Source organism: Flavimobilis sp. BM9, from assembly GCF_058313055.1.
The window spans coordinates 456,865-514,117 of the sequence record NZ_JBZEMO010000001.1 but is presented as its reverse complement, the minus strand read 5'-3'; the positions used below and the strand labels follow the sequence as shown (position 1 = coordinate 514,117).

50 protein-coding genes (2 of these 50 running past the window's edge) are annotated in these 57,253 nt (G+C 71.3%); 18 read left to right on the top strand and 32 right to left on the bottom strand.

Translation table 11 applies throughout. The features are described from left to right. From AC4F3Q_RS02230 to AC4F3Q_RS02200, 7 genes are all read right to left on the bottom strand, one after another. Positions 1-288, bottom strand: the 5' portion of a protein-coding gene (locus tag AC4F3Q_RS02230; RefSeq protein ID WP_491038550.1) for a DUF6113 family protein. The gene continues 141 nt to the left of window position 1, outside the view; the window shows 288 of its 429 coding nt (coding positions 1-288); its start codon is at positions 286-288; its stop codon lies off the left edge, out of view. Between the two features lie 5 nt (positions 289-293). Next, the gene (locus tag AC4F3Q_RS02225) at positions 294-1,250 is read right to left on the bottom strand and encodes a PIG-L family deacetylase (RefSeq protein ID WP_491038549.1); all 957 of its coding nucleotides are present in this window, start codon (positions 1,248-1,250) and stop codon (positions 294-296) included. A 94-nt stretch (positions 1,251-1,344) separates the two neighbouring features. Next, entirely contained in the window at positions 1,345-3,255 is a 1,911-nt protein-coding gene (gene typA, locus AC4F3Q_RS02220; RefSeq protein ID WP_491038548.1) for a translational GTPase TypA, read from the bottom strand. 219 nt (positions 3,256-3,474) lie between these two features. Further along, positions 3,475-5,457 (bottom strand): dipeptide ABC transporter ATP-binding protein, encoded by a 1,983-nt coding sequence (locus AC4F3Q_RS02215; protein WP_491038547.1) that lies wholly within the window; start codon positions 5,455-5,457, stop codon positions 3,475-3,477. Continuing rightward, positions 5,454-6,410, bottom strand: a complete 957-nt coding sequence (locus tag AC4F3Q_RS02210) for an ABC transporter permease (RefSeq protein WP_168446109.1) — start codon at positions 6,408-6,410, stop codon at positions 5,454-5,456. The genes AC4F3Q_RS02215 and AC4F3Q_RS02210 overlap by 4 nt, the downstream gene beginning before the upstream one ends. Beyond that, on the bottom strand, positions 6,403-7,329 hold the full coding sequence (locus AC4F3Q_RS02205) for an ABC transporter permease (RefSeq protein WP_168446110.1): 927 nt from the start codon (positions 7,327-7,329) through the stop codon (positions 6,403-6,405). Before AC4F3Q_RS02205 ends, AC4F3Q_RS02210 begins: the two co-directional genes overlap by 8 nt. A 223-nt stretch (positions 7,330-7,552) precedes the next feature. Next, positions 7,553-9,160 carry a peptide ABC transporter substrate-binding protein gene (locus AC4F3Q_RS02200; RefSeq protein WP_491038834.1) on the bottom strand — a complete coding sequence of 536 codons (1,608 nt, stop codon included), beginning with the start codon at positions 9,158-9,160 and terminating at the stop codon, positions 7,553-7,555. 493 nt (positions 9,161-9,653) lie between these two features. Between AC4F3Q_RS02200 and AC4F3Q_RS02195 the strand changes: the two genes are divergently transcribed. Together AC4F3Q_RS02195 and AC4F3Q_RS02190 are read left to right on the top strand one after the other, a co-directional pair. Continuing rightward, on the top strand, positions 9,654-10,268 hold the full coding sequence (locus AC4F3Q_RS02195; protein WP_491038546.1) for an NAD(P)-dependent oxidoreductase: 615 nt from the start codon (positions 9,654-9,656) through the stop codon (positions 10,266-10,268). A gap of 8 nt (positions 10,269-10,276) precedes the next feature. Further along, positions 10,277-10,930 (top strand): alpha/beta hydrolase family protein, encoded by a 654-nt coding sequence (locus AC4F3Q_RS02190; protein ID WP_491038545.1) that lies wholly within the window; start codon positions 10,277-10,279, stop codon positions 10,928-10,930. A 119-nt stretch (positions 10,931-11,049) separates the two neighbouring features. On the opposite strand, the gene AC4F3Q_RS02185 is transcribed toward AC4F3Q_RS02190, so the two are convergent. Further along, complete coding sequence (locus AC4F3Q_RS02185) at positions 11,050-11,478, bottom strand: VOC family protein (RefSeq protein ID WP_491038544.1); 429 nt, start codon at positions 11,476-11,478, stop codon at positions 11,050-11,052. A gap of 74 nt (positions 11,479-11,552) precedes the next feature. Between AC4F3Q_RS02185 and AC4F3Q_RS02180 the strand changes: the two genes are divergently transcribed. After that, positions 11,553-11,918 (top strand): MerR family transcriptional regulator, encoded by a 366-nt coding sequence (locus AC4F3Q_RS02180; RefSeq protein ID WP_491038543.1) that lies wholly within the window; start codon positions 11,553-11,555, stop codon positions 11,916-11,918. Between the two features lie 97 nt (positions 11,919-12,015). Here the strand turns inward: AC4F3Q_RS02180 and AC4F3Q_RS02175 are convergent, their stop codons facing one another. The 3 genes from AC4F3Q_RS02175 to ychF all read right to left on the bottom strand — a co-directional run bounded on the left by AC4F3Q_RS02175 (position 12,016) and on the right by ychF (position 16,690). Continuing rightward, the gene (locus AC4F3Q_RS02175) at positions 12,016-13,983 is read right to left on the bottom strand and encodes an ATP-binding protein (RefSeq protein ID WP_491038542.1); all 1,968 of its coding nucleotides are present in this window, start codon (positions 13,981-13,983) and stop codon (positions 12,016-12,018) included. A 105-nt stretch (positions 13,984-14,088) separates the two neighbouring features. Beyond that, on the bottom strand, positions 14,089-14,640 hold the full coding sequence (locus AC4F3Q_RS02170) for a hypothetical protein (protein WP_491038541.1): 552 nt from the start codon (positions 14,638-14,640) through the stop codon (positions 14,089-14,091). Between the two features lie 964 nt (positions 14,641-15,604). Then, positions 15,605-16,690, bottom strand: coding sequence for a redox-regulated ATPase YchF (gene ychF / locus AC4F3Q_RS02165; protein ID WP_491038540.1), 1,086 nt, complete (start codon positions 16,688-16,690; stop codon positions 15,605-15,607). A gap of 24 nt (positions 16,691-16,714) precedes the next feature. Here ychF and AC4F3Q_RS02160 point away from each other — a divergent pair, with 24 nt between their 5' ends. Further along, positions 16,715-18,079 (top strand): MFS transporter, encoded by a 1,365-nt coding sequence (locus AC4F3Q_RS02160; protein WP_491038539.1) that lies wholly within the window; start codon positions 16,715-16,717, stop codon positions 18,077-18,079. A 4-nt stretch (positions 18,080-18,083) separates the two neighbouring features. On the opposite strand, the gene AC4F3Q_RS02155 is transcribed toward AC4F3Q_RS02160, so the two are convergent. Together AC4F3Q_RS02155 and AC4F3Q_RS02150 are read right to left on the bottom strand one after the other, a co-directional pair. Continuing rightward, positions 18,084-19,649: a hypothetical protein gene (locus AC4F3Q_RS02155; RefSeq protein ID WP_491038538.1), complete on the bottom strand. Its 1,566-nt coding sequence runs from the start codon at positions 19,647-19,649 to the stop codon at positions 18,084-18,086. Beyond that, positions 19,631-20,410: an ABC transporter ATP-binding protein gene (locus AC4F3Q_RS02150; RefSeq protein WP_491038537.1), complete on the bottom strand. Its 780-nt coding sequence runs from the start codon at positions 20,408-20,410 to the stop codon at positions 19,631-19,633. The genes AC4F3Q_RS02155 and AC4F3Q_RS02150 overlap by 19 nt, the downstream gene beginning before the upstream one ends. 71 nt (positions 20,411-20,481) lie before the next feature. On the opposite strand from AC4F3Q_RS02150, the gene AC4F3Q_RS02145 reads away from it, so the two are divergent. Continuing rightward, the gene (locus AC4F3Q_RS02145; RefSeq protein ID WP_491038536.1) at positions 20,482-21,816 is read left to right on the top strand and encodes a DNA recombination protein RmuC; all 1,335 of its coding nucleotides are present in this window, start codon (positions 20,482-20,484) and stop codon (positions 21,814-21,816) included. A 35-nt stretch (positions 21,817-21,851) separates the two neighbouring features. After that, on the top strand, positions 21,852-22,757 hold the full coding sequence (gene cysM / locus AC4F3Q_RS02140; RefSeq protein ID WP_491038535.1) for a cysteine synthase CysM: 906 nt from the start codon (positions 21,852-21,854) through the stop codon (positions 22,755-22,757). On the opposite strand, the gene AC4F3Q_RS02135 is transcribed toward cysM, so the two are convergent. Further along, positions 22,727-23,554 (bottom strand): putative protein N(5)-glutamine methyltransferase, encoded by an 828-nt coding sequence (locus tag AC4F3Q_RS02135; protein ID WP_491038534.1) that lies wholly within the window; start codon positions 23,552-23,554, stop codon positions 22,727-22,729. The two genes, cysM and AC4F3Q_RS02135, sit on opposite strands and share 31 nt — an antisense overlap. A gap of 11 nt (positions 23,555-23,565) precedes the next feature. Then, a complete protein-coding gene (locus tag AC4F3Q_RS02130; protein ID WP_168446950.1) occupies positions 23,566-24,624 on the bottom strand; it encodes a 4-hydroxy-3-methylbut-2-enyl diphosphate reductase in 1,059 nt (352 codons plus the stop codon). 126 nt (positions 24,625-24,750) lie between these two features. Here AC4F3Q_RS02130 and xseA point away from each other — a divergent pair, with 126 nt between their 5' ends. From xseA to AC4F3Q_RS02105, 5 genes are all read left to right on the top strand, one after another. Then, the gene (gene xseA / locus AC4F3Q_RS02125; RefSeq protein ID WP_491038533.1) at positions 24,751-26,010 is read left to right on the top strand and encodes an exodeoxyribonuclease VII large subunit; all 1,260 of its coding nucleotides are present in this window, start codon (positions 24,751-24,753) and stop codon (positions 26,008-26,010) included. Positions 26,011-26,085: 75 nt separating this feature from the next. Next, on the top strand, positions 26,086-26,340 hold the full coding sequence (locus AC4F3Q_RS02120; protein WP_168446123.1) for an exodeoxyribonuclease VII small subunit: 255 nt from the start codon (positions 26,086-26,088) through the stop codon (positions 26,338-26,340). Then, positions 26,340-27,290, top strand: coding sequence for a carbohydrate kinase family protein (locus tag AC4F3Q_RS02115; protein ID WP_491038532.1), 951 nt, complete (start codon positions 26,340-26,342; stop codon positions 27,288-27,290). Before AC4F3Q_RS02120 ends, AC4F3Q_RS02115 begins: the two co-directional genes overlap by 1 nt. Positions 27,291-27,366: 76 nt before the next feature. Further along, positions 27,367-28,050 (top strand): carbonic anhydrase, encoded by a 684-nt coding sequence (locus AC4F3Q_RS02110; protein ID WP_491038531.1) that lies wholly within the window; start codon positions 27,367-27,369, stop codon positions 28,048-28,050. 89 nt (positions 28,051-28,139) lie between these two features. Continuing rightward, complete coding sequence (locus AC4F3Q_RS02105; protein ID WP_168446126.1) at positions 28,140-29,567, top strand: class II fumarate hydratase; 1,428 nt, start codon at positions 28,140-28,142, stop codon at positions 29,565-29,567. Between the two features lie 82 nt (positions 29,568-29,649). Here AC4F3Q_RS02105 and AC4F3Q_RS02100 read toward each other — a convergent pair whose 3' ends face one another. Both AC4F3Q_RS02100 and phoH2 read right to left on the bottom strand, forming a co-directional pair. Further along, a complete protein-coding gene (locus tag AC4F3Q_RS02100) occupies positions 29,650-31,287 on the bottom strand; it encodes a DHA2 family efflux MFS transporter permease subunit (RefSeq protein WP_491038530.1) in 1,638 nt (545 codons plus the stop codon). A 47-nt stretch (positions 31,288-31,334) separates the two neighbouring features. Next, a complete protein-coding gene (gene phoH2 / locus AC4F3Q_RS02095; protein ID WP_168446128.1) occupies positions 31,335-32,726 on the bottom strand; it encodes an RNA 5'-3' helicase PhoH2 in 1,392 nt (463 codons plus the stop codon). A gap of 148 nt (positions 32,727-32,874) precedes the next feature. Between phoH2 and AC4F3Q_RS02090 the strand changes: the two genes are divergently transcribed. Beyond that, complete coding sequence (locus AC4F3Q_RS02090) at positions 32,875-34,308, top strand: amidase (RefSeq protein WP_491038529.1); 1,434 nt, start codon at positions 32,875-32,877, stop codon at positions 34,306-34,308. Between the two features lie 30 nt (positions 34,309-34,338). Here AC4F3Q_RS02090 and AC4F3Q_RS02085 read toward each other — a convergent pair whose 3' ends face one another. The 3 genes from AC4F3Q_RS02085 to AC4F3Q_RS02075 form a co-directional block, all read right to left on the bottom strand. Next, positions 34,339-34,827, bottom strand: coding sequence for a flavodoxin domain-containing protein (locus tag AC4F3Q_RS02085; protein ID WP_491038528.1), 489 nt, complete (start codon positions 34,825-34,827; stop codon positions 34,339-34,341). Between the two features lie 188 nt (positions 34,828-35,015). Then, on the bottom strand, positions 35,016-35,786 hold the full coding sequence (locus tag AC4F3Q_RS02080; RefSeq protein ID WP_491038527.1) for a hypothetical protein: 771 nt from the start codon (positions 35,784-35,786) through the stop codon (positions 35,016-35,018). Continuing rightward, complete coding sequence (locus tag AC4F3Q_RS02075; RefSeq protein ID WP_491038526.1) at positions 35,786-37,423, bottom strand: AAA family ATPase; 1,638 nt, start codon at positions 37,421-37,423, stop codon at positions 35,786-35,788. Before AC4F3Q_RS02075 ends, AC4F3Q_RS02080 begins: the two co-directional genes overlap by 1 nt. A gap of 135 nt (positions 37,424-37,558) precedes the next feature. Between AC4F3Q_RS02075 and AC4F3Q_RS02070 the strand changes: the two genes are divergently transcribed. Genes AC4F3Q_RS02070 through AC4F3Q_RS02060 form a run of 3 tightly spaced genes read left to right on the top strand, consistent with a single transcriptional unit; the run spans position 37,559 to position 42,087 of the window. After that, positions 37,559-38,011, top strand: coding sequence for an HIT family protein (locus AC4F3Q_RS02070; RefSeq protein WP_491038525.1), 453 nt, complete (start codon positions 37,559-37,561; stop codon positions 38,009-38,011). A 49-nt stretch (positions 38,012-38,060) separates the two neighbouring features. Next, positions 38,061-40,736 (top strand): phosphoenolpyruvate carboxylase, encoded by a 2,676-nt coding sequence (locus tag AC4F3Q_RS02065; RefSeq protein WP_491038524.1) that lies wholly within the window; start codon positions 38,061-38,063, stop codon positions 40,734-40,736. A 40-nt stretch (positions 40,737-40,776) separates the two neighbouring features. Beyond that, complete coding sequence (locus AC4F3Q_RS02060) at positions 40,777-42,087, top strand: MFS transporter (RefSeq protein ID WP_491038523.1); 1,311 nt, start codon at positions 40,777-40,779, stop codon at positions 42,085-42,087. An 18-nt stretch (positions 42,088-42,105) separates the two neighbouring features. On the opposite strand, the gene AC4F3Q_RS02055 is transcribed toward AC4F3Q_RS02060, so the two are convergent. Continuing rightward, a complete protein-coding gene (locus tag AC4F3Q_RS02055; RefSeq protein WP_168446136.1) occupies positions 42,106-42,639 on the bottom strand; it encodes a heme-degrading domain-containing protein in 534 nt (177 codons plus the stop codon). A gap of 42 nt (positions 42,640-42,681) precedes the next feature. Beyond that, positions 42,682-43,770, bottom strand: a complete 1,089-nt coding sequence (locus AC4F3Q_RS02050) for a Gfo/Idh/MocA family protein (protein ID WP_491038522.1) — start codon at positions 43,768-43,770, stop codon at positions 42,682-42,684. 100 nt (positions 43,771-43,870) lie between these two features. Here AC4F3Q_RS02050 and AC4F3Q_RS02045 point away from each other — a divergent pair, with 100 nt between their 5' ends. Together AC4F3Q_RS02045 and AC4F3Q_RS02040 are read left to right on the top strand one after the other, a co-directional pair. Next, on the top strand, positions 43,871-44,284 hold the full coding sequence (locus tag AC4F3Q_RS02045) for a cupredoxin domain-containing protein (RefSeq protein ID WP_491038521.1): 414 nt from the start codon (positions 43,871-43,873) through the stop codon (positions 44,282-44,284). A 91-nt stretch (positions 44,285-44,375) separates the two neighbouring features. Beyond that, a complete protein-coding gene (locus AC4F3Q_RS02040) occupies positions 44,376-45,371 on the top strand; it encodes an NAD-dependent epimerase/dehydratase family protein (RefSeq protein WP_491038520.1) in 996 nt (331 codons plus the stop codon). 67 nt (positions 45,372-45,438) lie between these two features. Here AC4F3Q_RS02040 and AC4F3Q_RS02035 read toward each other — a convergent pair whose 3' ends face one another. From AC4F3Q_RS02035 to AC4F3Q_RS02000, 8 genes are all read right to left on the bottom strand, one after another. Further along, entirely contained in the window at positions 45,439-46,494 is a 1,056-nt protein-coding gene (locus AC4F3Q_RS02035; RefSeq protein WP_491038519.1) for an SIS domain-containing protein, read from the bottom strand. Position 46,495: 1 nt separating this feature from the next. Then, complete coding sequence (locus tag AC4F3Q_RS02030) at positions 46,496-47,218, bottom strand: N-acetylmannosamine-6-phosphate 2-epimerase (RefSeq protein WP_491038518.1); 723 nt, start codon at positions 47,216-47,218, stop codon at positions 46,496-46,498. After that, the gene (locus tag AC4F3Q_RS02025; protein ID WP_491038517.1) at positions 47,215-48,249 is read right to left on the bottom strand and encodes an ROK family protein; all 1,035 of its coding nucleotides are present in this window, start codon (positions 48,247-48,249) and stop codon (positions 47,215-47,217) included. The genes AC4F3Q_RS02030 and AC4F3Q_RS02025 overlap by 4 nt, the downstream gene beginning before the upstream one ends. Continuing rightward, positions 48,246-49,169, bottom strand: a complete 924-nt coding sequence (locus tag AC4F3Q_RS02020) for a dihydrodipicolinate synthase family protein (RefSeq protein ID WP_491038516.1) — start codon at positions 49,167-49,169, stop codon at positions 48,246-48,248. Before AC4F3Q_RS02020 ends, AC4F3Q_RS02025 begins: the two co-directional genes overlap by 4 nt. Continuing rightward, on the bottom strand, positions 49,166-50,029 hold the full coding sequence (locus tag AC4F3Q_RS02015) for an ATP-binding cassette domain-containing protein (RefSeq protein ID WP_491038515.1): 864 nt from the start codon (positions 50,027-50,029) through the stop codon (positions 49,166-49,168). Before AC4F3Q_RS02015 ends, AC4F3Q_RS02020 begins: the two co-directional genes overlap by 4 nt. Beyond that, positions 50,026-52,023 carry a dipeptide/oligopeptide/nickel ABC transporter permease/ATP-binding protein gene (locus tag AC4F3Q_RS02010; protein ID WP_491038514.1) on the bottom strand — a complete coding sequence of 666 codons (1,998 nt, stop codon included), beginning with the start codon at positions 52,021-52,023 and terminating at the stop codon, positions 50,026-50,028. Before AC4F3Q_RS02010 ends, AC4F3Q_RS02015 begins: the two co-directional genes overlap by 4 nt. A 1-nt stretch (position 52,024) precedes the next feature. Then, positions 52,025-52,981, bottom strand: a complete 957-nt coding sequence (locus AC4F3Q_RS02005) for an ABC transporter permease (RefSeq protein WP_491038513.1) — start codon at positions 52,979-52,981, stop codon at positions 52,025-52,027. Positions 52,982-53,067: 86 nt separating this feature from the next. Further along, on the bottom strand, positions 53,068-54,657 hold the full coding sequence (locus tag AC4F3Q_RS02000; RefSeq protein ID WP_491038512.1) for an ABC transporter substrate-binding protein: 1,590 nt from the start codon (positions 54,655-54,657) through the stop codon (positions 53,068-53,070). A gap of 172 nt (positions 54,658-54,829) precedes the next feature. Between AC4F3Q_RS02000 and AC4F3Q_RS01995 the strand changes: the two genes are divergently transcribed. Continuing rightward, positions 54,830-55,528 (top strand): FadR/GntR family transcriptional regulator, encoded by a 699-nt coding sequence (locus tag AC4F3Q_RS01995; RefSeq protein ID WP_491038511.1) that lies wholly within the window; start codon positions 54,830-54,832, stop codon positions 55,526-55,528. Between the two features lie 3 nt (positions 55,529-55,531). Here AC4F3Q_RS01995 and AC4F3Q_RS01990 read toward each other — a convergent pair whose 3' ends face one another. Together AC4F3Q_RS01990 and feoB are read right to left on the bottom strand one after the other, a co-directional pair. Further along, positions 55,532-55,777 carry a hypothetical protein gene (locus AC4F3Q_RS01990; protein WP_491038510.1) on the bottom strand — a complete coding sequence of 82 codons (246 nt, stop codon included), beginning with the start codon at positions 55,775-55,777 and terminating at the stop codon, positions 55,532-55,534. Beyond that, on the bottom strand, positions 55,774-57,253 hold the 3' portion of the coding sequence (gene feoB, locus AC4F3Q_RS01985) for a ferrous iron transport protein B (RefSeq protein ID WP_491038509.1). The gene runs 500 nt beyond the window's last position; only the last 1,480 of its 1,980 coding nucleotides appear in the window; its start codon lies beyond the right edge, outside the window; the stop codon is at positions 55,774-55,776. Before feoB ends, AC4F3Q_RS01990 begins: the two co-directional genes overlap by 4 nt.

Sequence of the window (57,253 nt, the reverse complement as noted above, 5' to 3'; positions counted from 1 at the left end):
GCCGCCCGGACCTCCTGCCGAAAGCAGCTGGACGGCGATCATCCACCCGGCGCCAGCCGCGAGGAGCGAGCCCGCGCCCGCCGCCGCCCGGGCGACCGTGCAGACCGCGAGCAGGGTCACGAGCGCGGCGACGACGCCCCACGGCGGCACGCTGCGGTGGGCGATCGTGCCCACGAGCCCGACGATCGCACCGAGCACGAAGCACACGGCCCACGCGGTGAGGGCCCCCGGCGCGAACAGGGGGACGGCGGGCACCGCCGGGCTGGTCGGTTCGGGCTTCCTGGTCATGTCCGTCACGCTACCGCGCGCACGCCGGGGACGGCCGCACCGGCCAGGACGCGCCCGAGCGCGCTCCGGTCACCCGCAAGGAGCGCATAGCCCTCGGTCGGGGGGATCGCTGCAAGGACGTCGTTGCTGAGCGCGTACGCCCCGAGGACCGTCGCGCCGTCGGGCGCCTGCGTCACCGCCTGCACCTGGGTCCCGTGCGCGCGCAGCGCGCCGGTGACGGCACCGAGGACGGCACGTACGTCGACCTCGAGCACGACGTCGCGATCGTCGCTCGCGACCGCGGGCAGGTCCGCGTCGGGGTCGGGGGCCACGAGCCCCGCGGCTGCTGCGAGGTCGCGCGCCCACGCCTCGTCGGCGAGCGCACGCCGCTGGGCACGCAGGGCGTCGGTCGGGACGGTCGGGCACAGCAGCAGCGGCACGTCCGCGCCCGCCTCGGCGAGACGCGGGGTCGCGATCTCGAGCGCTCGCGCGGTGATCTCGTGGGCCCGGACGTGGTCGGGGTGGCCGTAGCCCCCGCCGGCGTCGTACGTCACGACGAGCGCGGGCTGCTGCTCGACGACGAGCGCGGCGAGGTGCGCGGCTGCCGTGTCGAGCGGGACGGAGACGAGCGCTCCCGGCGGGACGTCGTCGGGCAGGCCGGCGGTGCCGGCGACCGCGCCGACCCACGCCATGCCCGAGTCCTCGTACCTGGCGCCCTCGCCCGGGGCGAGGGCGTCGAGGAAGTGGTGCTCCTCGACGCCCAGGACGGCGAGCGCTGCCGCGATCTCCTGCTCGCGGTGCGCAGCGAGCGCAGGTCCGTCGCCCTCGAGGTGCGCGAGCGGCGTCCCGATGACCTCGCCACGCTCCCCGCGCGTGCAGGTCACGAGCGTGACGGGACGACCCGCTCGGGACCATGCCGCCAGGAGGGCGCCGTTCGAGAGGGTCTCGTCGTCAGGGTGCGCGTGCACCGCGAGCAGCCGCACGTCTCCTCCTCAGCGCCTCGCGGCGCGTAGCACGCGACCTCCGGCCCTCAAGAGGGCCGGAGGTCGCACGGTGCCCGTCGTCGACGGGCTGTTCTCAGCTCTTCTTGTTGCGCGAGGCCGCGCGGCCACGCTCCGTCTGGTCGAGGATGACCTTGCGGATGCGCACGAACTCCGGGGTGACCTCGACGCACTCGTCCTCGCGGGCGAACTCGAGGGACTCTTCGAGCGTGAGGTGACGCGGCGGCACAAGGTTCTCGAAGTTGTCTGCGGTCGAGGACCGCATGTTCGTCAGCTTCTTCTCCTTGGTGATGTTGACGTCCATGTCCTCGTTGCGCGAGTTCTCGCCGACGATCATGCCTTCGTAGACCTCCTGCGTGGGGTCGACGAAGAAGGAGCCGCGCTCCTGCAGGTTGATCATCGCGAACGGCGTCACCTTGCCGGCGCGGTCGGCGACGAGCGAGCCCGTCACGCGGGTCTCGATCGGGCCGGCCCACGGCTCGTAGCCGTCGGCGAGCGAGGACGCGATGCCGGTGCCGCGCGTCTCCGTGAGGAACCGCGTACGGAAGCCGATGAGACCGCGGGCCGGGACGACGAACTCCATGCGGACCCAGCCGGTGCCGTGGTTCGACATCGTCTCCATGCGGCCCTTGCGCTGCGCGAGCAGCTGCGTGACGGCGCCGAGGTACTCCTCGGGGACGTCGATCGTCATGCGCTCCATCGGCTCGTTCCGCTTGCCGTCGATGAGCTTCGTGACGACCTGCGGCTTGCCGACGGTGAGCTCGAAGCCCTCACGACGCATCTGCTCGACGAGGATCGCGAGCGCGAGCTCGCCACGACCCTGGACCTCCCAGGCGTCCGGACGCTCGGTCGGCAGGACGCGCAGCGACACGTTACCGATGAGCTCGGTGTCGAGACGGTCCTTGACCTGGCGCGCGGTGACCTTGTGGCCCTTGCCGCCCTTGCCCGCGAGCGGGGAGGTGTTGATACCGATCGTCATCGAGATGGCCGGGTCGTCGACCGTGATGAGCGGCAGCGGGCGCGGGTCGTCCGGGTCCGTGAGGGTCTCACCGATCGTGATGTCGGCGATGCCCGCGACGGCGACGATGTCGCCAGGACCGGCCTGCTCGGTCGGGACACGGTCGAGCGCCTTCGTCTCGAGGAGCTCGGTGATGCGCACGTTCTGGAGCGTGCCGTCGTGGCGAGCCCACGCGACCGTCTGCCCCTTGCGGATCGTGCCGTTGAAGACGCGCAGGAGCGCGAGGCGGCCGAGAAACGGCGAGGCGTCGAGGTTGGTGACGTGCGCCTGCAGCGGGGCGGACTCGTCGTACGTCGGCGCGGGGATCTTCTCGAGGATCGTGCGGAACAGCGGCTCGAGGTTCTCGCTGTCGGGGAGGCTGCCGTCTGCGGGCTGCTCGAGCCCCGCGCGGCCAGCCTTCGCGGCGGCGTAGACGACGGGGACGTCGAGGATCGCGTCGAGGTCGAGGTCCGGGACGTCCTCGTGGAGGTCGGACGCGAGACCGAGCAGCAGGTCGGTCGCCTCGGCGACGACCTCGGAGATGCGCGAGTCGGGACGGTCGACCTTGTTGACGACGATGATCACCGGGAGCTTCGCGGCGAGCGCCTTGCGCAGCACGAAGCGGGTCTGGGGCAGCGGGCCCTCGGACGCGTCGACGAGGAGCACGACGCCGTCGACCATCGACAGGCCGCGCTCGACCTCACCACCGAAGTCGGCGTGGCCGGGGGTGTCGATGACATTGATCGTGATGCCGTCGGGCTCGCCGAGCGCCGCCGCGGACGGACCGGTGTACCGGACCGCCGTGTTCTTGGCGAGGATCGTGATGCCCTTCTCACGCTCGAGGTCACCGGAGTCCATCGCGCGCTCGTCGACGTGGGCGTGGGCACCGAACGCACCGGACTGGTGCAGCATCGCGTCGACGAGGGTGGTCTTCCCGTGGTCGACGTGAGCCACGATGGCCACGTTGCGCAGGTCAGAGCGCACAGACATAGAGGTACTCATTTCAGTGGAGGATGAGATCGCGTGCGTGCATCTCCGCTACGCAACGGTCCATCCTATCGCGAACGCAACCTGATCTTCTGTGACGTCCGTGACGTGAGCGGCTCTCCCGCTCGATCTGGGCCACCGCACCGCGGTGCGGCAGACGGCACGAGGCCCGGCCGACGTGTGTCCACCGGGCCTCGTGCCATCTCGTGCTCGAGCGCAGGCTCAGACCTCCGGGGCCTCCGGGCCGAGCTGGAGGCTCGCGCCCGGGATGGCGCCGAGCAGCTCGCGGGTGTACTCCTCGCGGGGCGAGTCGAACACCTCGTCGGTCGTGGCGTGCTCGATGATGCGCCCCTGCTTCATGACGCAGACCTCGTCCGCGATCTGCCGCACGACCGCGAGGTCGTGCGTGATGAACAGGTAGCTCAGGCCGAGCTCGCTCTGCAGGTCGTTGAGGAGCTCGAGGATCTGCGCCTGGACGAGCACGTCGAGCGCCGAGACGGCCTCGTCGCACACGACGACCTCAGGCTGCAGGGCGAGCGCACGCGCGATCGCGATGCGCTGGCGCTGGCCGCCGGAGAGCTCGTTCGGGAAGCGGCGCATCGTCGACTGGGGCAGCGCGACGAGGTCGAGCAGCTCGCGGACGCGGGCCTCGCGCTCCTTGGGCGTGCCGACCTTGTGCACCCGCAGCGGCTCCTCGATCGTGCGGTAGATCGAGTACATCGGGTCGAGCGACCCGTACGGGTTCTGGAAGATCGGCTGCACCCGGCGACGGAACGCGAAGAGCTCCTTGCGTCCGAGGGTCGACATGTCGACGCCGTCGAAGATGATCTTGCCCTCGGTCGGGTCGAGCAGGTTGAGCACCATGTTCGCGACCGTGGACTTGCCCGAGCCGGACTCGCCGACGAGCGCGACCGTCGTCCCCCGCTTGAGCGAGAACGACACGTCGTCGACGGCCTTGAAGTCACGCGCACCCTTGGCGGCGCCGCGGATGTGGAACACCTTCGTGAGGTTCTCCACGACGACGACGTCGTCACGCTCGGTGGAGACGCCGTCGCCGCCGGTCTGGGCGAGGAGCTCCTTGACCTCGACGCCCGCAGCCTTGGCGCTCTGGATGCGGCGCGAGGCGAGCGACGGTGCCGCCGCGACGAGGCGCTTCGTGTACGCGTGCTGCGGGTTCGCGAGGATCTCGCGGGACGGGCCCGACTCCACGACCCGGCCGCGGTACATGACGACGAGGTGCTCAGCACGCTCCGCGGCGAGGCCGAGGTCGTGCGTGATGAAGAGGACGGCCGTGCCGAGCTCCGAGGTCAGGCGACCCAGGTGGTCGAGGATCTTGCGCTGCACGGTCACGTCGAGCGCCGAGGTGGGCTCGTCCGCGATCAGCAGCTTCGGGCGAGCCGCGAGACCGATCGCGATGAGCGCACGCTGACGCATGCCGCCCGAGAACTCGTGCGGGTACTGGCGGGCGCGACGCTCGGCGTCGGGCAGGCCGGCCTCGGCGAGCAGGCCCGCGACGCGGTCCTTGCTCGATGCGACCGACGTGAGGCCCTCGACGGCGGTCGGGGCGGACGGCATGCCGAGGCTCTCGAGCACGACGACGGCCTCGAGGCGGGTCGTCGATCCCGTCACGAGCCGGGCGTCTGCCTCAGCCAGCACAGATTCACGCTCGGCCTCGGGACGCGAGGCGAGCTCCTCCTTGAGGAGCGAGATGAGCGTGCGCTTCGCGTCGTGGCTCAGGAGCAGGTCGCCGCCCGCGAGCTGCAGGCCCTCGCTCTCGGCGAGGCCGAGAGCGAGCTTGCGCTGGGTGCCGCGGCTGACGTCGATACCGTTCGCGCGGAGACCTTCCTTGACCTGGAAACCGATCGACCAGACCGGGTTGAGGTTGGACATCGGGTCCTGCGGCACGAGACCGATGGACTTCCCGCGCAGCGCGACGATCTCACGCTTGGACGCCTTGGTGACGTCCACGCCGTCGAACATGATGGACCCGGCGGTGACCTTTCCGGTCCCGGGGAGCAGGTCGATGATCGCGTGGGCGGTGGTGGACTTGCCGGAACCGGACTCACCGACGATCGCGACCGACTGGCCGGGGTAGATCGTCAGGTCGGCGCCGATGACGGCGTGGACGGGGCCACCGCGCGTCTGGAAGTCGATGCTCAGGTCACGGATCTCGAGGAGCGGCTTGGCCGCTGTCGTGTCGTTCATCGCTTGCGCGCCTTCGGGTCGAGGGCGTCGCGCACGACGTCGCCCATCATGATGAAGCTCAGGACCGTCAGGGCCAGCGCCATCGACGGGTAGAACAGGATCGACGGCTGCGTCCGCAGAGAGACCTGAGCCTTGGAGATCTCCGCACCCCAGGACAGCACGGAGCCCGGCAGGCCGAGACCGAGGAAGGAGAGCGTGGCCTCGGCGACGATGAACGTGCCGAGCGACACGGTCGCCACGACGACGACGGGCGCGAGCGCGTTCGGCACGACGTGCCGGATGAGGGTCATCCACTTCGACACACCGAGGGACTTGGCCGCGGTGATGAAGTCGTTGTTCTTGACGCTCATGACGGCGCCGCGCGTGATGCGGGCGACCTGCGGCCATCCGAACACTGCGAGGACCGCGATGACGCGCCACACGCCGCCGCCGGTGAAGACCTGGCCGACGACGATCGCGGCGAGCACGAGCGGGATCGCGAAGAAGATGTCCGTCAGGCGCGCGAGGAGCGAGTCGAGCCAGCCGCCGTAGAAGCCGGCGAGCGCGCCGATGATGCCACCCAGCAGGACGACGGCGAGGGTCGTGACCAGGCCCACCGTCACCGAGGCGCGGGCCCCGTAGATGACGCGGGAGTAGACGTCGCAGCCCTGCCGGTCGAAGCCGAACGGGTAGCCGGGAGCCGGGTCGGCGAGCGACTTCGAGAGGTCGCAGTAGAACGGGTCGTTCCGCGTGAACAGACCCGGGACGAACGCGACGAGCGCGACGAGGACGATCAGCGCCGCGGAGACCCAGAAGAGCGGGCGGCGGCGCAGGTCGTTCCACGCGTCACGCCACAGGCTCGAGGGCGCCTCCGTCTCGTCGACCTTGTCGACGACCGCGAGGGGGGTCAGCGCGGCGTCGGCGACGAAATGGGCCTGGCCCGGACGCGGAGAGGTCATGTTCTGCTCAGGCATATCGGATCCTCGGGTCCAGGACCGCGTACAGCAGGTCCACGATCAGGTTGCCCACGATGTAGACGATCACGAGGATCGTCACAAAGCTGACGACGGTAGAGGGCTCGCCCTTGATGATGGCGTGGTAGAGCGTCCCGCCGACGCCGTGGATGTTGAAGATGCTCTCCGTGACGATCGCACCACCCATGAGCGCACCGAGGTCCGCACCGAGGTAGGTCACCACGGGGATCAGCGAGTTGCGCAGGACGTGGACGTTGACGACGCGGCCGCGGGACAGGCCCTTGGCGGTCGCTGTCCGGACGTGGTCGGCGGTGAGGTTCTCCGCGACGGACGTCCGCGTCAGGCGCAGGACGTAGGCGAAGGACACGGCACCGAGCACGATCGCGGGCATGAGGAGCGCCTTGACCGAGTAGTCGGCACCGACGGTCGCGGGCAGGAGCTGCCATTTCACGCCGACGAAGAACTGGAGCAGGAAGCCGATGACGAAGGTCGGCGCGGCGATCACGATGAGGCTGACGACGAGCAGCGAGGCATCGAAGAACTTGCCCTTGCGCAGTCCTGCGATCAGGCCGAACAGGACACCGAAGACCGTCTCGATGACGAGCGCCATGAGGGCGAGCTTGAGCGTGACCGGGTAGGCGCCGGCGACGACGTCCATGACGGGCTGCCCGGAGAACGACTTGCCGAAGTCCAGCGTGAAGATGCCCTTGAGGAAGAGCAGGTACTGCACGATGAACGGCTGGTCGAGGTTGTACTGCGCCCTGATCTGCTCAGCGACGGCGGGAGACAGGCCGCGGTCACCACCCATCGCGGCGATCGGGTCGCCGGGCATCGCGAAGACCATCGCGTAGATGAGCAGCGTCGCTCCCAGGAACACAGGGATCAGCTGCAGCAGTCTTCGTCCGAGATATCGGACCATCGGTCTTTCCTTCCACACTTGCCGTGTCGTGCTGTCGGATCGACCTAGATCCGCCAGACGACTCTAGTAGACGCACGAGCCTCGAGGCGTCGACGCGCGCACGATCGCGTCGGGGCACGACCGTGGGGGGTGGGACTCGGTCCCACCCCCCACGTCGTCATGCGGAGGTCGGTCGGGCCGGACGCGTCCGGCCCGACCGACCTGAGATGTCACCGGAGGGTGATCACCACTTGCTGATGGCGTCGGCCTTGGCCCACAGCTCCTTGGCCTTCTCCGGGTTGTACGTGAGAACCTCGGAGCCCTGGAGCTTGTCGTTCCAGCCGGCGATGACCGGGGACGTGAAGTCCTTGGCCGGGGTGCGGGTGCCCTCGAAGATCGCCTTCGTGATCGCGTCACGGTCGATCGACATCGAGATCGCCTGGCGGCGGAGGATGCCCTCCTCGCCCGAGAAGTGCTCGAGCTTCTCGGGGATGGTGAAGGACTGGAACACGGCCGAGGCCTGGTTCACGGCGCGGCCGTTGAGGTCACCCTCGAACGTGGAGAACGCGCTGTCCGGGACGGCGTCGAGGACGTCGAGGTTGTTCGCGAGCAGGTCCGTGTACGCGGTGTCCTGCGACGTGTAGAACGAGAAGCGGATGCCCTTGTTCTGCGGCGTGCGGGGGCCGTCGTAGTCAGGGTTCGGCACGAGGTCGATCGACGTGTCGTGCTTCCAGCTGCCCTCCTTGACGATGTACGGGCCGTTGGCGATCGGGGCCTGGCCGTAGGCCTCCATGTCCTCGAACGCGACGGACGGCAGCGGCATGAACGCCGTGTAGCCCAGGCGCAGCGGGAAGTCAGCCTCGGGCTGCTTCAGCTTCACCGTGAACGTCTGGTCGTCGACGATCGTGAGACCGGTGAGCTCGGAGTCCTCGTCGTACGAGAAGCCCTCGATCGACTCGAAGAAGTAGGAGCTCAGCTGGGCGTTCTTGAGGAGCGCGCCGTAGTTCCACGCGTCCACGAACGACTTCGCGGTGACCTCTTCGCCGTTCTGGAACTTGTGGCCAGACTTGATCTTGATGGTCCAGGTCTGGCTGTCGTCGCTCGTGATCGACTCGGCGAGCTCGTTCTGCGGGGAGCCGTCAGCCTTGTAGGACACGAGACCCTGGAAGATCTGGTCCATGATGCGGCCGCCGCCGGTCTCGTTGGTCATGCCGGGGAGGAGCGGGTTCGCGGGCTCGGAGCCGTTCGCGAGGACGATGCCGTCGCCGTTGTCCTTCTTGACGGCCGAGTAGATCGGCTGCGAGTTCCAGCCGAACTCGACGTCGGTGACGTTCTCGGACGAGCCGCCCGTGACGTTCGAGTACCACAGCGGGATCGCGGGCAGGTCGGTGAAGAGCTGCTCCTGCGCCTGGTCGAAGAAGCCGTTGGCCTCCTCGACGGACTTCGCGGCGAGACCCTGGCGGAGGAGCCCGTCGAAGTTCTCGTTGGTGTAGTCACCGTCGTTGGAGCCAGCGCCCGTGCCGTAGAGCGGGCCGAGGAAGTTGTAGAGCGACGGGTAGTCCGCCTGCCATCCGGTGCGGAACGCGCCGGTCATCTTCCGGTCCTGGACGTCCTTGCGGAGCTCCGCGAACGTCGCGTACGGCTGGCCCTCGGCCTGGATGCCGAGCGTGTTCTTGATCGAGTTGGCGACTGCGTCGACCCAGGCCTGGTGGCCTCCGTCACCGTTGTACGCGATGGTGAACTTCGTGGTCGAGGTGCTCGTCGGGGCCGAGCTCGAGGTGTTGTCGCCGTCACCGCTGCACGCGGTCAGGGCGAGCGCGCCGACGGCGGTCAGAGCCACCGCAGCGTGCATCCGCTTGTTCTTCAATGTTCCTCCTCGTGGGGGTGGCCCCCCTCGGGCTTGGCGCTTGAGCGCCGAGGCACCGACAGCCATCGGTGCAGCCTGGGGCAGCCACGTACAGAACCAACTGTGGTTCTTGGAGACGGTACACAGCAAATCCGCTGATTAGGGGGCCCTGACCTCGTTCTGCGAGCCAATCGTTACAGTTCCGGGATATACGGTTCGTCCACACCGTGCGCCCACCGCGACACCACACGACGCTGCTACCTGCGCAAACGCCGGGGCGTCCCAGATGTTGGACGCTGTCATATCGCCTGATAGCGAAAAGCGAGAGAGACTTGGGTCACACCGCGAGGGCTCTTCCGACAAATGCCCAAGATGTGACCCTCACTATCTCAGGCAGCGGACTGTTAACTTCATGTAACAGTTGCTCGTAGCAACGCTCAACCCGCCGCCTGTCCCCTGCCGACCCGGGACCACGCGGCGACGACCCCCAGGGGGGCACGTGAAGATCTGCATCATCGGCGGTTCCCAGGGAACCGGAGCCCAGCTCGCCACGCTCGCCACCGAGGCGGGGCACGACGTCGTCGTGATTTCCCGCCGCGGGACGGCACCCGCAGGCACCACCGCCCTCGCAGGCAGCGCGACCGATCTCGATGCCGTCACGCGCGCCGTCACCGGAGCGGACGCCGTCGTCGTCACTGTCGGCGGGGCCAAGGGCGTGCAGCACCAGCGCGCCTCCGTCGCACGGACCGTCATCAAAGCGATGCGTGCGGCGGGCGTCCGCCGCCTGGTCGTGCAGTCCTCCCTCGGCGCGAGCGGTTCCTCCGTGCAGCTCCCCCGCGCGATCCGCGGCCTCACGATGCTCGCGCTCGCCAAGCCGCTCGCCGACCACGACGAGCAGGAGGCGGCGGTCACGGCCTCCGGCCTCGACTGGACGATCGTGCGTCCGAGCGGCCTCACGGATAAGCCCGCGACGGGCACCTGGACCGCCCTCGAGGTCGGCCAGCCCGGCACGCTGCGCGGCACCATCCCGCGCGCGGACCTCGCCGCGTTCATGCTCAGCCTCCTGCCCGACGACGCCGCGCTCGGCAAGGCGTTCGGCGTCAGCTCGCGCTGAGGCCCCGCATGAACGTCGACGTCTCCACCGAGCTCGGTCCTGGCCGGCTCGTCGTCGCCCCGGCGACTGACGCCCGAGCGGTGCTCTGGCTCGGGCACGGCGCTGGCGGCGGCATCGACGCGCTCGACCTCGCAGCGCTCGCCGACGCGCTGCCTGCGGCAGGAGTCACGGTCGTGCGGTACGAGCAGCCGTGGCGCGTCGCAGGCCGCAAGGTTGCGCCGCGTCCCGCAGCCCTCGACGTCGGCTGGCTCGCCGCTGCTCCGCACGTCACGCGGATCGCTGATGGGCGACCGCTCGTCGTCGGCGGCCGCAGCGCGGGAGCGCGGGTCGCCTGCCGGACCGCGCAGTCTGTCGCGGCGGCTGGCGTCGTCTGCCTCGCCTTCCCGCTGCACCCGCCGGGCAAGCCCGAACGCTCCCGCATCGACGAGCTGCTCCTGCCGAGCGTCCCCAGGCTCGTCCTCCAGGGGGATCGCGACACGTTCGGCACCGCCGACGACGTCCGCGGGGCACTCGCCGCAGCCCCGGCCTCCGACGTCCGCGTCACCGCGGTGCCGGGCGCCGACCACTCCATGAAGGTGCTCAAGTCCTCCCCCGTCGGCGCGACCGCCGTCGCGCGGCTCGTCGTCGACGACGTCCGCACGTTCGTCGAGTCGCTCGGCTGAGGGCGCAGCGTGCTGCTGGACTACCTCCCGACGTCGCGCGGACCGGCGGTCGAACCGACGGGCGCCCATGCGAAGTGGGAGACGCTCCATCTCTGGCGTTGGGCAGGGCGGCCGCGCGCTCAGGGCGACTTGAAGCCCGGTCGCGCGCGTCGCTCTTCAACGCTCTCCAGTTCTTGGAAGAGGGTGACCTCGAGGTCGGCGGGCGCATGGAGACGCGAGTTCAAGGATCTCCACGGCGTTTCACGCGGCTCCGCGATCACCTCCGCGCCCGCCGAAGCGAGCTCGCGGGTCACTCCCTGACTGTCGTCGACCTCGAACGCCACGCGGATGCGGGCACTGGGCGTTCCGTCCGCCTCTGCTGCGTCGATCAGTCTCACCTGAGCGGGGTTGGACAGTTCCAGCGTGGCCTGGCCAGCGTCAAGAATCGCGACGCGGGCCCCGCCATCACCTTCGAAGGCCGCGCGCTCCGGGAGACCGAGCACGTCGCGGTAGAACTCGAGGGCGACGTCGAAGTCTGTCGCCTCGACGACCAGGCGAAGTTGCTTCACACGGGGTGTCTGCGCTTCTTGTCGTGTCATGCTGACGACCGTAGGACCTGACACCAATGTGAGAGGCAAGGGGCATGCGCATCGGTGAGCTCTCGCAGCGGACCGGTGCGAGCATCCGGTCGCTGCGGTACTACGAAGAGCGGGGCCTCATCGTTCCGACCCGTTCCGCGAGCGGTCAGCGTTACTTCAGCGAGACGGACGTGGATCGGGTGGCGATCGTCCGACAGCTGCTTGCGGCGGGACTCAACACGGCGACGATCGGCGACGTCCTGCCCTGCATGTCGGACCCTGCGTCACAGACATCGCTCCTGACCGAGCGTCTCATCGAGGAGCGAGATCGTCTGACGAGGGAGATCGCGCAGCGCGTGGCCACCCGTCAGGCGCTCACGCGGATCATCGAGGCAGCGCCCCCACCACCGCCTCCGAGCATCACACGTTGAAGCGGGACTCCACCGAGTTCCGGCACGTACCAACCTGTAGCGATGCAGCCACGGGTACCCGTTGCCGCAGGCCAAGACTCACAGATGGGGATCCGACCTAGCTCGGATCGTCCTCCGAGAAGAGCCCCTCCGGCAGGACGTCTGCGTGGTGCTCGCGCAGGTACCGCTTGACGTCGAGGAGTGAAGCATCGTGCTGCAGCCCGCGCTTGTAGTAGAGCAAGCGCTGATCCGCGGACTCGAGGATCTCCGACCAGCGCCGCACCCAGACCCTGTAGCGCAACGGCGAGTTCGGGTCGAGCTCGGACTCATCGAGCAGCCCCGACTCACGGCCACGCTGGTTGATGTCGCGCCGCACGTCGTTGTTGTAGTCGTTGACGACGAGCACGAAGTCCCAGACGGTGTGAGTGCCGGCAAACTGCGGATCCTCGACGATGGCACGCGCATAGCCCTTGATCTGGTTGGCTTCCTTGTACGACGCAACCACAGAGGGGGCCTTCAGCTCCACAACCAGGTGGCGCTTCGTCTCGTGCTCGGGTGCCGCCAGGGAGAACATCAAGTCCAGGCGGCCCTGGCTGCCGTCGGTCTTCGTGACCTTCGAAACAGGCTCCCCCTCGCGGCCAAGCATGCTGAGGTGCTGCTCGAGCGCCCGGGTTAGACCGATCTCCGAGCTCATCATGTTGAACTGCTCCCCGAACACCCAACTCTCGCGCTCCAGGATCCTGTGCAGGTGGTCCCGCTCCTTGACCAGCCCCTTGGCTTCGGGGTTGAAGACGATCTCGCGAAGTGCGCTCAGGAAGTCCAGGCGGTCGGTCACGTCGGTTGTCGCCCGAATCAGCCGCGAGAGCGGTGTCCGCTCAAGCAGGCGATCGAGCTCTTCGCTCTCGCCTTCGGTCAGCCCGACGTACTGGTTCAGGAGCGTCTTCACGCCATCCGGGTTCCGCTGGAGCGTGTCCTTGAGGAGCCCCAGCGTCAGCTTCTCCTGGCCGCGGGTCTTGGGGATGTGCCGACGAACAGCGGTCGCAACGACATCGAAAGTCGCTCGCTCAACCACTTCCTCCTCCGAGGCGGGATCGCCTTCGTACGGGTATGCCTTGGTCTCTTTCCAGCGGTCAACAAGCTGGCGGCGCTGCTCAGAACGGCGGGCTTCGAAGTGGTCCTCGAGTGTGGAGCCCACGACCTCCATCAGGGATCCGAGCAGCGAGGTCTCCTGCTCCATATCGACGAGCAGCACCTCGTTGGCATGCTCCGTCATGTCCTCCCACAGGACGTACGCAGCGAAGTTGAAGTCGGCGAAGCGCCTGATCGGCGTCTCATCGACGGGAACGCCCTTTTCGTCGCAGAGATAGAGCGTCCGGCCCTTCACATCCCGCCACTCGACGACTTTCAGTGCGGCGCGGCGCTCGGCTCCGTCGTAGGACCACTTCAGCTCGTGCGTCGTCTCGCGCTCGATGCTTGCGGCGGGGTCGATCCTTACTCCGTCGTACCGGACTTCGATCGTCGGGAAAGTCAGCAGATGCAGAGCAAGGGCAGCACCGATGCGCGGCCGTGCGGCGTCGCCTTCGAGCCGGCCGAGCGAGTCGCGGCCTTCAGCCCGGAACTCCGTGTAGGTCGGTCCCTGGGCATCGACAGGATTGGGGCCGGAGAAGTCGTTGCGATGGTCAATCGTCGACGACACGCGAGTCATCTTGAACGTGCCCGTGGCATCCTGGCCAACGGTCTCCCAGGTGATGCGGGTTCCCAGCGCGAAGGCGCGCAGACGCCCCTGGCCAAGCCTGCCGTGCAGGGGCCGCTTCTCGCGCTCGGTGACGCGCGCCCCGAGCTTCCAGGAGTTCCCCACCCACTTGAAGTCCTGCTCGACGCGTTCCGGGCTCATGCCGAGGCCGTCATCGCGTACGGTGACGCCGACAATGCCGTCCGCGACGTTGCGGTCGAGAGTAACTGACACCTCGTTGGCGTCAGCATCAAGGCTGTTCCAGATCAGCTCGATGACCGCTCGCACCGGGTCAGTCTCACCGGCGAGGCGCTGGACCAAGTCGTTTCCAGCGGTGAGCGTAATTCGAGGCATGACCTCAGTGTGCCAGTAGCCGGCGACACGCGTCGCGACCGCGGCGGGATGTTAAGGCGGTCCACGGCCTCAGGCTGCTCCGGTTTAGCCGCGAAGCGAAGAGGCCTACTCCAGCGGCTGGATCCGGGGGTTGGTCCGCGGCGGCAGATCCCAGCCGTGACGTTCATGGATGTCCTTGACGTACTCCTCGGCGTTGGCCTGGAGCTTGGCAAGGACAGCCGCGTCGTGGCCGATCGATCGGAAGTGGCGCAGGTTGCTGCTCAGCGCGTGCGCCCAGCTCATCAGCGGGTCGAGGTTCTCCACCCGCCGTTCGACGGTGTCGCCCGGCTTGGCTGCCTCCATCACCTGCCGTCCGATGGTCGCGCCCAGTGTGCGCTCGGCCTCCAGCCACGAGTCGATGCCGTCCCACCCATCGAGCTGGTCCACGAGCGCGATCGACCTGATGCGCAGATTGGCCAGCCGCTCCCCCACGGGCTCTGCGGTGGGATCGAACCCGATGAGGCGCTGGACGGCTTCCTGCACCGCGAGCCAGCGTGCATCCTCAGACGCCTTGCGCGACTCAGCGAGTGCTTCGTTGGCACGCTTGTTGGCTTGGTAGGTCCCGACGCCCGCGACGATCAGCGACAGTGCTGAGATGACCAGCGCGAGGATGTCCATGGCCCGATCTTGCCACGCTGCCCGGAGACAGCGAGGGCGCTGCCCGCTATTGCCGACGGCACTGCCGGACCAATGCGATCGAGGGTTAAGTCGGCAAACACGGGCCGTGCTCCCGCCGCCGCGGTTCGGGCATGTTCGGGTTCTCGCGATCGTACGCCTCGGTCGCACGACGGATCATCTCTTCGTCGTAGCGACACGATGCTTGGAAGATCGAAATAACAGCCTTAATCACGATCTCTATCGACACGCTTGACTTGAATCCCCGCTGCCGGATTTCTATTTGATCTCCAAACCTTCCATAGGTCATCCTCATACGTTCTGGCATACCACGCTGCCAGACCATGCTCTTTGAGTTGGAAATCACGCTTGATTTGCTGCGGATCCACCCCTGCCGACCGTCGAAGCTCCTCTAGAAACGCTCGGGGCATGGCCTTTCTAACCGTCAAGCCTCGCGCCTTCCGCGCATACCACCTTCCGGCACCATCCGGAGTTTCAACGAACCATCCGTGATTTCCCGGCAACCTTGGAGCCGGTTGCTTCCTTCGCCACCGCAAGGAAGCGGGGTCGACGTCGGCCCCCTGGACACGAAGGCGGTCCACGACGTCCTGCGCATAGTCAGGAGCCTCGGCCTGGCTCTCCGAGTCGTCACTCTCAGATTCGACAGCCCCGGGATCATAGTCCAGTGCCGATTCACGTTCGGCGTCACGTAACTGGATGGAGTGAATCTTCTCGACGAGATCCTTAAGGGCACCAGCTTCGCGATCCTGGCGTCGAGCAATGATATAGGTCAACCAAACGGCGAAGACGCCGGCACAAGCCGCAAGCGCGGTCGCCGCTGTTGGCTGATCGATTACGACAGTGACCGCGGCCGAGCTTCCCAACAGAACGCCCGACCAAAATATTGTCCTGGCGCCTTTTTCCCCGAGCATCACTAGAATAGCCCCCTGAGTTGTATCGCTGATGTCTACACGTTGAAGCGGAACTCCACGACGTCGCCGTCCTGCATGACGTAGTCCTTGCCCTCGACGCGGGCCTTGCCCGCGGCGCGGGCGGCGGCGACCGAGCCGGCCTCGACGAGGTCGTCGAAGCCAATGACCTCAGCCTTGATGAAGCCGCGCTCGAAGTCGGTGTGGATCACCCCGGCCGCCTGCGGGGCGGTCCAGCCCCGGCGGATCGTCCAGGCGCGCGACTCCTTCGGGCCTGCCGTCAGGTAGGTCTGGAGGCCGAGCGTGTGGAAGCCGACGCGGGCGAGCTGATCGAGGCCAGCCTCCTCCTGCCCGTTGTCCGCGAGCATCTCCGCGGCCTCCTCGGGCTCCAGCTCGACGAGCTCGGACTCGAACTTGGCGTCGAGGAAGATCGCGTCGGCGGGCGCGACGTGGGCGCGCAGCTCAGCCTGGAACGCCTCGTCGGCAAGGCCTGCGTCGTCCGTGTTGAACACGTAGATGAACGGCTTCGCCGTCATGAGCTGCAGCGAGGCGAGCTCCGCGAGGTCGAGCTTCTCGGCGTCGGCCGCGGAGAAGAGGGTGCGTCCCGACTCGAGGATGGTCTGCGCGCGCTGGGCAGCCGCCAGGAGGGCGGGGTCGCCCTTCTTGATCTTGACCTCCTTCTCCATGCGCGGGACCGCCTTCTCCAGCGTCTGGAGGTCCGCCAGGATCAGCTCGGTGTTGATCGTCTCGATGTCATCCTTCGGCGAGACCTTGCCGTCGACGTGCACCACGTCCGGGTCCGCGAACGCGCGCGTCACCTGGCAGATCGCGTCCGCCTCACGGATGTTCGCGAGGAACTTGTTGCCGAGGCCCTCGCCCTCGCTCGCGCCACGCACGATGCCCGCGATGTCCACGAAGGACACGGTCGCAGGCAAGATGCGCTCCGAGCCGAAGATCTCCGCGAGCTTGTTCAGCCGCGGGTCCGGCAGCGGCACGACGCCGACGTTGGGCTCGATCGTCGCGAACGGGTAGTTCGCCGCGAGCACCTGCGCGCGCGTTAGAGCGTTGAAGAGGGTCGACTTGCCGACGTTGGGGAGTCCGGCGATCCCGATAGTGAGGGCCACGGTCGCCAAGTCTAGAGTGCATCGGTGACCACCGAACCCTCCACCCCCGACCAGCCCGCCCCGACCGCCGGCTCGCGCGTCCTCGTCGTCGGCATGGTCGCGCTGATCACCGTGGGTGCGTTCGAGGCTCTCGCCGTCTCCACGGCGATGCCCGTCATCGCGGAGGCGCTCGACGGGCTCGGCCTGTACGCGGCCGCGTTCTCGCTCACGCTCGCGACATCGGTCATCGGGATGGTCGTCGCCGGAGCCCTCGCCGACCGTGCCCGGCCGGTGCAGCCGCTCCTCGTCGGCGTGGTCGCGTTCGCCCTCGGGCTCCTCGCCGCCGGCCTCGCCACGAGCATGACCGTCCTGCTCGTCGGTCGCGCCCTGCAGGGCCTCGGCTCCGGGATGTTCGTCGTCGCGCTGTACGTGATCGTCGCGCGCGCCTTCCCGGCCGGGCAGCGCGCCAAGGTGCTCGCCGCGTTCTCCGCCGCGTGGGTCGTGCCGTCGCTCGTCGGCCCGATGATCTCCGGCTTCATCGTGCAGACCTTCGGATGGCGCTGGGTGTTCCTCGCCGTCGTCGTCATCGCCGTGCCCGCCGCGGTGATCATCGTCATGACGACGTGGCGCGTCCCCGCGCCCGACATGACCGCCGACGGCGCCTCGACCGGCCCGCTGCCGTGGCGGCGCTTCGGGCTCGCGACGCTCGCCGGGGCCGGCGTCGCCGCCATGTCCCTCGGGGCGGCCACCGACGGAGCCGCGCGCACCGCGCTCGTCGCGGGCGGCGCGCTCGTCGCCGCCGTCGCCGGGACGCCGCTCCTGCCCCGAGGCACGCTCCGCGCCGCCCGCGGCCTGCCGACCGTCATCGCGCTGCGCGGCATCGTCGCCGCCGCGTTCTTCGCGACCGAGGTGTTCCTCCCGCTGATCCTGCAGACCGAACGCCACATGTCCCCCGCGAGCGCCGGCACGATCCTCACGGTCGGGGCGGTCACGTGGGCGACCGGCTCAGCCGTGCGCGGCCGCGGGCACTGGACCCCCACGACCTACCTGCGCCTCGGCTCGACGCTCATCGCGGTCGCGATCGTCGCCGCCGCGACCCTCGTGCTCCCCGGCTCCCCCGTCGCGTTCGCCTGGGTCGGCTGGGCGTGCGGCGGCTTCGGGATCGGCATGATCTACCCGACGCTCGCCGTCCTCGTGTTCGACCTCGCTGCACCGCACGAGCAGGGTGCGAGCACGTCCGCGCTCCAGGTGTCGGACTCGCTCATGAGCGCGTTCGTCCTCGCCCTCTCCGGGACGGCCGTGTCAGCGCTCGTCGCGCACGTCGGCGTCGGCGGCTACGCCGTCGGGTTCGCGGCGACGCTCCTGCTCGCGCTCCTCGCCGTCGTCATCTCGCCGCGCGTCGTCAAGTGAGGCGTCAGCCGACCATCCGCAGGCGCTGCATCAGCTCGGGCACGCCCGCGTCGTAGAGCCTCGCGCCGAGGCGCAGGCCCACCGCAGCGACAGCGGCGCCCAGCGCCGGGCCGACGACGACGAGGGCCCAGGCCGCAACGTCGCCTCCGCGCATCGCGAGCACCGCGAGCGCGACGAGCGGCGCGACGAGCACGAGCAGGACTGCCCACGCGGCGCCCTGGACGACGAGGTTCGCGGTCGCCGACCCCTGCGGCGTCGAGAGCGGCCCGTCGCCAGGCCGCGGCACGGCGAAGACGAAGCGCGCGGAGATGATGCTCGACAGCCCGGCCGACGCTCCGAACACGCCCAGCGACAGCCCCAGGACCGCCGCCAGCTGGTCCCACCGCCCGGTGAGCGCCGCAGCGGCGACGGCGCTCGCCACGATGATCGGCAGCCCCACGATGCACAGGGCGATGAACCGCCCGAGGCGGTCGTCGCGCCCACGCACGCCGCACGCGACGTGCAACCAGAACGCGGTGTTGTCGTACGCGACGTCTGCCGCGATCGCCCAGCCGAGCGTGAACGCCACGAGCGGCGTCACCACGAGCAGCATCGCCGTGTGCGAGCCGTCCGTGAGGAAGTACACCGCGACAGCCACGACGGGCAGCACGGTCAGGTTGCCGACGTACCGCACGTCCCGCACCCAGTACGTCAAGCACCGCGCCGCGACAGCCCACGCGGGCGTCGTCGGGACCCAGGCGAACACTCCCGGGCCGTGCGTCCTGCGCGAGCCGACCTCGTCGGACAAGGGCGACACGAGCACCCGCCCGACACCGCGCGCCCACACGACCACGAGCGCGACGGTCGTCAGCAGCGCCACCGCGAGGTGCGCGCCCGCCGCCGGCCAGTCACGGTGCGCGACCGCCACCGGGACGGCCCACGCCGCCCCGGGCGGCGTCCACGAGACGACCTCGACGATCTTGGGCACGAGGTCGGCCCCCTCGCGCAGCGTCCGCCCCAGGTTGACGACCACGGGGCCCGCGATCGCGACCGGCACGAGCACCATGAGGCCCGCGACCTCCCGGAAGCGACGCGTGCGCATGAGCGGAGCGAGCAGCGTCGTCGTCGCGCGGGAGCCCACCACGCACTGCGCCACCACGATCGGTGCCACGACGAGCCCGGCCGCCGTGGCGCACCTGTCCGGCAGCCAGAGCAACGGCAGGAGGGACGTGAGCGCGACCGTCGCCAGCCCCGGCACCCCGATGACGGCAGCGAGCGCCATGCCTACCAGCAGACGCCGACGGTCGGTGCCGAACGTCGCGAACCGGGGCGGAGCGAGGCTCGAGTCCACCCCGAACGCCATGAGCGGCAGGACCCACCACCCGAGCACGAGGATCGCCCCGACGAGCACGCCGGTCGACTCGAAGAGCTCGTCAGAGACGCGACGCGTGAAACCCACCCCGCCGAGGACCACCAGCACGACCACCACGGCGTTGCCGAGCGCGAGCAGCGTGCCCAGCGCGAACCAGACGCTGCGTCGCAGCGAGTTGGCGTACAGCTGCAGGCGCAGCCTCAGGACGTGCGCAACCACTCCAGCCCCTGCCCCTCGCGCCGCCCGCCGACGAGCTCGACGAACGTCTCGTCGAGGCTGCGCGTGCCGCGCACCTCGTCGACCGTCCCCGCAGCGAGGACGTGCCCGCCCGCGATGATCGCGACGTGGTCGCACATCCGCTGCACGAGGTCCATGACGTGCGACGACACGACGACCGTGCCGCCGCCGTCGACGTAGTGCCCGAGGATCTGGATGATGTTCGTCGCCGAGACCGGGTCGACCGCCTCGAACGGCTCGTCGAGGATCATGACGCGCGGTGCGTGCACCATGGCCGTCGCGAGCGCGATCTTCTTCGTCATGCCAGCCGAGTAGTCGATCACGAGGGTGCCTGCCTCGCGGGTGAGGTCGAACGCGTCGAGCAGCTCGGCCGTGCGGGTGGCGACCGTCTCGCGGTCCATGCCGCGCAGCAGCCCCGCATACGTGACCATCTGCGCGCCCGTCAGCCGGTCGAAGAGCCGCATGCCGTCAGGCAGCACGCCGAGCGTGCGCTTGGCCGTGTCCGGGTCGCGCCACAGGTCGAAGCCCTGGACGTGCACGCTCCCCGCGTCCGGACGAAGGAGTCCCGTCGCCATCGAGAGCGTCGTCGTCTTGCCTGCGCCGTTGGGCCCGACGAGGCCGTAGAACGAGCCGGCCGGCACGGTCAGGTCGATGCCCGCGACCGCGGTCTTCTCGCCGAACCGCTTCCACAGCCCGCGCAGGGCGAGCGCGGGCGCGCTCTCGCGGGTGGACGACGTCGACATGACCCGAGCGTACGGGACCTCGCCGCGCGTGGCGGGGGCGGATTGTCAGTGCCCCCTGCCAGGGTGGCGCCATGGACATGAGCCCGACCGCGTTCGCGGTGTCGTTCGTCGCCCTCGCGCTCGCCTTCGTCGCCGGGTACCTCCTCGCAGGCGCACGTCGCGGCGCTGACGAACGTCGTACCGCCCTGCGTGCCGAGCGCCTCGCTGCGGAGCTCGACGCCGAGCGTCGGGCCGCGGCGCAGCGCGAGGAGATCCTCGCGCACGAGCGGCAGCAGGCCGCGACGCAGTTCCGTGACCTCGCCGCCGAGGCGCTCGCGACGAGCTCCGAGCGTCTGCTCGAGCTCACCGAGCAGCGCGTCCGCACGACGCAGGTCGCGGGCCAGGCCGACATGGAACGACGCGAGGCGGCCGTGCGCGCGCTCGTCGACCCGCTCGCGACGACGCTCGCGCAGCTCAAGTCCCAGGTCGCTGACGCCGAGCGCGCCCGGCTCACCGGGACGTCGACGCTGACCGAGCAGGTCCGCGCGATGCGCGAGTCGTCGGAGCTGCTGCGGGCCGAGACGGGCCGCCTGGTCACCGCGCTGCGGTCCGCGCAGGTGCGTGGGCGCTGGGGCGAGACCCAGCTGCGCCGGGTCGTCGAGAGCGCGGGGATGCTCGCACGCGTCGACTTCGTGGAGCAGTCGAGCGTGCGCACCGACGACGGGCTGCTGCGCCCTGACATGGTCGTTCGGCTCGCAGGCGGCAAGAACGTCGTCGTCGACGCGAAGGTGCCGTTCAACGCGTACCTCGAAGCATCCGAGACGGACGACCCCGCCATGCGTGCCGAGCGGCTCGCCGCCCACGCCCGCGCCGTGCGGCGCCACGTCGACGAGCTCGCGGGCAAGCGCTACTGGGAACAGCTCGCGCCGTCACCCGAGTTCGTCGTGCTGTTCGTCCCCGCAGACCCGTTCCTCCACGCTGCGCTCGAAGCAGACCCAGGGCTTGTGGAGCACGCGTTCGACCGCAACGTCGTCGTCGCGACACCCATGACGCTCCTCGCGCTGCTGCGCACCGTCGCGTACGCGTGGCGCCAGGAGACGCTCGCCGACAACGCCCAGCAGGTGCTCTCCCTCGGCAAGGAGCTGCACGGCCGTCTCGCGACCCTCTCCGGGCACCTCGGCAGGCTCGGCCGCGCGATCGAGAGCAGCGCCGCCGCCTACAACCAGACGATCGGCTCCCTCGAGACCCGCGTCCTCGTCTCCGCCCGCCGGTTCCAGTCGCTCGGCGTCGTCGACGACGAGCTCGAGAGCCCCGCCCCCGTCGACCCGCGCCTGTCGACCGTGAGCGCACCCGAGCTCGTGGCCGCGCAGCGAGACGACGCCGCCCGCGTCCCCGACCTCGCCGACCGGGTCCGTAGCCTGGGCTGAGCGACGCACCGCCGCACCGAGACGTGGAGGAACCGATGGGCGAGCAGCAGTACCCGACGATCGAGTCGACCGTCGGGTCGACTCCCCTGGTCCGGCTCCAGCGCCTCGCCGAGGACGCCGCCCCCGGGACGGTCGTCCTCGCCAAGCTCGAGGGCAACAACCCGGCAGGCTCCGTCAAGGACCGGCCCGCGCTGTCCATGATCGCCCGCGCCGAGGAGCGCGGGGACATCCGCCCGGGCGACACCCTCATCGAGGCCACGAGCGGCAACACCGGCATCGCGCTCGCCATGGCCGCCGCGATCAAGGGCTACCGGCTCATTCTCGTCATGCCCGAGGACCTGTCCGTCGAGCGCGCCCGCACCATGCGGGCCTACGGCGCCGAGCTCGTCCTCACCGCCCGCGAGCGCGGCATGGAGCACTCGCGCGACGTCGCAGCCGCCATGGTCGCCGCCGGAGAAGGCATCGTCCTCGACCAGTTCGCCAACCCCGACAATCCCGCCGCCCACGAGGCGAGCACCGGACCCGAGCTGTGGCAGCAGACGAGCGGACGACTCACCCACCTCGTCTCGTCGATGGGCACGACCGGGACGATCACCGGGACCGGCCGCTTCCTCAAGAAGCAGTCCGGCGACGTGCGCATCGTCGGCGTCCAGCCCGAGGAAGGCGCCCGCATCCCCGGCATCCGGGCCTGGCCGCAGGAGTACCTCCCCCGCGTCTACGACCCGAGCGTCGTCGACGAGCTCCGGTACGTCAGCCAGACCGACGCCGAGGACACGATGCGGGCGCTCGCCCGCCGTGAAGGCATCTTCGCCGGTGTCTCGTCCGGCGGCGCGGCAGCTGTCGCGCTCCGTCTCGCCCGAGAGACCCCGGACGCGACGATCGTCTTCATCGTCGCGGACCGCGGCGACCGCTACCTGTCCACCGGAGTGTTCCCCGACTGACCGGCGCGGGCAGTCGCACGGGTTCCGACGACGACCGTCGCGTCCAGCTCGTCCGAGCGCTCCACCCGGACCTCGAGGCCGCGCGCCGCGAAGACCTCCGCCGAGCCCGCCGCCTGGCGCTCGCTCGTCTCCACGAGGACGTGCCCGCCCGGCGCGAGCCACCCGCCCACCTGGTCCGCGAGCCGACGGTGCAGGTCCAGGCCGTCCCGCCCGCCGTCGAGCGCGTGCCTCGGCTCGTGGTCCCGCGCCTCGCGCGGCATCAGGTCGACCTGCTCGCTCGGCACGTACGGCGCGTTCGCGACCACCACGTCCACGCGTCCCCGCAGCCTGGCAGGCAGAGCCGCCAGCAGGTCCCCCTCGTGCACCTCGCCGGCGAACGGCGCCACGTTCTGGCGGGCGAAGCCGAGCGCGACCGGGTCGACGTCGCACGGGTGCAGCTCCGCCGTCGCCCCCTGCGCCTGCTCCACCCGGTGCGCGACGAGCGCACCGATCGCGCCGCACCCGCAGCACGCGTCCACGAGCACCCCGCCCGGCGGCACCATGCCGACCGCAAGGTCGACGAGCAGGAGCGAATGCTGCCGCGGCACGAACACGCCCGGCCCCACCGCGAACGAGGCACCGCCAAGCTCCACCCGGCCGACGACGTGCTCGAGCGGCTCACCCGCCACGCGCCGCGCGACGAGCGCCGCGAGCCGGTCACCGTCCGCGGCAGCGCGAAGAACCGCTGCCTCGTCCTCCGCGAACACGCACCCGGCGCGGCGGAGCTCCGCGACCAGCTCGTCGACGCGAGGATCCACGAGGGCTGCGGCTAGGCGGGGTCGAACGGGAGGGAGCGGCGCCCGCCGCGCGCAGGACGCGCGGGGCTCTGCCCCGACTCCTTGAGCGCGGTCCGCAGCTCGCGCGGGAGCGAGAACATGAGGTCCTCGGTCGCGGTGCGCACCTCGGAGACGTCCGCGAACCCTCGCTCGGCGAGGTAGGCGAGGACGTCCTGGACGAGGATCTCGGGGACAGACGCACCGGACGTCACGCCGACCGTCGCGACGCCGTCGAACCACGACGGGTCGATCTCCTTCGCGTAGTCGACGAGGAATGCCGCCCGTGCGCCGTACTCCTTCGCGACCTCGACGAGACGCACCGAGTTCGAGGAGTTGCGCGAGCCGACCACGATCACCAGGTCGCACTCGGGGGCCAGCTTCTTGACCGCCACCTGACGATTCTGCGTCGCGTAGCAGATGTCGTCGCTCGGCGGGTCCTGCAGCGTCGGGAACCGCTCGCGCAGGCGCCGCACCGTCTCCATCGTCTCGTCGACCGAGAGCGTCGTCTGCGAGATCCAGACGACCTTGTCCGGGTCCCGCACCGTCACGCGGTCGACCTCGTCAGGCGAGTTCACGACCTGGACGTGCTCGGGGGCCTCGCCCGCCGTGCCCTCGACCTCCTCGTGGCCCTCGTGGCCGATCAGCAGGATGTCGTAGTCGTCCGCCGCGAACCGCACCGCCTCGCGGTGCACCTTGGTCACGAGCGGGCAGGTCGCGTCGATCGTCTCGAGCGAACGCCGAGCTGCAGCCTCGTGCACCGCCGGCGAGACGCCGTGCGCCGAGAACACGACCCGCGCGCCCTCGGGCACCTCGTCCGTCTCGTCGACGAAGACCGCTCCACGCTCGGAGAGCGTCTCCACGACGTACTTGTTGTGCACGATCTCCTTGCGGACGTACACGGGTGCGCCGTAGTGCTCGATCGCCTGCTCGACGGCGACGACCGCCCGGTCGACGCCCGCGCAGTAGCCGCGCGGGGCAGCCAGCAGCACCCGCTTCGCCGCCGTGCCGTCGCCTCGCTCCACCGCGGCGTCGTCACGGCGGTGGCGCCCCACGGCGGGGGCTCCGGAGGTCCGGGGCGCGAGGGTCTCGGTCACCTCGCAAGTCTAGGTGACCGCCCTCGCCGCGGACCGGACGGTACGTGGAGAGCCTGTGTCACCCCCGTGGCCGATGATGGGGGCGTGACCGATGCTCCCCTCCCCTCCTCCGTGGCCCCTGACGGTCCCTTGCCGGCGCGCGCCCTCGACACGACGGCGGAGCGGCCGTGGCCCGTGCGGCTGCTGTCGGCGAAGATCGCGGAGTACATCGACAAGATGTCGCCCGTCTGGATCGAGGGGCAGGTCGTCCAGCTCAACCGCCGCCCGGGCGCGGGCATGGCGTTCCTGACGCTGCGCGACACCGACGCGGACGTGTCGTTGCCCGTCGCGATGTACGCGAAGGTGCTCGCCGGGCAGACGACGCCGCTCGCGGAGGGCGCGCACGTCGTCGTCCACGCGAAGCCGACGTTCTGGAAGGGCCGCGGCTCGTTCCAGATGCAGGCCGACGAGATCCGCGCGCTCGGCCTCGGCGACCTCCTCGCGCGGATCGAGCACCTCAAGTCGATCCTCGCCGCGGAGGGCCTGTTCGCTGCCGAGCGCAAGCGACCGCTGCCGTTCCTGCCGCGCGTCGTCGGGCTCGTGTGCGGCCGCGAGTCCAAGGCGGAGCACGACGTCGTGGTCAACGCGCGCGCACGCTGGCCGGAGGTGCGCTTCGAGATCCGCGAGGTCGCGGTGCAGGGCACCGCAGCCGTGCCGCAGGTGACCGCCGCGATCGCCGAGCTCGACGCTCGCGAGGACGTCGAGGTGATCGTCGTCGCCCGCGGTGGCGGCGCCGTCGAGGACCTCCTGCCGTTCTCGAACGAGGCGCTCGTCCGGGCGGCCGCCGCGTGCCGCACCCCGCTCGTCTCGGCGATCGGCCACGAGACCGACTCACCGCTGCTCGACCTCGTCGCCGACTTCCGCGCCTCGACCCCGACCGATGCCGCGAAGCGCATCGTGCCAGACGTCGCGGAGGAGCGGCTACGGCTCCGACAGGCGCGCGAGCGGATGCAGCGCGCCGTCCGCGGGCGTCTCGACCGCGAGCAGCACGGCCTCGACGCGATCCGCTCACGGCCCGTGCTCGCGGATCCGGGCTCGATGATCGAGCGCCGCTCGGACGACGTCGAGCAGCTCGCGCGGCACGGCCGCAGCGCGTTCTCCGCGGCGCTCTTGCGCGCAGGCGCCGAGGTCGACCGGCTGCGCGCGCAGGTCCGCGCACTGTCCCCCGCGTCCGTGCTCGAGCGTGGCTACGCCGTCGTGCAGGTCGCCGACGGCAGCGTGCTGCGCGACGCCGCCCAGGTCGCGTCAGGTGACGCGCTGCGCGTCCGCCTCGCCGACGGTGAGGTCGCCGCGACCGTCGACTGACCGTCGGACGCCCGACGGACCGGCAGCCGACACAGGGCGGACGGCCCGGAGCGTGTCGGTCGCCTTGGCTACGGTATGTCCGTGACCACATCCCAGCCGCTGCCCGACGTCGGATCCCTGAGCTACGAGGACGCGCGCGACGAGCTCGTCCAGGTCGTCGCGCGGCTCGAGGCCGGTGGCGAGCCGCTCGAGGCGAGCCTCGCGCTCTGGGAGCGCGGCGAGGCGCTCGCCGCCCGCTGCCAGACGTGGCTCGACGGCGCTCGCGAGCGGCTCGAGTCCGCGCACCAGCGCGCGGCAAGCACGGCGACCGACGAGAAGGACGAGGACTGATGGCCCCCAAGACTGCTCTCGGGGCGGCCGACGCCGCACCCGCCCAGGTTCTCGTCGTCGGTGAGGCGCTCATCGACGTCGTGCACCGCCTGGACGGCACGGTCGACGAGCACCCGGGCGGCAGCCCCGCGAACGTCGCGATCACGCTCGGCCGCCTCGGCCGCGCTGTCGAGCTCCTCGCGTGGCTCGGCGAGGACGCCTACGGCTCGATGATCCGGCGGTGGCTCGGCGCGTCCGGCGTCGCCCTCGCGCCCGGCGCCACGGGTGCCGCGCAGACGTCGATCGCGACCGCGCAGCTCGACGAGAAGGGCGCCGCGTCGTACGACTTCGAGATCGAGTGGCGCATGCCCGCGGACGTCGACGTCCCGCAGAGCACGGTGGCGATCCACTCGGGCTCGATCGCCGCGACGCTCGCACCCGGCGGGGACGACGTCGTCGCGCTCATGCGCCGCTTCCAGCCGAGCGTGACGATCACGTACGACCCGAACGTCCGCCCGACGCTCATGGGCATGCCGCTCACCGCGGCGCCGCGCATCGAGGAGCTCGTCATGCTCGCGGACGTCGTCAAGGTCTCCGACGAAGACCTTGCCTGGCTGTACCCGCACCGCGCCCCCGAGGTGAGCGCTGCCCTGTGGCAGAAGCGCCAGGGCAGCATCGTCGTCATGACGCGTGGCGGCGAGGGCGCGGTCGCCTGGTACCCGGGAGGCACCGTCGAGGTGGCCGCTCCTCCGACGGAGGTCGCCGACACGGTCGGCGCCGGCGACTCGTTCATGGGGGCGCTCATCGACGGCCTGTGGTCCGCCGACCTGCTCGGCGGCGCACGCCGCGCCGCGCTCAGGGCGATCGACGCCGACGCGCTCACCGCCGTGCTCGAACGCTGCACGAAGGTCGCCGCGATCACCGTGTCCCGCCCGGGAGCCAACCCGCCGCGGCTCGACGAGCTCGACTGAGGCACACGTCGCGGCGGCACGGCTGGAATGTGGACGCGCGCTGCGAGACCGACGGACGCGACGCATGATGTCCACCATGAGCAACCGCACCGACGGCACGGCCGCCTCCTCCTCCGTGACCGGCCCGATCTCGACCCCCGCCGAGGCGTGGGCTGCGCTCCGGGACGGCAACCAGCGCTTCGTCCGGGACGAGATGGCGCACCCCTCGCAGGGCGCCGGCAGGCGGCAGGAGCTCGCCGTCGCGCAGAACCCGTTCGCCGTGATCTTCGGGTGCTCCGACTCGCGTGTCGCCGCCGAGATCATCTTCGACCAGGGGCTCGGCGACACGTTCGTCGTGCGGACGGCCGGGCACGTCCTCGACACGACGGTCATCGGCTCGATCGAGTACGGGATCGGTGTGCTCGACGCCCGCCTCGTCGTCGTGCTCGCCCACGACTCGTGCGGCGCCGTCGCGGCGGCAGCCCACACCCTCGCGACGGGCGAGCAGGCCACGGGATTCGTCCGCGCGGTCGTCGACCGGGTCATCCCATCGATCGTGAACGTCACGAGCCGCGGCGAGGACGTGCGTGACGAGAACCTGCTCCGTCGCGAGCACGTCCGCCACACCGTCGACCAGCTCTACGGGTACTCGGCGGCGATCCGAGCGGCGGTCGACGAGGGCCGTGTCGCGATCGTGGGTGTCGAGTACACGCTCGCGGACGGGCGTGCGACGCTCCTCGAGGTCAAGGGTGACGTCGGCGAGTCGCCTGCCATCGCCTGACTCTGACGGGCGGCGTGACCCAGGTCACACCCGAGCCCTGTCGTGCCGTCACGGCGCCCGCACGCCCTGCGGTGCGGCACGATGGGACCATGACTGACAACGCCGTCGGCAGCACGCCGAACTCGCAAGGATTCCGCATCGAGCACGACACGATGGGCGAGGTGCGCGTGCCTGCCGCCGCGCTCTACCGCGCCCAGACGCAGCGCGCCGTCGAGAACTTCCCGATCTCCGGCTCGCGCCTCGAGCGCGGCCACATCGAGGCCCTCGCCCGCGTCAAGAAGGCCGCCGCGCGCGCGAACGCCGAGCTCGGCGTCCTCGACCAGGACGTCGCGGACGCGATCGTCGCCGCCGCCGACGCCGTCGCTGCGGGCGAGCACGACGACCACTTCCCCGTCGACGTCTACCAGACCGGCTCCGGCACGTCGTCGAACATGAACACGAACGAGGTCCTCGCGACGCTCGCGAGCCGCTCGCTCGGCCGCGAGGTCCACCCGAACGACCACGTCAACGCCTCGCAGTCGTCCAACGACGTGTTCCCGACGTCGGTCCACGTCGCCGCCACCTCCGGCGTCGTGCGCGACCTCGTCCCGGCGCTCGAGCACCTCGCCGCGGCGCTTGGCGCGAAGTCCGAGGAGTTCGCCGAGGTCGTGAAGTCCGGCCGCACGCACCTCATGGACGCGACGCCCGTGACGCTCGGGCAGGAGTTCGGCGGCTATGCGGCCGCCGTGCGCTACGGCGTCGAGCGCCTGCAGGCCGCGCTCCCCCGCGCGGCCGAGGTGCCACTCGGCGGCACCGCCGTCGGCACGGGCATCAACACCCCGGCAGGCTTCCCGCAGCGCGTCATCGAGCTCCTCGTCGAGGACACCGGGCTCCCTCTGACCGAGGCGCGCGACCACTTCGAGGCGCAGTCGGCGCGCGACGGCCTCGTGGAGCTGTCCGGCGCGCTCCGCACGATCGCGGTCTCCCTCACGAAGATCTGCAACGACCTGCGATGGATGGGATCAGGCCCCAACACGGGCCTCGGCGAGATCTTCATCCCCGACCTGCAGCCGGGCTCGTCGATCATGCCGGGCAAGGTCAACCCGGTCGTCCCTGAGGCCGTCCTCATGGTTGCTGCCCGCGTCATCGGCAACGACGCGACCGTCGCCTGGGCGGGCGCGAGCGGCTCGTTCGAGCTCAACGTGCAGATCCCCGTGATCGCGTCGGCCGTGCTCGAGTCGATCCGTCTGCTCTCGACGTCGTCGCGCGTGCTCGCCGACCGCACGGTCGACGGGATCACCGCCAACGTGGAGCGCGCTCGCGCGCTCGCCGAGTCGTCGCCGTCGATCGTCACGCCGCTCAACCGTGTGATCGGCTACGAGGCGGCGGCGAAGGTCGCGAAGCACTCCGTCAAGAAGGGCCTCACGGTCCGCGAGGCCGTCATCGACCTCGGCTTCGTCGAGCGTGGCGAGGTCACCGAGGAGCAGCTCGACAGCGCGCTCGACGTGCTGTCGATGACGCGTCCGCCGCAGGCCTGACACCTCGAGCGAAGGGTCCGTCGGCGGCGCCGACGGACCCTTCGCTCTGCCGCGTCAGCGCGGGCAGGTCGGCGCAGCCGCGTCAGCGCGGCGAGCGGCTCATCAGGAGGCTCGCGACGAGCCCGGTCGCGAGCACACCCGCGGTCAGCAGGAGCGTCTGCGAGACGGCGGTGCTGAAGCCCGAGTGGACGGCCGCGAGCGCGGCCTCGCGCACCTGGGCGACGAGCTCGGCCGGGACCGAGTCGGGCAGCGCAAGCTGCCCGGCACCGCCTCCGGAGAACGCGGAGCCGTTCGACGACGCGAACGCCTCGACGAACGGGGCGCGGACCTCCTCGGGGAGGCGGGCCGCGGCGTCGGCCGCTGCTGCCGGCACCTCGACGCCCAGGCGGGACGTCAGCATCGCGACGATCGCCGCTGACCCGAGCACTCCGCCGACCTGACGGTTCATGTTGAACGCCCCGGCGCCCGCGCCCGCAGTCGAGCGGTCGAGGCCCGACGTCGCGAGGTTGGCGAGGGGCGAGAACAGCAGGCCCGTGCCGATGCCGAACACGGTCATCGGCGGGAAGAACGCCCACATCGAGGCGTCCGGCGAGACGACGAGGGTGAGCCAGAGGACCGAGCCTGCGAGGAACGCGAACCCTGCCGCGACGACCCACTTCCCGGGGATGCGGTCGGACAGCCGGCCCGCGAACGGCGCGACGACGCCGGAGACGAGCGAGCCTGGCAGGTTCACCATCGCGGCCATGAGCGGGGACAGCCCGAGCACCTGCTGCAGGATCAGCGTGAGCGGGAAGAAGATGCCGATCATCGCGAACGACGACACAGCACCGGCGACGTTCGCGAGCGTGAAGTTGCGGTGCGTGAAGAGCGTGAGCGGCAGCAGCGCGTCGTCGCCCCGGCGCTTCTGCCACAGCAGGAACGCACCTGTGACGAGCACGCCGGCACCGATCATGCGCCAGACCGTGATGGGGCCGACGACCTGACCCCACTCGAACGTCTCGCCCTCCTGCAGGCCGAAGATCACGAGGAACAGCCCGACGACGGAGAGGACGACGCCGGGCAGGTCGAGGCTGCGGGTGTGCGTCTCGAGGCGCGGGAGGCGCGTGACGGCGAGCCACAGCGCGACCGCGCCGATCGGGACGTTGACGAAGAAGATCCACTCCCAGCCGATCGTCTCGACGAAGATCCCGCCGAGCACCGGCCCTGCGATCGTCGCGACGCCCGCGGTGGCGCCCCACAGGCCGAGGGCGGCGCCCCGGCGCGCGGGCGGGAAGACGCGCGTGATCATGGCCATCGTCTGCGGCGTCATGAGTGCGCTGCCGACCCCCTGGACCGCCCTCGCGACGACGAGCGTCTCGACGGATCCCGCGAGGCCGCACGCGATCGAGGAGAGCACGAACACGACGAGCCCGGAGACGAACATGGTCTTCGCGCCGTACCGGTCACCGAGCCGACCCGTGACCAGCAGGAGCACCGCGAACGTGAGGAGGTAGGCGCTGTTGACCCAGCCCACGGCAGCGAGCGACGTCTGGAACGTCGCCACGAGCGTCGGGACGGCGATGTTGACGATCGTCGTGTCGACCATGATGACGAAGAAGCCGAGGCACAGCGGGGGCAGGATGCTCCACGGGCTGCGGCCGCCCAGGTCGACGAGGGCGGCGTCGGGGCCCGGCGCGGGGAGGGACGGTGCGGTGCCGGAGGGCGTGGGATCGATGGTCACGACCTAGGTTAAGCACGCCGTGTCACGAACACCCACCGGAGTCCACGTCACGGTTCGAGCCCCTCGAGGATCTCGGTGACGAGCGCCGCGACGGGCGAGCGCTCGGACCGCGTGAGCGTCACGTGCGCGAACAGCGGGTGCCCCTTGAGCTTCTCGATGACCGCGGCGATCCCGTCGTGCCGCCCGACCCGCAGGTTGTCGCGCTGCGCGACGTCGTGCGTGAGCACGACGCGGGAGTTCTGCCCGATGCGCGAGAGCACGGTGAGCAGGACGCCACGCTCGAGGGACTGCGCCTCGTCGACGATGACGAACGCGTCGTGGAGCGAGCGTCCGCGGATGTGCGTGAGCGGGAGCACCTCGAGCATGTCGCGCGCCATGACCTCCTCGACGACCTCGCGCGCGACGACGGCCCCGAGCGTGTCGAAGACTGCTTCGGCCCACGGGTTCATCTTCTCGGCCTCGGTGCCCGGGAGGTACCCGAGCTCCTGCCCGCCGACGGCGTACAGCGGCCGGAACACCATGATCTTGCGGTGCTGACGACGCTCGAGGACGGCCTCGAGCCCTGCGCACAGGGCGAGCGCCGACTTGCCGGTGCCCGCGCGCCCGCCGAGCGACACGATGCCGACCGACTCGTCCATGAGCAGGTCGATCGCGACGCGCTGCTCGGCGCTGCGCCCGCGCACACCGAACACCTCCTGGTCCCCGCGGACGAGCTGGACGTGCTTGTCGGCCGTCACGCGGCCGAGCGCAGAGCCCCGTGGCGAGTGCATGACGACGCCCGTGTTGACGACGAGGTGCTCCGGCTGGCTCACGGTCGTGAGGTCGAGGTCGGCGAGCTCGACCGACTCGGCCTCCCAGAGCGCGGCCATCCGGTCGGCGTCGACGTCGATCTCGGTCATGCCGGTCCAGCCCGTGTCGACGACGAGCTCGTGACGGTACTCCTCGGCGGCGAGCCCCACGGCGGACGCCTTGACGCGCATCGGCAGGTCCTTCGACACGACCGTGACGTCGTGCCCCTCGGCGCCGAGGTTGGCGGCGACGGCGAGGATGCGCGAGTCGTTGTCGCCGAGGCGGAAGCCGGCCGGCAGCACCTCGGGCGAGACGTGGTTGAGCTCGACGCGCAGCGTGCCGCCCAGGTCGCCCACGGGGATGGGGGCGTCGAGCCCGCCGTGCTCGACGCGCAGCTCGTCGAGGAGCCGGAGGGCGCTCCGCGCGAAGTAGCCCAGCTCGGGGTGGTGGCGTTTCGCCTCGAGCTCGGTGATGACGACGATCGGCAGGACGACGTCGTGCTCCGCGAAGCGCAGCATGGCGCGCGGGTCGGAGAGCAGGACGGACGTGTCGACGACGAACGTCCGGCGAGGATCTTCGGGGGGTGGGGCCCCTGCGTTCGTGCGGCGGGGGGCGCGCTGCGCCGAGGATCGCGTGCTCGGATCGGTCATGTCCGGCTCCCGGGGTGCGGGACGACGGTGTGTCGTCCGTCACAAACAAGTTACGCCCGTGTCATTCGTCTGGCGAGGGTGCCCGCGTAACCATCACGTGAACAATCGACCGGTGCGGCGGCGACCGGCGCTCACTAGGCTCGACGACATGGCCGAGCTGCACGACCTCACCGCTCTCGAGCTCGCCGCGGAGATCCGCGACGGCGAGACCTCCCCCACGGACGTCGTGCGCCACGCGCTCGACCGCGCCGAGGCGCTGGGACCTCAGGTGGGCGCGTTCGTCACGCTCGCGCCCGAGCGCGCCCTCGCGGAGGCCCGCGAGGCCGAGGCGGTCCTGCGGGCCGCGACCGACACCGACGCGCTGCCGCCCCTGCTCGGCGTGCCGTGCCCCGTCAAGGACCTCAACGCCGTCGCGGGCGTCCCGATGTCTGCAGGGTCGCGTGCTCTCGCCGGCTACGTCCCCGACCACGACGACGGGATCGTCACCCTCCTCAACCAGGCGGGCACGGTCATGCTCGGCAAGACGACCACGCCCGAGCTCGGCCTGCCCTGCTACACGGAGCCCGACGGGCAGGCGCCCGCCCGCACGCCCTGGGACCTCACGCGCTCCGCGGGCGGCTCGTCGGGCGGCGCTGCTGCCGCTGTCGCCGCACGCATCGTCCCCGTCGCGCAGGGAAGCGACGGCGGTGGCTCGATCCGCATCCCCGCGAGCGCGTGCGGTCTCGTGGGGCTCAAGCCGAGCCGCGGCCGCATCAGCCCGGGCCCGTACGCCATCGACGGCGCGGGCCTCGCGACGCTCGGCTTCCTCACGCGCGACGTGCGCGACACGGCCGCGCTCCTCGATGCGACGGCGCGGCCGTGGCCCGGGGACACGTTCGAGCTGCCACCCCCGACGATCTCCTTCCTCGAGGCCGCACGGCGTCCCCCGGGGCGACTGCGTGTCGGCATCCTGACCTCGCCGGTGATCGTCGACGACGCGCCGGTGCACCCCTCGTGCCTCGCTGCGGTCGCGGCGGTCGCGGACGTGCTCGTCGAGCTCGGCCACGACGTGTCCGAGGCGCCTGTGCCGTTCCCGGCCGAACGCTGGGGGGCGTTCCGGGCGCTGTGGTCGGTCATGGCGCTGCAGGCGCCCGTCCCCGCGGACCGCGAGGAGCTCCTCGTCCCCCTCACCCGCTGGCTGCGAGAGCAGGGGCGCGCGGTGACGGGGCTCGAGCACGCCCAGGCGGTCGCGGCGGTGCAGGTGCTCACGCGCGAGATCGCGCGGAGCTGGGCGGCGTTCGACGTGATCGTGTCCCCGACCCTCGCCCAGCTCCCGGCGTTGCTCGGCGCCTTGCGCGACGACACGGACCCTGCGGGTGACTTTGCCGCGCAGTCGCGGTTCACGCCCTGGACGAGCGTGTGGAACATGTCGGGCCGCCCGGCGATGTCGCTCCCCGTGGCGATGCACGACGACGGCGGCACCCTGCTGCCGGTAGGTGTGATGCTCGGCGCCCGGTACGGTCGTGAGGACGTGCTGCTCGGTCTCGCGCGGACGCTCGAGGAGGTCTTCGGCTGGCAGGACAGGCGCCCGCCTGTCGCCTAGCGGCAGGTGTCGGGACGAGCCGCGGGTGGCTCAGGCGCCTGCGGTCTGCTGCACCTGCGCGACGATCGAGCGCGCCCACTCGCGCACCGCGTCCATGTCACGGCGGTCGCCCTGCTTGCCGCGGGCCGCAGCGATGATCGCGCGCTCCGCGAAGTTGAGCACGTTGAGGTCCAGCCGGCCGGAGAAGTGCCGGTGCCCGACGGCGCCCGTCGCAGTCATCCGCTCGTGCGTCTCGGCGGGTCGGTTCGACCCCTTCGCGGGAGCGTCCGCGAGCCCGGACGAGAAGAGCCACACGGTCTTCGTGAGGAGCTCGTCGGTCAGCCGCTCGACGAGCTCGCGCGCCTCGGGCAGCCAGCGGCCCGTGTAGATCGCCGATCCGACGATCACGACGTCGTAGTCAGAGACCGAGGTGACGTCCTCAGGGGCGATGAGGTCGCACTCGATCCCGTTCGCGCGGATGGTCTCGGCGACGACCTCGCCGATCTCCAGTGTCGCGTTGTGACGAGATGCCACAGTCACGAGTGCCCTCATTGAAGTTCTCCTCACAGATGCCGAATGGATACGACCCCTCGCATTCCGTATCCATCCTCGCCGGGCGACACGACGGCTGTGTGGGCCGTATGTCCCGACGGGAAGTGACGTACGCCCCGTCGGGAATCTCCCGTCCGACCTGCGTGTGCGCTCGGCTGAGCCTCAGCGGGCGAGCCTCAGAGGTCGAGCCTGCGACCCGGTCCGCGCCGGGGAGCGTGCGGGTCTCCCGGGCGCGGTGGTGCCACGGGCATCCAGCGCTGCGGCTCCGGTTCGACGTCGGGCACGCGCTCGGGCGGGAGGCTCCCCACCGGTGCGGCAGCCCCCGGGTAGGGCGGGGGCTCGAGGACGCGACCGTGCGCCGCCGGGTCGACCGGCGGGGCGGGGCGGGGCGCTGCGACCGGAGGCTCCGGCCGAGGCGGCACGCCAGTGTCCTCGGCGCCTGCGTAGACCTGAGGGAACGAGGCCGCGAGGCGCGGGTCGTACCCCTCGGGGACCGTCGCGGTCGCCAGGTGCGACGTCGGGAACCTCTGCGCCGGACCGCCCGCTCGCGCCCCGCGCGCCTGCGCGGCCGCGATCATCGCGACCTCGACACCCACCTCGCGGCGCGCCAGGCGCTCGAGCCTGCGCTGGTTCATCGCCCACGCGTGCACGACCGACGTGACCCGGAGGATCCAGATGACCGCCGAGACGGCGATCTCGTCAGCGGTGCCGAAGAACAGCCCTCCCCCGCCGAGCGTCCCGCCGCCCAGGGCGACGAACCCCCACACCCAGGCCCAGAGCTCGTACCGGCCCTTCTCCTCCGGGTCGAGGTTGGCGCGCATCCAGAACCAGACGAACGACAACGTGCCGAGGGACAGCAGCGGGACCAGCAGGAGCCAGCTCTTCGGGCGGGTCCAGGACGGGTCGGCGAGCCGCTCCTCGACCGTGCGCACGTGGTGCCCGTACATCAGAAGACGACCTTCCGGCCGCCGCCGTCAGGGCCGGCGTCGAGGGGCGACGCACCGTGCGGCCCGATCGGCGCGAGCGGCTCGTCGGAGACGGTCGCCGCGACCGCGCGGCTCGCAGCCCACTCGCGGATCGTGGCGACCTGCTCGGCCTGCGTGACGGAGAGCGGCACCGTCGAGACGACGGCACGCTGGAGGTCCTGCACGCTCAGCGCACGGCGTTCCGCGTATGCGTCGAAGCACGCGGACACGACAGCCTGCTCGATCTCCGCGCCCGAAAACCCGTCCGTGCCTGCCGCGAGGTCCGCGATCAGTTGCTCGGTCACGACGAGGTCGCCGCCGAGCGCGTCCCCGTCGCGCAGCCGCCGCCCGAGGTGGAGGGCCCAGATCGTGCGGCGCTCGGAGTCCGTGGGGAGGTCGACGAAGAAGATCTCGTCGAAGCGCCCCTTGCGCAGGAGCTCGGGCGGCAGCGCGTCGATCTTGTTGGCGGTCGCGATGACGAACACCGACGAGCTCTTCTCCTGCATCCAGGTGAGGAACGTGCCGAAGACGCGCTGGCTCGTGCCGGAGTCGCCGCTCTGCGCGCTCGTCGCGGAACCGAAGCCCTTCTCGATCTCGTCGATCCACAGGATCGACGGCGCGACCGCCTCGGCGAGCCGGAGCGACGCGCGCATGTTGAGCTCGGACGACCCGACGAGGCCCGAGAAGATCTTGCCGACGTCGAGCCGCAGGAGCGGCAGGCCCCACAGGCTGGACATGCACTTGGCGGTCAGCGACTTCCCGCAGCCCGGCACTCCCGTGATGAGCACGCCCTTCGGCGGCGAGATGCCCCAGCGTGCCGCGTCCGGGAGCCACGAGCCGTTGCGCTTGGCGAGCCAGCGCTTGAGGTTCTCGAGCCCGCCGACGTCGTCGATCGAGCCGGCCGGCGGCACGAACTCGAGGAGGGCGGACTTGCGGATGGTCTGGCGCTTCTCGTCGATCACGCGATCGATGTCCGTGACGTCGAGGATCCGGTCGCCGGCGATCGCGCGGGCGAACGCGTTCTCCGCCTCCCACCGCGTCAGGCCGCGCGCCGCGTGGACGAGCCGCACCTTCTCCTCGGGAGTCAGCCGGTTCTGGATGCCGGCGGCGTTCGCCTCGATGATCGCGTCGAGGACCTCCTCGATCTCGTCCGTGTCGGGCAGCGGGAGGTCGACGACGGACACGACCTTCTCGAGGTCCGGCGGCAGGTCGAGGCCCGGGGAGACGATGACGAGCGTGTGCGGGACGTCGCCGACCTTGAAGGCGGCGGCGACGTCGAGGATCGCGCGGACGAGGAGCGCGTCGGGGGACTGCCCGTCCGACCCGAGGAAGTGGTGCAGGTCCTGGAAGACGAAGATCGTGGGACGGGTCATCCCCGCGGCAGCGGCCAGCGCGGCCTCGGCGACCTGCGGGCGGCCGGGGTCGCCCGGATAGTGCAGCCCGCGACTCACCGAGTAGCACATGACCTGGCGTGCGCTGCGCAGCGCGGTCGGGTCCGTCGCGATCGACTGGACAGCGCCGATCACGCGCTCGGCCTCGTGAGTCTCGACGACGAGCACAGGGTGGCGCGCACGGATCAGGTCGACGAGCGTGTCCCTGAAGCTGGCCGAGCTCCCCATCCCTGTCCCCTTCTCGCGTGGCAGACCGCTGCGCGCGCGTGCTGCGGGCCGCGCGTGCGGCGGCCGTCATCAGCGCAGTCACGGTACCGCAGCGCACCGCGGTCGAACAGCGCACCCCGGCGGTAGGTTTGCCCCATGGCCACGCTCTTCACCAAGATCATCGACGGCGAGATCCCGGGACGTTTCGTGTGGGCCGACGACCGCGCGGTCGTCTTCTCGACGATCGCGCCGATCACCGCCGGCCACGTGCTCGTCGTCCCTCGCGAGGAGGTCGCCGAGCTCACGGACGCGGACGACGACCTGCTCGCGCACCTCGTGCGGGTCGCCAAGGTCGTCGGCAACGCGCAGAAGTCAGCCTTCGCCGCCCCGCGCGCCGCCCTGCTCGTCGCAGGGTTCGAGGTGCCGCACCTTCACCTGCACGTCCTGCCCGCGTGGGGAGAGGCCGAGCTCTCGTTCACGAACGCGCGCCCGGACACCCCGGGCGAAGAGCTCGACGCCGCGGCGGAGCGGCTGCGCGCTGCGCTCCGCGAGGCGGGCGAGGACGAGCACGTGCCCGCGTCCCTGACCGCGCTCGACCCGATCGGCTGACATTCGGACAGCCGGGTGCAAGTCACGACGGGCAACTACAGTCGTCCACGTGAGTGACAAGGAAAACGCCCAGGCCCCGTCCGAAGACCGTCGCCACGCACGTCACGAGCTCCCGGACGAGCTGCGTGCGGACGTCCGCCTCCTCGGCGGGCTGCTCGGGCGTGTCCTGACCGAGTCCGTCGGCCCCGACCTCCTCGACGACGTCGAGAAGCTGCGGTCCCTCACGATCGCCGCGTACTCCGACCCGTCCCCCAAGGCGATCGCAGCCGCTGAAGACCTCATCGAGACGTTCTCGCTGCAGCGCGCCGAAGAGGTCGCGCGCGCGTTCCTCTGCTACTTCCACCTCGTCAACCTCGCCGAGGAGCACCACCGTGTGCGCGTGCTGCGTCGCCGCGAGGCCGAGGGCGAGACGCACGGCGACTCGCTCGAGCACGCCGTCGCACAGCTGCGCGAGGAGATCGGCGACGAGGAGACGACGCGCCGCATCCAGGGGCTCGAGTTCCGCCCGGTCCTCACCGCGCACCCGACCGAGGCACGGCGTCGTGCGGTCGCCGCCGCGATCCGTCGCGTCACGGAGCTGCTCGCCGAGCGTGACACGGTCGCCCTCGGCGGCATCAGCCTCGCCGACAACGAGCGCCGCCTGACCGCGGAGATCGACGCGCTGTGGCGCACCTCCCCGCTGCGCTCGTCGAAGCCGTCCCCGCTCGACGAGGTCCGCACGGCGATGTCGACGTTCGACCAGACGCTCTTCGAGGTGTTCCCCGAGGTCTACCGCCGCTTCGACCAGCTCCTCTCGGGCGAGGACGCGGGCCGGGTCGCACCCGTCGTCCCGCCGTTCGTCCGGCTCGGCACCTGGATCGGCGCGGACCGCGACGGCAACCCCAACGTCACCGCGACGATCACGCGCCAGGCGGCGGCGATCGCGAACGAGCACGTGCTCATCGCGCTCGAGCAGGTCGCGACGCGCCTCGGACGCTCCCTGACGCTCGACGCCGACACGACGCCCGCGTCCCCCGCGCTCGACAAGCTGTGGAAGTCGCAGCAGGTCATCGCCGAGGAGCTGACCGCGGACATCGCGATGCGCTCGCCGAACGAGCCGTACCGCCGCGTGCTGCTCGTCATCGCGCGCCGGATCTCCGCGACGCTCGCCCGCAACGCGGACCTCGCGTACGACAAGGCCGAGGACCTCCTCGCGGACCTCCTCGTCGTGCAGGGCTCGCTCGTCGAGGCCGGCGCCCCGCGCGCGGCGTACGCCGAGCTGCAGCAGCTCATCTGGCAGGTCCAGACGTTCGGCTTCCACCTCGCCGAGCACGAGATCCGCCAGCACTCCCAGGTCCACCGCGAGACGCTCGCGGAGATCGCGGAGAAGGGCGCCGACGGCGACCTGTCCGACCGCAGCCGCGAGGTGCTCGACGTCTTCCGTGCGATCGCCTCGATCCAGAAGCGCTACGGCGTCCCGGCCGCGCGCCGGTACATCGTGTCGTTCACGACGAGCGCCGAGGACCTCGCGAACGTCTACGAGCTCGCCCGGCACGCCCTCGGGCACGACGCCGAGCTTCCCGTGCTCGACGTCATCCCCCTGTTCGAGACGTTCGCCGACCTCGAGGCCAGCGTCGACGTCCTCGAGGAGACGATCCAGCAGCCCGCCGTCCGCGAACGGCTCGCCGCGACCGGCCGCCGCCTCGAGGTCATGCTCGGCTACTCGGACTCGTCCAAGGACGTCGGCCCTGTCTCCGCGACGCTCGCGCTCTACGACGCGCAGAGCCGCATCGCCCAGTGGGCGCGGCGCAACGACATCACCCTGACCCTGTTCCACGGCCGTGGCGGCGCGCTCGGCCGTGGCGGCGGCCCCGCCAACCGCGCGATCCTCGCGCAGCCGCCGCACTCGGTCGACGGCCGGTTCAAGCTGACCGAGCAGGGCGAGGTCATCGCGGCACGCTACGGCCACCCGGTCATCGCGGCCCGCCACATCGACCAGGTCGCGGCCGCGACGCTCCTCGCGTCCGCGCCGAGCATCGAGGAGCGCAACGCAGGCGCAGCCGAGAAGTTCCGCGACCTCGCGGACGTCATGGACGCCGCGTCGCGCGACCGGTTCTTCGAGCTCGTGAAGTCGCCGGGCTTCCCGCAGTGGTTCGCCCAGGTGACCCCGCAGGACGAGGTCGGGCTGCTGCCCCTCGGCTCGCGCCCGGCCAAGCGCGGACTGTCGATGAACTCCCTCGACGACCTGCGCGCCATCCCGTGGGTCTTCGCGTGGACGCAGGCACGCATCAACCTCACCGGCTGGTTCGGCCTCGGCACCGCGCTCCAGGCGATCGGCGACCCCGAGAAGCTGCGCCAGGCGTACGAGGAGTGGCCGCTCTTCGCGACGATGATCGACAACGTCGAGATGTCGCTCGCCAAGACCGACGAGCGCATCGCCCGCCGGTACCTCTCCCTCGGTGACCGCGAGGACCTCTCCGAGCTCGTGCTCGACGAGATGCGCCTGACGATCGAGTGGGTCCTGACGACCACCGGCCGTTCCCGGATGCTCGCAGACATGCGGGTCCTCGGCCGGGCCGTGCAGATGCGCAGCCCGTACGTCGACGCGCTCTCGCTCATCCAGGTCCGCGCCCTGCGGGTGCTGCGCCTCGACGACACGCGCCCCGAAGAAGAGGTCGCCCGCATCAAGCGGCTCCTCCTGATCACCATGAACGGTGTCGCAGCCGGGCTGCAGAACACCGGCTGACACTGGGCCGGGCACGGTCCCGGCGGAAAGAAGCAACAAGATGGGCCGGGACCACGCTGACGTGATCGACCGGGTGACGTGGCGTGCCGTCGTCGTCTGGTCGATCGCGGTCGTCGCGTACGCGATCGCGGTGCTCGCGCGCAGCTCGCTGTCCGCGACCGGCGTCGAGGCCGCGCTGCGCTTCGAGACGTCCGCCTCCGCCCTGTCGATGTTCGCCGTGCTCCAGCTCGCCGTGTACTCCGGCATGCAGATCCCCGCAGGCATCTTCCTCGACCGGTACGGGGCACGGGTCGCGATCACCCTCGGGTGCGCCCTCATCGCCGCCGGGCAGGTCGCGATGGCGTTCGCCTCGTCCGTCCCCGAGGCGGTCGGGGCGCGCGTGCTCGTCGGCGGCGGCGACTCGTTCGTGTTCATCTCCGTGGTCCGGCTCGTGCCGGCGTGGTTCCCGCCGCGCGCCGTCCCGCTGACGACCCAGCTCACCGGGATGCTCGGCCAGCTCGGCCAGCTCGGCAGCCTCGTCCCGTTCGTCGCCCTCCTCGACGCCCGCGGCTGGGCGACGGCGTTCGTCACCGCGGGCGCTCTCGCCGCCGGCATCGCAGCGCTCGTCGCGATCGTCGTGCGCGACGGACGGGCACACGTCGTCGTCGACCTGCCCGACGAGCCGCCGCCCGCACGCCCGGACGGGCGCGCGGCCCCTGCCCCGGTGCGTCCGCCCACGATGCGCGAGACCTGGCGGAACCCCGGCACACGCGCGGGCTTCTGGGCGCACTTCGTCGCACCGTTCCCCACCTACTCGTTCGTCCTGCTGTGGGGCTCGGTCTACATGACGCGCGCAGAAGGCCTCAGCGCCGAGGCGAGCCTCGGGGTGCTCAACCTGTACGTCGTCTCGTGCCTCGTCATGGGGCCGGTCCTCGGCGTCCTCGCGGGCCGCTTCCCCGGCCGCCGCCTCGTGCTCGTCCTGAGCGTCGTCGCGGCCCAGGTGCTCGCGTGGGCGGTCGTCCTCGCGTGGCCCGGACGCGCCCCGCTCGCGACCCTGCTGGTCCTCGCGACGACGATGGGCGCAGCCGGTCCAGGATCACTCCTCGGCTTCGACTATGCGCGCGAGACCAACCCGCTGCGCACGCTGGGGGTGTCGACAGGAATGGTCAACACGGGCGGGTTCATCTCGACGCTGACGATCATGCTCCTCGTCGGCGTGGCGCTCGACCTGGTCGGTGAGGGCACCCCGGACCTGATCACGGACCGCGGCTTCACCCTCGCGTGGCTGACGTTCATCCCGCTGTGGGTCCTCGGCGTCACGAACCTCGTGCGAACCGACGGCCGCCTGCGCCGTGCACAGGCGGCCGTCTGACCGTCCCCGTCCGGGCTGTCAGCGCAGCCCGTCGGCGTGCCCCAGCCGCCCCTGCGCGCGCGTCTGCGCGATCATCAGGCGCAGCGCCTCGACGACGAGGGCGTGGTCGTCCATCTGGGGCAGCCCCGACACCGTGACGGTGCCGACCATGCCCACGCTCTGCACGAGCACGGGGAACGAACCGCCGTGCGCCGCGAAGCGCGCCTCGTCGAACCACGGGTCGTCCTCGATCCGTCGACCGTTCAGGCGCGGGCGCAGGCCCACGAGCAGCGAGGGCTCCCCGTAGTGCAGGACCGTGGCGGTCTTGCGACGGATCCAGTCGGCGTTGCTCCGCTTCGCTCCGGGCATCGCGACGTGGAACAGGACATGGTCGCCGCGCGAGATGTCGATCGCGACAGGAAGCTCGCGCTCCTCCGCGAGCCGCACGAGCGTGAGCCCGAGCCTGCGGGCGTCGTCTGCCGTGAACGAGGCCAGGTGCAGCTCGGCCATCTCAGCCTCGATCTGCGAGATCGCTGCGGCGATCTCCTCGGTGTCCTTCGGATATTCGGTCATGGTCACTCCTCGGGTCGAACCTGCGGTTTGCGCGCTGACGGGTCACGAGGCTGCGACGGCAAGCACCTCCCCCTGCCGGGCGGCGCGGCGTGCGGTCTCGAGCACGTCGAGGACGGCCGCGGCGTCGGTCACGCTCACGGGCGCGGGGGCGCCCTCGTGGAGGGCGCGGGCGACGCCCGCGTAGAACGCCGGGTAGTCCCCCGCGCGGACCGGTCGCGTCGAGCGCTCGGGTCCCGCGACGACGTCGGCGGTCGCGGGCGTCTCGGCGACGCCCCACAGGGAGCCGTCGTCGGCGAGGCCGTCACCGACCGGGACGCGGCCGGCGCGCAGCGCGTCCTCCTGCGGGTCGAGCCCCCACGTGACGATCGCGGCCTTCGAGCCGACGACGCGGAAGCGCGGGTTCTCGTGCGCGGCGACGGCGCTCATCCACAGGTGCGACCGCACGCCCCCGGTGTGCGTGAGGGCGACGAACGAGTCGTCGTCGGCCTCGACGCCGTCACGGCGGACGTCGCACTCGGCGTACACGCTCGCGACGGGGCCGAAGAGCTGGACCGCCTGGTCGACGAGGTGCGCGCCGAGGTCCCAGAGCAGGCCGCCCGCCATCTCCGGGGCTGCCGTCTCGCGCCACCCGCCCGTCGCGACCGGGCTCCACCGCTCGAACCGCGACTCGAACCGGCGCACGTCTCCGAGCAGCCCGGACGCGACGGCGTCGCGCACCGTGAGGAAGTCGCCGTCCCAGCGACGGTTCTGGAAGACGGTGAGCAGCAGCCCGCGAGAGCGGGCGAGCGCGTCGAGCTCGCGCGCCGCACGCGCTCCCGGCGCGACGGGCTTGTCGACGACGACGGCGAGGTCCCGCTCGAGCGCGGCACGCGCGAGCGGAACGTGCGAGTCGTTGGGCGTCGCGACGACGACGAGGTCGACGTCGAGGCCCCACAGGTCGTCGACCGTGGGGACGACCCGCGCACGCGGGTACCGCGCGGCCGCAGCGGCCGCCCGCCCAGCCCGGGAGGTGACGATCGCGGACAGCTCCAGACCGGGTGTCGACGCGATCAGCGGGGCGTGGAACGCCTCCCCCGCGAGCCCGTACCCGATGAGGCCTACCCGTGCGTCCTTGCGTGCCACGTCGTCCATGCCGTGCCTGTCCTCCGTCGTCGTCGACCGGTGCCACCTCCATCTTCGCCCACGTGAGGGCCCCGTATCCATCCGTGGCCGGCGGTCGTAGGCTCGACAGGTGCCTCGTACCTCCGTCCCCCACCCCGGTCGCGCGCGCTCGCGGCGCCTCGCCGCGCTCGGTGGGCTCCTCCTCGTCGCGACCGCCGCGTGCGGACCCGGTGCCCCGACCGAGCCCGCTTCCCCGTACAGCGACTCCGAGGGCCGCTACCACGTGCCCGTCCACATGGTCGACATGCGCTTCGAGCCGTCCACGATCGTCGTGCCCGACGGCACGCACCTCGTCGTCGACCTCGAGAACACCGACGGCATGCCCCACGACCTCGTCCTGCAGGACGGCACCGCGTCAGGGCTGCTGTCGCGCGGGCAGAAGGCGACGGTCGACGTCGGGACCGTGACCGGCGCGATCGAGGGATGGTGCTCGGTCCAGGGCCACCGGGCCGCAGGGATGGTGCTCGGCATCAGCGTCGGTTGACGCGCGCAGGGGACCATCGACCCGCGGAAATCCGCCGCACGACCGCAAGACTGGCGAGCAGGAACAGTTGGCGTACGCGGGAGGGAGCACCGTGCGGGAGGTCCTGGTCGTCGGTGCGACCGGCATGCTCGGCTACCACGCGACGACAGAGCTCGTCAGGCGGGGGTATGCCGTCACGGGCGTCGCCCTCCCCGAGCCGGGAGCCGCGCAGCTCTTCCCCACGGGCGTCGAGCTCGTCCTCGAGGACCTCAACGCCATGTCGGACGGCCAGCTCGCGAACCTGCTCGCCGGCAAGCACGCGGTCGTCTACGCGGCAGGCTTCGACGACCGGGTCGTCCCCGACAGCCCCGCCGCGCACTTCTTCTACGAGGTCAACGTCCGCCCGGTCCAACGCGTGGTGCGCGTCGCCCGCGCGACCCGCGTCTCGCGCTTCGTCCTGTTCGGGTCGCACACCGTCGAGTGGGGCGAGATGTGGCCCGAGCTCGGGTTCCGGACACGCAACGGCTACCCCCGGACACGCTTCGTGCAGGAGGAGGTCGCGGTCCTCGAGGGCGAGGGCTCGATGACCGTGACGGTCCTGCGCCTCCCGTACGTCTTCGGCACGACCCCGAACCGGCCGTCCCTGTGGCAGGTGTTCGTCGACCGCGTCGCCGCACAGCAGGGCGACGTCGTGGTCCAGGGCGGCTCGACGTCGTCCGTCACCGTCCGCCAGGTCGCGCAGGCAACCGTCGGCGCGATCGAGCGCGGCGAGCACGGGGGCCGGTACTCGATCAACGGCTACGACCTGTCCTACGCGGAGCTGCACCGCGTCATCTGCGGCGAGCTCGGACGCGACCCGGGCGACGTCGTCGTGGCGCCGCTCGAGTCGCAGCTCGCGAGCATGGAGCGCTACGACATGGCGACCGCGTCGATGGGCAAGGAGCACGGCATCCACATGGCTGACGCGGTCCGCTTCCAGGACCGGCACGCATGCACCCCGTCGCGCCTGACCCAGGACGTCCTCGGCTACGAGGACGACGACGTGCCCGCTGCGATCACCGCGACCGTCCGCGAGTGCGTCACCCGGCGAGCGGGGCGGGGCGCCTGAGCGTCCTCCCGGCGCGCGCCGGCCAGGGCCCGGAGGACGGGACCCGGCCGACGCACGCCCGGCCCGCTCAGAGCGTCGACGTGACCTTCCGCAGCGAGCGCGGGGTGTCCGCGTCGAGGCCACGCAGCCGCGAGAGCTCGAGCGCGAGCAGCTGCAGCGGCACGACGTCGACGATCGGTGCGAGGTCCGCAGGAAGCGCGTGGTCCACCTCGACGTGCCCGGCGGTCCCGGTGGCGGGCGACACGGCGCCTGCCCCGAACGTGTAGGTCGGCGCGCCCGTCTCGACGAGCCGCGCGACGATGTCGCCCATGCCGTCCGCGGCCGGGCCGCGGTCGAGCAGCGCGAGCGCGGGCACGTCCTCGCCGAGCATCGCGAACGGACCGTGCAGCAGGTCGGCCGCCGAGAAGGCGAGGGTCGGCAGGTAGCACGTCTCCATGAGCTTGAGCGCACCTTCGCGCGCCGTCGCGTGACCGTACCCGCGAGCGGTCGTCACGAGGTGCGGGGCGTTCACGAGGTCGCGCGCGACGTCGGCCACCTGGTCCCGCGCGGCGAGCACGGCCTGCGCCGCCGCAGGGACGTCCGCAGCGCCGCCGCGGCGGCCGGCGAGCGCCTCGACGAGCAGGTAGCACGCGAGAAGCTCGTTCGTGTAGGTCTTCGTCGCGGCGACCGAGCGCTCGGCACCGGCGCGCAGGTCGACGTGGAGGTCCGCCGCGGTCGCGAGCGGTGAGCCGGGCGCGTTCGTGAGCGCGATCGTCAGGGCGCCTCGGGCGCTCGCGGCACGCAGGGTCGCGACGAGGTCGGGCGAGCCGCCGCTCTGGCTGATGCCGACGACGACGGACGCCAGCGAGAACGGCTGCGCGCCGAAGATCGTCACGGTCGACGGCGAGCACAGGCCGACCGGGAGGCCGAGCCGGATCTCGACGAGGTACTTGAGGTACAGCGCGGCGTGGTCGCTCGACCCGCGCGCGACGACGAGGACGGTCGCGGGCTCACGTTCTCCTATCGCCGCGGCCGCGCGGGCGACATCGTCGGTCCCGTGCTCGAGGAGGGTCGCGAGCGCCTCCGGCTGCTGGGTGATCTCCGCCTCCATGAGGGCGCCCGGCGCAGTCGTGCGCAGCTCCATGTCACTGTCCTTCCGTGCTCGTGGTCCGGCCGTCTGCGGCAGCGCCGACGGCGTCGCTGAACCATGTGGTGATCGTGGTGGGGTGGGTGATGGCGGTGCCGACGCACACCGAGAACGCGCCGCGTGCGATCGCCTCGGCAGCCTGGGCCGGAGTGTGCACGCGACCCTCGACCATGACCGGCAGGTCGCACTGCGCGACCATCTCGTCCAGCAGGTCGAGGTCGGGGCCGTCGGTCTTCGGGCGCTCCCCCGAGTAGCCCGCGAGGGTCGTGCCGAGGACGTCGACGCCGGCGGCCTGTGCTGCGAGCGCGTCGTCGAGCGACCCGCAGTCGGCCATGACGAGGATGCCGGGGACGCGCTCGTGCAGGCCTGCGACGGTCTGGGCCAGCGTCAGGCCGTCGGGGCGGGGGCGGCGCGTGCCGTCGATCGCGACGACGTGCGCGCCGGCCTCGGCGACCGCGACCGCGTGCTCGAGGGTGGGCGTGATGAAGACGGGGTCGTCACCGTCCTTCCAGAGGCCGACGACGGGGACGTGCACGCGCGCGGCGATCGCCCTGATGTCGTCGAGGCCCTGGGCGCGCACGGCGGCGGCACCGCCCGTGACGACGGCGACGGCGACCTGCTCCATCGTGCGCGGGTCACGCATCGCCTCGCCGGGGTAGGCCTGGCAGGAGACGACGAGGCGGCCTCGCACCTGCTCGAGGACGGGGTGCAGCGTGCTCATGGATGGTCTCCGGTGCTCGTGCCGGCCGCAGCGGTCGCGGCCGGTCCTCGGTGGGCTGCCGTTGCGGCGTGGGCCGGGGTGGCAGGCGTGCTGGCCAGGGAGAGGTGGGCGCGGTGCGCGGCTCCGACGATCGCCGCGCCCAGGCCGAGACGTGCAGGGACGACGGGGATCTCGGCGAGCGGCTCGACGACCTCCGAGCGCAGCGCAGCCTCCATCGGCTCCCACCAGACGGGGCCTGCCTCGGCGAGGCCCCCGCCCACGACGACGACGTCCGGGTCGAGGACGGTCACCACGCCAGCGACCGCGCGGCCGACGGCGGTCGCAGAGTCGCGCACGGCTCCCAGGGCGACGAGGTCGCCGCGGCGGGCCCGCGCGACGACGTCGCGCGCGTCCGGGCTCGCTGCGTCGCCGCCGCGGGCGAGGAACAGGCGGTGCAGCGCGGGACCGCAGCCGATTGCCTCGACGTGCCCGTCGCGACCGCACCCGCAGCGCAGGCCCTCCGCTCCAGGCACCGGGACGTGCCCGATCTCCCCCGCAAGGTGGTGCGCCCCGCGCAGCAGCCGTCCGTCGAGCACCACGGCGCCGCCGACGCCGGTGCCGACCGCGACCATGAGCGCGACGGGCAGCCCGGCGGCGGCACCGAGCCAGGCCTCACCCGCGGCGTGCGCGTCGACGTCGTTCTCGACGACGACGAGCGGCGCCGCGCCGTGCGCGCCGAGCCGGCGACGCAGGCCCGCGGCGACGTCCGTCCCAGCCCAGCCGGTCAGGGAGTCGGTCGCAGACACGATGACGCCGCGCGCGGCGTCGACGACGCCGGCCGTACCCACGCCGACGGCCGCGAGCTGGTCGGGGCTGAGGCCCGCGGCGCCGAGCGCGTCGAGGACGAGCTGCGCGACGACGTCGAGCACCGCCTCGGGACCGGCTGCGGCCGGGGTCGGTGCCGTGAGCACGGGCCCCGACGCGCCGGCGGGATCGACCACCGCGGCGGCGGTCTTCGTGCCGCCCAGGTCGACCCCGACGACGAGGGTCATCGCGCGATCAGCCCGCTCGAGGCGACGATCTCACGGACCTTCTCCACGTTCGCGCCGACCAGTCGCCCGGCCGGGACGGACATGCGGTTGGTCGCGAACACACCCATGAGCTCGAGCGCGGTCTTGAACGAGCCGACGCCCGCAGCACCGCCCGACAGGTCGGTCGCCTGGAAGACGATCTCGAAGAGCGCGGCGAGGCGGTCCTGCTCGTCGCGCGCCTCCTCCCAGCGGCTCTCCTGGGCGAGGTCCCACAGCCGGACGTAGCCGTGCGGGTCGACGTTGCCGAGGCCCGGGACGAGGCCGTCGGCGCCGAGCAGGAGCATGCCGTCCACGACCGCCTCGTGCCCTGTGAACACCACGAGCGGCGAGCCTGCAGCGCGGTTCTTCGCGACGAGGCGGCGGAAGGCGACGTCGTCGCCCGACGAGTCCTTGACGCCCGCGAGGACTCCCTCGACGCCGAGCCGGACGAGCATGTCCGTGCTCAGCTTCACGTGCACGCAGACGGGCAGGTCGTAGGCGAACAGCGGCAGGTCGGTGGCCGCGGCGATCGCGCGGAAGTGCTCCTCGATCTCCGTGTCGTCCGTGCGGATGTACATCGGCGCGGTCGCGACGACGGCGTCGACGCCCAGCTCTTCGGCGACGCGCACCTGGTCGATGACGCGGTTCGTCGAGATGTCGATGACGCCGGCCATGACGGGGACACGCCCCGCGACGACGCGGACGGCCGTCTCGAGCACCTCGCGCCGCTGCGCGTCGCTCATGTAGGCCGTCTCCGAGCTAGAGCCGAGCACGAACAGCCCGTGCACGCCCCCGTCGATCAGGTGCTCGACGAGCTTCGCGTATGCGTCGTGGTCGACGCTCCCGTCCTCGGTCAGGGGGGTCAGGACGGGCGGGACGACGCCGCGGAACGTGGTGGTCACAGTGTTCTCCTCGTGCTGTGGGACCCGGGGTGCAGCAGCGAGGGCGCCGCTCCGAGCAACGTGCGGGTGTAGGGGTTCTCGGGGTTGTTCATCACCGTGTCTGCCGGCCCCTCCTCGACGATGCGACCGCCGTTCATCACGGCGATGCGGTCCGAGAGGTAGTGCACGGTCTGGATGTCGTGGGAGATGAAGACGAGGCTCAGCCCGAGCTCGGCCTTGAGGTCCATGAGCAGGTTGAGCACCTGCGCACGGACCGAGACGTCGAGCGCGGAGGTCGGCTCGTCGGCGACGATGACGTCGGGCTGGAGCGCGAGCGCGCGAGCGATCGCGACGCGCTGGCGCTGGCCACCGGACAGCTGCCCGGGCAGCACATCGAGGGCCGACGACGGCAGCCCCACCATCGCGACGAGGTCGCGGACCCGCCGGTCTCGCTCGGCCGGCGTGCCGACCCCGTGGACGTCGAGCGGGTCGCGCAACGCGTCCCGCACGACCATCCGCGCGTTGAGGGCGGTCGCCGGGTCCTGGAAGACCGCGGAGACCACTCGACCGATCCGCTTGCGCGTCGCGATCGTGCGCCGGGTGACCGCCTCGCCGCGGAAGCGGACCTCACCCGAGGTGGGCAGCTGGAGCCCGAGCAGGACCTTCGCGGTCGTCGACTTGCCGCATCCCGACTCCCCGACGATGCCGAGCGTCTCCCCGCGCCGGACGGCGAGCGAGACGCCGTCGACGGCCCGCACGCGGTGGTTGCCGAACATGCCGCCCGTGCGGGCGCGGAACTCGACGTGGATGTCGCGCAGCTCGACGATCGGCTCCGGCTCGGGCGTCGGGACGGGGGTCACGGTCCAGCTCGTGGCGCTCATCGGACCTTTCCTTCCAGCGGCAGGACCGCGTCGCCGGGCTGCGCCGCGTAGCGGTGCTCGGGGATGCCCCGGACGGGGACGAGGACGGGGCGGGTGTCGAGCCCGTACGTCGGGCGCGACGAGCGCGGCGCGAACCGGTCACCGCGCGGGAAGTCCCGCGGCGACGGGACCGTGCCCCGGATCTGGTGCAGGCGGCCGTTGCCGGCCTCGATCGAGAGGACCGAACCGAGGAGGCCGCGCGTGTACTCGTGCACGGGGTTCGTCAGCAGCTCGGTCGTCTCCGCCTGCTCGACGACCTGGCCGGCGTACATGACGGTGATCCGGTGGGCGACCTCGGCGACGAGCGCGAGGTCGTGGCTGACGAACACGAGCGCGAAGCCGAGCTTCTCGCGCAGCTCGTTGAGCAGGGCCACCACCTGGGCCTGCACGGTGACGTCGAGCGCCGTGGTCGGCTCGTCCGCGATGATGAGCTTCGGGTCGCGGGTGAGCGCCATGGCGATCAGCACGCGCTGGCGCTGCCCCCCGGACAGCTCGTGCGGGTAGCTGCGCAGCGTCCGCTCCGGGTCGAGACCGACGAGCTCGAGGAGCTCCTCGGCGGTGCGGGTGCCACCGCGCCTGATGAGCTGTCGCATCTGGGCGCGGATGAGCATCGACGGGTTGAGCGAGCTCAGCGCGTCCTGGTAGATCATCGCGAGCTCGTGGCCGCGCAGCGCGTTGCGCTCACGGCCGCTCATCGTGAGCAGGTCCTTGCCGCCGTACCGGATCGCACCGTCGAGCTCCGCGTCACGGTCCAGGAGGCCCATGATCGCGAGACTCGTGATCGACTTGCCGCACCCGGACTCCCCGACGAGCGCCATGGTCTCCCCCGGCCGGACCGAGAAGCTCACCTGGTCGACGACGGCGACGTCACCGTGCCGCTGCGGGAATCGGATCGAGAGCCGGTCGACCTCGAGCAGCGGCACCGTGTCGGAGGGCGGGCACGCGAGGCGGTCCCCGCGGGCGAGCTCGACGAGGCGCAGCTGCGCGAGCCGCTCGGAGAGCGGGACGACGTCGTCGGGGTGCTCGGCGGCGCGTTCGGCGTCGGCGTCCTCCCCGGCAGCCTCGACGGGCACGGTCGCCTCGACGAGGCGCGGGCCGCGCGGGGGCGCGACGAGCGCGTCGGTGAGGCCCTCGGACAGGATGTTGAGGCAGAGCACCGTGAGCATGATCGCGAGGCCGGGGAACAGCGTGGCCCACCAGTAGCCACCCATGACGAGGTCGCGGCCTGCGGCGATGACGTTGCCCCACGAGGGCTCCGGGTCGGGCACGCCCGCCTGGATGAACGACAGGGACGCCTCGAAGACGATCGCGTCGGCGACCAGGACGGTCGCGAACACCATGACCGGCGCGAGGCAGTTGCGCGCGACGTGCTTGACGAGGATGCGTGCGGTGCGCGCCCCCATGACCACCGTCGCGGCGACGTAGTCCTCGCCGTACTGCGACAGCACGTTCGCGCGCACGACGCGGGTGAGCTGAGGGACGTACAGGAACGCGATCGTGAGGATCAGCACCGGGAGAGAGCGGCCGAACACCGCGACGAACACGGCGGCGAGCGCGATGCCCGGGAAGGACATGACGACGTCGAGGACTCGCATGAGGCCCTCAGCGACCCAGGTGCGGGCGGTCGCGGCGACCGAGCCGAGCACCGCGGCGACGAGCAGCGCGATCGCCGTCGCGCCGAGGCCGATGACGAGCGAGTACCGGGCGCCGAACACGACGCGCGCGAAGACGTCGCGGCCCTGCCGGTCGGTGCCGAACCAGTGCTCGCTGCTCGGCGCCTCGACAGGGGTACCGCTCGCGAGGGGGTCGAACGAGGAGACGAGCGGCGCGAAGACCGCAGCGAGGACGACGACCACGAGGAAGGCGAGCGAGACCTTCGACCCGAGGCTCAGCGCCCTGAGCCGGCCGAGGCGCAGCCCGGGCGCGCTCAGGCGTTCGGTGAGCTGGGGACGCATGTCACACCGTCCTGATCCGGGGGTTGATGAGCACGTAGAGCATGTCGACGACGACGTTGACGATCACGAAGGCGAGGGCGACGGCGAGCGTGACTCCCTGCACGAGGTTGGGCTCGTTGTTCGTGACGCCGTTGAGGATGAGGGTCCCCATGCCCGGCAGCGCGAAGATGATCTCGATGACGACCGCTCCGCCGATGAGGTAGCCCACGCGCAGGCCCAGCACGGTCACCGGGGTGATGAGCGCGTTGCGCAGCACGTTCCGCGCGACGACGACGACCTTGGGGATGCCACCGCCGATCGCGGTGCGGACGTAGTCCTTGTCGAGCTCCTCGACGGTCGAGGTGCGCACGACGCGCGTCAGGGAGCCGGCGACGGGGATCGCGAGGGCGAGCGCGGGGAGGATCATCCGGGCGAGGTACGCGCCGGGGTCCTCCGAGATCGCGGGCAGCGCGCCAGACGCGGGCAGGAGGTCCAGCCCGAGCGTGAAGCCCTGGATGAGCAGGACGGCGAGCCAGAACGACGGCGTCGCGACCGCGGCGATCGAGATCACGCGGACCACCTGGTCGATCCAGCGGTCGCGGTAGACCGCGGCGAGGACACCGAGCACGAGCGCGACGACGACGGCGACGGCGAGCCCGATGAACGTCAGCTGCAGGGTGAGAGGAAGAGCCTTGGCGACCTCGTCGACGACGGGGATCTGGCGGGCGCTGTACGTCCCGAGGTCCCCTTGGACGAGTCCGACGAGGAAGTTCCCGTAGCGGACGAGGAGCGGGTCGTCGAGGCCGTTCGCCGCGCGGAACGCTGCGCGGGCCTCGAGCGAGGCGCCCTCGCCGAGGGCGGTGATGGCGGGGTCGATCTTCGAGAACTGCATGACGAAGAAGACCAGGAAGGTGATGCCGAGGATCATGAAGGGAAGGACGAGAGCTCTTCGCCCGATGAGCCGGAGCAGAGCGACCATGCTCGTGCCTCCTAGTTCGTGGATGGTTCGGGGGTGCAGGGGCGGGCCCAGGGGGAAGACCCGCCCCCGCACCGGTTCACGTCGTCCTACTTGGCGACGCCGACGTCCAGGAAGGACAGTCCGGTGAGGCCGATCGGGCGGAACCCGACCAGGTCGTCGCTGTTCCAGCCCGTCGCGAGCTGACGGTGGAAGAGCGGGTAGAGCGGGACCTCCTCCGAGATGAGGTCGAACGCTTCGTTCCAGGAGTCCTGCTGCTCCTGGCCGGTCGCCTCGACGGCGGCGTCGAGGTGCTTGGTGAGCTCGTCGAACTCGCTCGTCTCGTTCCACCGGTAGCGGGACTGCGACCAGACGTTGTCGCCGTACCACCAGCGCATGAGCAGGTCGGGGTCGTTGCCGAAGACCGACGGGTCACCGGGAGCGACCATGACGTCGAGGTCGCCGTTGTCGACCTTGGTGTACTGCCCGCCGGACTGCCCGATGTCGAGGGTCGTGCTCACGCCGATGGCGTCGAGGTCTTCCTTGATCAGTGGGGCGACGTCCGCGACCCAGTCCGTGTCGGTCGTCATGAGGTTGATGCTCAGGTTGCTGACGCCGGCCTCCGCGAGGAGGGCCTTGGCCTTGGCCGGGTCGTACGTGTAGACGGTCGACGCCTGGTGGTAGTTCGGGTGCGACTCGGGCAGGAAGCCGGTGGCGGCCTTCGCGTTGCCGAGGAGACCGGTGTTGATGATCTTGTCCATGTCGAGCGCGTAGAAGAACGCCTGGCGCACGCGGACGTCGTCGAACGGCGCCTTCTGGGTGTTGAACATCATGAAGAGCAGCCCGAAGGACTGGACGGTCTCGACGTCGACCTGGTTGGCGAGCCCGTCGACGTCGATGTACGGGACGGACTCCATCGCGGAGATCGTCCCGGACGAGAGCGCCGTGACGCGCGCGGCGGAGTCGGAGAGCAGGTTGAACGTGATGCCGGCGGCCTTCGCGGGGCGGGGGCCGGTGTAGGCGTCGAACCGTTCGAACGTGATCTTGTCGTCCGGCGTCGCGCTCGTGAGCTTGTAGGGCCCGGTGCCGACGGGGATCGAGTTGAAGGCCTCGTAGTCGGACTCGACGAGGGCCTTCGGGACGATCTTGACGACCGAGAGACGCTCGGCGAGGAGGCTGAACGGGTACTTGGTCGTGATCTTGACCGTGTCCTCGTCGACGGCCTCCACCTTGTCGAGGAACGTGATGAAGCCGGCGTAGAGCGAGGAGTTCGCGGGGTCCTGGACGCGCTCGAACGAGTAGACGACGTCGTCCGTCGTGACGGGCGTGCCGTCGTGGAAGACGGCGCCCTCGCGCAGGTCGACCTCGTACGTCGTGTCGCCTGTCTGCTCGGGCATGTCGGCGCCGAGCGCCGCGTAGACCTCGCGGGTGACCGGGTCGAGCTCGGTCAGGCCCTCGAGCGTGTGCCAGTTGGCCGCGACCGTCACGGCACCCGTGGTGACCATGGGGTCGAACCCGCCGCTCAACGAGTATGAGATGCCGGCCTCGATGGTCGCGTCCGGGTTGATCTCGCCCGCGGCCGCTCCGGGGGCGTCCGAGCTGCTGGGGGTCGTGTCGCCGCCGCCGCAGGCCGACAGCACGAGGGACGCGGACGCCGCCAGGGCGATGATCGCGACCGGTGTGCGGCGAGCTCCAATCAACGTTGATCTGCTCACAAGCTACTCCTCCGTTGGGAAGATCGGACGTATGATGTCTGATCTATAGGCTAGACCGTACGATGGCGAACCAAGAGGAGCAAGAGAGATGTCCGTCACAGATAGGTCACGAATGACTCCGACCCGGCAACAGAGCCCAGCGCACCCCACCCCGACGATGTCGCGCGCATCCTCGACCGCCGCACAGATCAAGGATTTCATCCTCACCCAAGGGCTGAGACCAGGAGACCCCCTGCCGACCGAGGCAGAGCTCTGCGCGCTCCTCGGCGTCTCACGAGGAAGCGTCCGTGAGGCCGTCCGCACCCTCGCGACGCTCGACATCGTCGAGGTCCGCCACGGCCACGGCACGTTCGTGGGGCAGATGTCCCTCGACGCCCTCGTCGAGGCCCTCGTCTTCCGCGGGGTCCTGAGCCCCGGCGACGACCTCCACGCGCTCCGCGAGGTGCTCGACGTGCGTCAGGCCCTCGACCTCGCCTTCGCCGACAAGGTCGCGGCCGCATTCAAGGGCACGACGAACCCCGAGATCTCCGCGCTCGTCGACACGATGAACGAGCTCGCCGCCCAGGGCCTCCCGTTCACCGAGGAGGACCGCCAGTTCCACGCGCTCATGCTCTCGCGGCTCGACAACTCGCTCGTCGCCCAGCTCGTGACCGCGTTCTGGGACGTGCACACCGCCGTGCTGCCACGGCTCGGCGTCCAGGTCCCCGAGGACATCACGCAGACCGTCCACGCCCACGGCGAGATGCTCGCCGCCGCCGAGGCGGGCGACGCCGAGGCCCTGCGCCGCTCGATCACCCACCACTACGACCCGCTCCGGCGCGCCCTCTACCCGGAGACCGCCGACCTGCTCGCGTGAGCCTCACCCGGCGAAGGGGCACCCTGCGCACGCGACCGACGCGAGCGGCGACGACGCCGTCGGGCAGGACCCGCAGCCGTCCGCGGACGTGCGCCCGGACACCATGACGAGGCCCAGCCGGCGCGCGAGGTCGAGCGCCGCGTCGACCGCACCGGGATCGACGCCGAGGTCCGCGGCGATCCGGCGCGCCGTCGCCCCCTCCCCGGCGCGTGCGACGACGTCGGCCACGAAGCCCTGGCTGGTCGTCACCACCACAGCCTCCCGACCTGGAACACCGCGACCGCGAGGAGCCACGCCGTGACGAGCTGGATCGCGACCGCGACGGCCGTGCGGCGCGCGCCCAGCAGGCGGGCCTGCTCGGCGACCGTCGCGAGGCACGGCGTGTAGGTCAGGACGAAGACGAGGAACGCGATCGCGGCGACTGCGCCGTGGCCACCGGAGCTCTCGTCGAAGGACGCGCGCAGGCGCTCTGCGAGGCTCCCGCCGTCTGCCGGGTCTTGCGGCTCGTCGACCGCGAACGACTGTGCGAACGCCCCGACGACGACCTCCTTCGCGACGAAGCCCGTCGCGAGCGCCGCCGTCGCATGCCAGTCCCCGAAGCCGGCCGGCCCGAACACCGGCGCCGCGGCCTGCGCCGCCCACCCGTACGCGCTGTCCCCCACCGGGACGTCCGCGACCTGGTGCTCGCCCGTGACCGGGACAGCCTGCAGGAGCCACACGACCGTGAGGGTCAGGACGATGATCGTCCCCGCCTTGCGCACGAACGCCTCGACCCGCTTGCCCGCGGACAGCAGGAGCGCCCGCAGCCGCGGCCGCTGGTAGGCGGGCAGCGCGATCACGAGCGGCTCGCGGCCGAGGTCCCGGAAGACCGTGCGGCGCAGCACGAGGCCCACCACGACCACCATGAGCACCGACACGACGTACATCGCGAGCACGACCGTGCCGGCGTGGTCGGGGAAGAACGCCCCCGCGAGGAGCACGTACACGGTCAGCCGCGCCGCGCACGACGTGTACGGCACGAGGAACGCCGTGAGCGTGCGCTGCCGGGCATCCGGGAGCGTGCGGGTCGCGGCGAGCGCCGACAGGTTGCACCCGAACCCGACGACGAGCGGCAGGACCGCGCGGCCGTCGAGACCGATCGCGCGCATCGCACGGTCGGCGACGAACGCGGCCCGGGCGAGGTAGCCCGAGTCCTCGAGCAGCGCGACGCCGACGAACATCATCCCCATGAGCGGCGCGAACGACAGGACCGTGCCGAGGCCCGCGACGAGGCCGTCGACGACGAGCCCCTCGAGCCATGCCGGCCCTGGCATCACGTCGGCGAGGAGCCCTGCGAACCAGCCGCCCACCGCCCGGTCGACAAGGTCCATGAGCGGCGCGGCGACCGACGTCGCGACCTGGAACGCGAGCCACATGACCACGAGCAGGACGGGCAGGCCGACCCACGGTTGCAGGAGCCACCGGTCGACGCGGTCGGTGACGCTCGGGCGAGCCGTCTCAGGGACGTCGACGACCGCACGCTGCACCTCGTCGACCCAGGCGAAGAGCACGTCGGCGTGCGCGAGCTCGGCCTCGAGAGAGACCGGCTGCCGGGGCTCGGCGCGCTCGGGGGCCGAGCGCGCGACGAGCGCCGCGAGGGACGTGGTGCTGGACGTGTCCGTCGGACCGGCCGTGGCCGCGCCGTCGAGCACGCGCCGCACCTCGCGGGCGAGCGCGTCTCCTCCG

Coding starts and splice junctions, on each gene's coding strand:
- AC4F3Q_RS02170 (WP_491038541.1), bottom strand. CDS start 14,640: ATGGACATCCTCGCGCTGGTCATCTCAGCACTGTCGCTGATCGTCGCG.
- AC4F3Q_RS02090 (WP_491038529.1), top strand. CDS start 32,875: ATGGCCGAGCTGCACGACCTCACCGCTCTCGAGCTCGCCGCGGAGATC.
- AC4F3Q_RS02035 (WP_491038519.1), bottom strand. CDS start 46,494: ATGGAGCTGCGCACGACTGCGCCGGGCGCCCTCATGGAGGCGGAGATC.
- AC4F3Q_RS02060 (WP_491038523.1), top strand. CDS start 40,777: ATGGGCCGGGACCACGCTGACGTGATCGACCGGGTGACGTGGCGTGCC.
- AC4F3Q_RS02210 (WP_168446109.1), bottom strand. CDS start 6,410: ATGCCTGAGCAGAACATGACCTCTCCGCGTCCGGGCCAGGCCCATTTC.
- AC4F3Q_RS02030 (WP_491038518.1), bottom strand. CDS start 47,218: ATGAGCACGCTGCACCCCGTCCTCGAGCAGGTGCGAGGCCGCCTCGTC.
- cysM (WP_491038535.1), top strand. CDS start 21,852: ATGGGCGAGCAGCAGTACCCGACGATCGAGTCGACCGTCGGGTCGACT.
- AC4F3Q_RS01995 (WP_491038511.1), top strand. CDS start 54,830: ATGTCGCGCGCATCCTCGACCGCCGCACAGATCAAGGATTTCATCCTC.
- AC4F3Q_RS02150 (WP_491038537.1), bottom strand. CDS start 20,410: ATGTCGACGTCGTCCACCCGCGAGAGCGCGCCCGCGCTCGCCCTGCGC.
- AC4F3Q_RS02025 (WP_491038517.1), bottom strand. CDS start 48,249: ATGACCCTCGTCGTCGGGGTCGACCTGGGCGGCACGAAGACCGCCGCC.
- AC4F3Q_RS02120 (WP_168446123.1), top strand. CDS start 26,086: ATGTCCGTGACCACATCCCAGCCGCTGCCCGACGTCGGATCCCTGAGC.
- AC4F3Q_RS02200 (WP_491038834.1), bottom strand. CDS start 9,160: ATGCACGCTGCGGTGGCTCTGACCGCCGTCGGCGCGCTCGCCCTGACC.
- AC4F3Q_RS02180 (WP_491038543.1), top strand. CDS start 11,553: ATGCGCATCGGTGAGCTCTCGCAGCGGACCGGTGCGAGCATCCGGTCG.
- AC4F3Q_RS02070 (WP_491038525.1), top strand. CDS start 37,559: ATGGCCACGCTCTTCACCAAGATCATCGACGGCGAGATCCCGGGACGT.
- phoH2 (WP_168446128.1), bottom strand. CDS start 32,726: ATGACCGATCCGAGCACGCGATCCTCGGCGCAGCGCGCCCCCCGCCGC.
- AC4F3Q_RS02005 (WP_491038513.1), bottom strand. CDS start 52,981: ATGGTCGCTCTGCTCCGGCTCATCGGGCGAAGAGCTCTCGTCCTTCCC.
- AC4F3Q_RS02145 (WP_491038536.1), top strand. CDS start 20,482: ATGGACATGAGCCCGACCGCGTTCGCGGTGTCGTTCGTCGCCCTCGCG.
- AC4F3Q_RS02075 (WP_491038526.1), bottom strand. CDS start 37,423: ATGGGGAGCTCGGCCAGCTTCAGGGACACGCTCGTCGACCTGATCCGT.
- typA (WP_491038548.1), bottom strand. CDS start 3,255: ATGTCTGTGCGCTCTGACCTGCGCAACGTGGCCATCGTGGCTCACGTC.
- AC4F3Q_RS02175 (WP_491038542.1), bottom strand. CDS start 13,983: ATGCCTCGAATTACGCTCACCGCTGGAAACGACTTGGTCCAGCGCCTC.
- AC4F3Q_RS02190 (WP_491038545.1), top strand. CDS start 10,277: ATGAACGTCGACGTCTCCACCGAGCTCGGTCCTGGCCGGCTCGTCGTC.
- AC4F3Q_RS02080 (WP_491038527.1), bottom strand. CDS start 35,786: ATGTACGGGCACCACGTGCGCACGGTCGAGGAGCGGCTCGCCGACCCG.
- AC4F3Q_RS02050 (WP_491038522.1), bottom strand. CDS start 43,770: ATGGACGACGTGGCACGCAAGGACGCACGGGTAGGCCTCATCGGGTAC.
- AC4F3Q_RS02055 (WP_168446136.1), bottom strand. CDS start 42,639: ATGACCGAATATCCGAAGGACACCGAGGAGATCGCCGCAGCGATCTCG.
- AC4F3Q_RS02110 (WP_491038531.1), top strand. CDS start 27,367: ATGAGCAACCGCACCGACGGCACGGCCGCCTCCTCCTCCGTGACCGGC.
- AC4F3Q_RS02115 (WP_491038532.1), top strand. CDS start 26,340: ATGGCCCCCAAGACTGCTCTCGGGGCGGCCGACGCCGCACCCGCCCAG.
- AC4F3Q_RS02215 (WP_491038547.1), bottom strand. CDS start 5,457: ATGAACGACACGACAGCGGCCAAGCCGCTCCTCGAGATCCGTGACCTG.
- AC4F3Q_RS02010 (WP_491038514.1), bottom strand. CDS start 52,023: ATGCGTCCCCAGCTCACCGAACGCCTGAGCGCGCCCGGGCTGCGCCTC.
- AC4F3Q_RS02015 (WP_491038515.1), bottom strand. CDS start 50,029: ATGAGCGCCACGAGCTGGACCGTGACCCCCGTCCCGACGCCCGAGCCG.
- AC4F3Q_RS02205 (WP_168446110.1), bottom strand. CDS start 7,329: ATGGTCCGATATCTCGGACGAAGACTGCTGCAGCTGATCCCTGTGTTC.
- AC4F3Q_RS02105 (WP_168446126.1), top strand. CDS start 28,140: ATGACTGACAACGCCGTCGGCAGCACGCCGAACTCGCAAGGATTCCGC.